Consider the following 57671-nt stretch of genomic DNA (forward strand, 5'->3'; position numbering starts at 1 on the left):
TGCTCAAGCGGCGGGACAAGTTCCCGCTGATCGTGGAGTTGGAGCCGCTGTTCGCCTGCAATCTCAAGTGCGAGGGCTGCGGCAAGATCCAGCATCCGGCGGGGGTGCTCAAGCAGCGCATGCCGGTGGCGCAGGCGGTCGGCGCGGTGCTGGAGTCGGGTGCTCCGATGGTGTCCATCGCGGGCGGTGAGCCGCTGATGCATCCGCAGATCGACGAGATCGTCCGGCAGCTGGTGCAGCGGAGGAAGTACGTCTTCCTGTGCACCAACGCGATGCTGCTGCGGAAGAAGATGGACAACTTCACCCCCTCCCCGTACTTCGCTTTCGCCGTGCACATCGACGGGCTGCGCGAGCGGCATGACGCGTCGGTGGCGAAGGAGGGGGTGTTCGACGAGGCGGTGGAGGCGATCAGGGAGGCAAAGCGGCGTGGCTTCCGGGTCACCACCAATTCCACCTTCTTCAATACCGACACCCCGCAGACCGTCGTCGAGGTGCTCGACTTCCTCAATGACGACCTCAAGGTGGACGAGATGATGATCTCGCCCGCCTACGCCTACGAGAAGGCGCCCGACCAGGAGCACTTCCTGGGGGTGGAGCAGACCCGCGAGCTGTTCCGGAAGGCGTTCGCGGGCGGCAACCGCAGGCGCTGGCGGCTCAACCACAGCCCGCTCTTCCTGGACTTCCTGGAGGGCAGGACCGACTTCCCGTGCACCGCCTGGGGCATCCCCAACTATTCGCTCTTCGGCTGGCAGCGGCCCTGCTACCTGATGAGCGACGGCTACGTCCCCACCTACCGCCAGCTGATCGAGGAGACCGACTGGGACAAGTACGGCCGGGGCAAGGACCCGCGCTGCGACAACTGCATGGCCCACTGCGGCTACGAGCCCACCGCCGTCCTGGCCACCATGGGCTCGCTCAAGGAGTCGCTGCGCGCGGCCCGCGAGAGCGCCGTGGGCTGACACACGAGGAGGGGAACCGAGCATGCCGCTACTGGAGAACATCCGGGGCCCGCACGACCTCAAGGCGCTGACCGGGGAGGAACGTACCGCGCTCGCCCAGGAGATCCGCGAGTTCCTGATCACCGCGGTCGCCAGGACCGGCGGCCATCTGGGCCCCAACCTGGGCGTCGTCGAGCTGTCCATAGCCCTCCACCGCGTCTTCGACTCGCCCGCCGACCGCATCCTGTGGGACACCGGCCACCAGAGTTACGTCCACAAGCTGCTCACCGGCCGCCAGGACTTCTCCAAGCTCCGCGGGAAGGGCGGGCTCTCCGGCTATCCGTCGCGCGCCGAGTCCGAGCACGACGTCATCGAGAACAGCCACGCTTCCACCGTGCTGGGCTGGGCCGACGGCCTCGCCAAGGCCAATGAGATCCGCGGCCGCACCGACCACGTGGTCGCGGTCATCGGCGACGGCGCGCTCACCGGCGGCATGGCCTGGGAGGCGCTCAACAACATCGCCGCCGCCCGCGACCGCCCGCTGATCATCGTCGTCAACGACAACGAACGCTCCTACGCCCCCACCATCGGCGGCCTCGCCGGCCACCTTTCCACCCTCCGCACCACCGACGGCTACGAACGCTTCCTCGCCTGGGGCAAGGACGTCCTCCAGCGCACCCCGGTCGTCGGCCAGCCGCTGTACGGATCGCTGCACGGCGCCAAGAAGGGGTTCAAGGAGACCTTCGCGCCGCAGGGCATGTTCGAGGACCTGGGGCTGAAGTACGTGGGCCCGGTCGACGGGCACGACATGGACGCCGTGGAGGGGGCGCTGCGCCGCGCCAAGCGGTTCCACGGGCCCGTCCTGGTGCACTGCCTCACCGAGAAGGGGCGGGGCTACCGGCCCGCCCTGGAGGACGAGGCCGACCGCTTCCACACCGTCGCCGCGATGGACCCGCTCACCTGCGCGCCCCTCATCCCTTCCGGCGGCCGGTCGTGGACGTCGGTGTTCGGCGAGGAGATGGTGCGGATCGGGGCCGAGCGGCCCGACGTGGTGGCGCTCACCGCCGCGATGCTCGACCCGGTGGGCCTCGCGGGCTTCGCCGAGGCGTACCCGGACCGGGTGTGGGACGTCGGCATCGCCGAGCAGCACGCGGCCGTGTCGGCGGCCGGGCTCGCCACCGGCGGGCTGCACCCGGTCGTCGCCGTCTACGCGACGTTCCTCAACCGCGCCTTCGACCAGCTGCTGATGGACGTCGCCCTGCACCGGTGCGGGGTGACGTTCGTCCTCGACCGGGCCGGGGTGACCGGCACCGACGGGCCCAGCCACAACGGCATGTGGGACATGTCCGTCCTCCAGGTGGTGCCGGGCCTGCGGATCGCCGCCCCGCGCGACGCGGACCAGCTGCGCGCGCAGCTGAGGGAGGCGATCGACGTGGACGACGCGCCGACCGTCGTCCGCTTCCCCAAGGAGTCGGTGGGGCAGCCCATCCCGGCGCTGGAACGGATCGGCGGGATGGACGTGCTGCGCCGCGGCGACGACGTGCTGCTCGTCGTGGCCGGGGTCATGGCGCCGGTGGGCTTGCGCGCCGCCGAGCTGCTGGCCGAGCGCGGCATCGGCTGCACGGTGGTCGACCCGCGCTGGGTCAAGCCCGTCGACCCGGAACTGCCCGCGCTCGCGGCCGGCCACCGCGCGGTGGCCGTCGTCGAGGACAACGTGCGCAGCGCCGGGGTGGGCGCGGCGATCGGCCAGGCGCTGCGGGACGCCGGGGTCGACCTGCCGCTGCGGACCTTCGGCATCCCCGAGGCGTTCCTGCCGCACGCCAAGCGCGGCGAAGTGCTCGCCGACATCGGACTCACCCCCGCCGAGATAGCGGGCCGCATCGGTGCGGCCCTCGCCCGCGCCGATGCGCGCACCGCCACCGGGGAGGCCGCCGCCAAGGAGAGGGACGCATGACAGCAGCCGAGCAGCGCTCGGGTTTCGACCTGGGCAAGCTCCTGGCCGGGCGCGGGTCCGAGCGCTACGACCTGCACACCCGGTACCTCAACCACCAACTGCCGCGGATGCTGCACACCATCGGCTTCGACAAGGTCTACAACCGGGCCGAGGGCGCGTACTTCTGGGACGACGAGGGCCAGGACTACCTGGACATGCTCGCCGGTTTCGGGGTGATGGGCCTGGGCCGCCACCACCCCGTGGTCCGCAAGGCGCTGCACGACGTCCTGGACGCCTCGCTCGCCGATCTGACCCGCTTCGACTGCCAGCCGCTGCCCGGGCTGCTCGCCGAGAAGCTGCTCGGCCACGCCCCGCACCTGGACCGGGTCTTCTTCGGCAACAGCGGTACGGAGGCCGTCGAGACCGCGCTGAAGTTCGCCCGCTACGCGACCCGCAAGCCGCGCGTCCTCTACTGCGAGCACGCCTTCCACGGGCTCACCACCGGCTCGCTGTCGGTCAACGGCGAGGACGGCTTCCGCGACGGCTTCGCCCCGCTGCTGCCCGACACCGCGATCGCGATGGGCGACCTGGGCGCGCTGGAGCGGGAGCTGAAGCGCGGGGACGTCGCCGGGTTCGTCGTCGAACCGATCCAGGGCAAGGGGGTGCACGAGGCGCCGCCGGGCTTCCTGCGCGCCGCGCAGGAGCTGCTGCACCGCCACAAGGCGCTGCTGATCGTCGACGAGGTGCAGACGGGGCTCGGCCGCACCGGGGACTTCTTCGCCTACGCCCACGAGGACGGCGTCGAACCGGACCTGGTGTGCGTGGCCAAGGCGCTCTCCGGTGGTTACGTCCCCGTCGGCGCGACCCTCGGCAAGGACTGGATCTTCAAACGGGTCTACTCCTCCATGGACCGGGTCCTGGTGCACTCCGCCAGCTTCGGGGCCAACGCGCAGGCCATGGCGGCGGGGCTCGCCGTCCTCGCCGTCATGGAGGACGAGCAGATCGTCGCGAACGCCCGCCGCACCGGCGAGCTGCTGCGCGACCGGCTCACCGCGCTCATCGACCGGTACGAGCTGCTGCACGACGTCCGCGGCCGCGGGCTGATGATCGGCATCGAGTTCGGCAAGCCGGACTCGCTCGGGCTGCGCAGCCGCTGGGCGATGCTCCAGGCCGCGCGGAAGGGCCTGTTCGCGCAGATGGTCGTGGCGCCGCTGCTCCAGCGCCATCGCATCCTGACCCAGGTCTCCGGCGACCATCTGGAGGTCATTAAGCTGATTCCGCCGTTGATCATCGGCGAGCGGGAAGTGGACCGCTTCGTCGACGCGTTCACGGCGGTCATGGATGACGCACACGGGGGCGGCGGTCTGATGTGGGAGTTCGGCCGGACCCTCGTCAAACAGGCGGTGGCCAACCGCTGACGAGGAGGGGGGGACCGGCGATGACCGACGCGACCGCCGTGGGGGCCGTCAACGCGCTGACCGGACGGTGGGTGCGGGCCGCCGTGAGCGGCGAGGAGTCCACCGTCCTCACCGGCGCAGGGGCCTGGCCGCTGCTCGCCCTGCTCGCGGGCGCGGCCTGCGGCCCGGCGCGCGACGAGCTGGAGGGAGCGCTCGGCGTCGGTGCGGACGGCGCGACGGCGCTCGGCCGCGAGGTCGTCGGGGCGATGGACGCGATGGACGGCGTGGCGGCGGCCACCGGACTGTGGACCCGTCACGACCTGCCGGTGCGGCCCGAATGGGAGGCGGAGCTTCCGGGGGGCGTGCGCGGCGTGCTGACCGGCGACACCGAGCGCGACGGCAAGGAGCTGGACGCGTGGGCCTCCCGGCACACCGGGGGCGCGATCGCCGAGATGCCGGTGCCGCTGGCGCCCACCACGCAGCTGGTGCTGGCCGGGGCACTGATGGTGAAGACGGCCTGGCAGCAGCGCTTTCAGCCGGGGATGCTGACACCGCAGAGCGGCCCGTGGCAGGGCCGCTCGCTGGCCGGTCTCCGGCGGACGACGCAGGACCTCGACGGGGTGCTGCGCGTGGTCCCCGAGAGCCCGGCCGGTCCGCTCACCCTGTCCGGGGTCGCGGGCGACAACGGGCTCGATGTGCATCTGATCCTCGGCGGCGAGGGCACACCGGGCGGCGAGGTGCTGGAGGCCGGGATCGGCGCGGTGGCCGGGGCGTACCCGGGGTGGGGAGGCTCGGCGCTGCCGTTCGGCGAGGCGGGGCCCGGCGTCACGGTCACGGAGGTCGCGAGCTGGGACGACACCCCGTCGGTCGGCCTCACCACCCCGCAGTTCACCGTGAACGCCCGGCACGACCTGCTGCGGCACGCGGAGCTGTTCGGGCTGCGCAGCGCCCAGGACACCTCCCGCGGCCACTTCCCGGGGATCAGCCCCGCCGCGCTGGCGATCTCCTCCGCGCAGCAGTCCATGACCGCGTCGTTCAGCGCCGAGGGGTTCTGGGCGGCGGCCGTGACCGCGATGGCCGTGGCGCCGGGCGGGGGCCCGCCGCAGCGTACGGCGAAGCGGATCTCGGTGACGTACGACCGCCCGTTCGGCTTCCTGGCCGTGCACCGGGCCAGCGGTCTGGTGCTGACGGCGGGGTGGGTCACCGAGCCCTAGGGGGTGTCCGCACAGTCGCGTCGGGTCAGCCCGCGGCGTCAGGGGGGGGCACCTCCCAGCGGTAGCTGGGGGCGCGTGCGATCGCAAGGCGGAGGGTCGTCCTCATGGGGGCACCTCCCGGACGGAGTCCGGGGGCGGGCCTACTTGGACGGGCCCGACAACGCAGCGAGAGGGGGCACCTCCCAGCGGTAGCTGAGGGAGCGTGCCAGGCGTCGCGGGCCCGGCGGGACTGTGCGGACACCCCCTGGGCCGGGGCCGACCCGTGGGGCTGCCGGGCCGCTGAGCCGGGTGCGTCAGCCGGTGAGCATCCGGTCCCGCAGCCGCTCGCGCTGCGGGGCGGTCAGCCCCAGGCCCTCGGTGAGATAGCGCTCGGTGGTGCCCCAGGTCTCCTCTATCGTCTCGAAGGCCGCCGCCAGATAGGTGGAGCGCGCGTCGAAGAGCGGGCTCAGCAGCGCCAGCACCTCCGGGGACATGGGGTCGGATCCGTCCGCGGGATTGCCCTTGCGCCAGATCTTGTAGCGGCGGTGGGCGGCGGCCGACTCCAGGTAGTCGGCCTCGATGGCCTCCCGGTCGACCCCGAGCGCGAGCAGCGTCACCGCGACCGACAGACCGGCCCGGTCCTTGCCCGCGGAACAGTGCATCAGCACGGGGGAGCTGTCCTCCGCCATGGCGCTGAGCACCCGGCCGTGCTCGACGATGCGGCTGGTGATGATGGCCCGGTACGCGTTGATCATCCGCCGCTCGGCGCGCCCGTCGTCCAGCAGCTCGCGCAGGGTGTTGAGGTCGCCCTCGCGCACCATGGTCCAGAACCCGGCGCCGTCGGCCGGGTCGGACAGCGGGAGGTTCACGTTCCGCACGCCGGTGAGGGAGACGTCCGGGCCCTCCAGCTTGATGTCGGCCGCGTTGCGGAAGTCGAAGACGGTGTGCAGGCCGAGCGAGTCGAGGAAGGCCGCGTCGCTGTCGGTGGCATGGGCGAGGTGGCCGCTGCGGAAGAGCACGCCCGGCCGTACGCGCCGGCCGTCGGCGGTCGGCAGTCCGCCGACGTCGCGGAAGTTCCGTACCCCCACCAGCTCGGGTTCGGCCTGCGGGACCTGCGGCGACGGCTGCGTCACGGGCGCTCCTCACGATCGGCCGCCGCGCCGCTCGTCGACGAGGCGGGCTCTGCTGACCATACGACATTGCGTTCCTGCTGCAATCAGTTCTGCGGATCGTGAGCGGGGGCCATTGCCGTACGGAACACCCTGAACGATGATGTTGGGACCTGTGGGGAATTGGGGACGTGTGATGATTGAAATCGGCGGAAACGGTCGGCTCTGGCTGCTCTCGGGGCGACACAGCAGCTACGCCCTGCACCTCACCGACGAGGACGCCTTGCTCCATCTCCACTGGGGCCCGCGCCTCACGGTTCCGGATGCCGAGGCCCTCGCCGCCGAACCTCTGCCCGCTGAGCGAGGGTTCGAATCACCGCTCGACGGGCGCGAGGAGTACCCGGTGGAGGGCGGCCCGCGTTTCGTGCGCCCCGCGCTGTCCGTCCGCGGGGCGGGCGTACGGGGCACCGAGTGGCGCTTCGAGGGGAGCACCGTCAGCGGCGACGAGCTGCGGCTGCGCTTCCACGACCCGCTCCACCACCTCGACATCACCCTCCACTACCGGATGCGGGACGACGGCGACGTCATCGAGCGCTGGACCACCCTCATGCACACCGGCGACCCGGACGACGCCCCGCTGGAACTGCTGCGCGCCGACTCCGCCGCCTGGTCGCTGCCGGTCGGCGAACGGCGGCGGCTGAGCCATCTGTACGGGCGGTGGGCCGCCGAGAGCCGGCTCGCCCGCACCGACCTCACCCCCGGCGAGAAGGTCATCGGCAGCCGCCGCGGCCACACAAGCCACCAGCATCTGCCCTGGATCGCGATCGACGACGGCACGGCCACCGAGGAGAGCGGCGAGGTGCACAGCTGCGCGCTCGCCTGGTCCGGGTCCTGGCGGATCGCCGTCCAGCGGCTCGCCGACGGCGCCGTGCAGACCGTCGGCGGCGTCGGCCACGACGAGGCGGGGCTGCTGCTCCTCGCGCCCGGCGAGTCCTTCACCACCCCGGTCTTCGCGGGCCTGTGGACTCAACGCGGCTTCGGGGCCGCGAGCCGCGGATGGCACGCCTGGCAGCTCGCCCACGTCGTCCCCGGCGCCGACCGGGAGCGGCCGGTCCTCTACAACTCCTGGGAGGCCACCGAGTTCGAGGTGAGCGAGGAGCAGCAGCGCTCCCTCGCCCGGCTCGCTGCCGGGCTCGGCGTCGAGCTGTTCGTCGTGGACGACGGCTGGTTCGGGTCCCGCACCAGCGACCGGGCCGGGCTCGGCGACTGGACCCCCAACCCCGACCGCTTCCCGCACGGGCTGAAGCCCCTCGCCGACGAGGTGCACGGCTTGGGCATGCGGTTCGGCATCTGGGTCGAACCGGAGATGGTCAACGCCGACAGCGACCTCTACCGCGCCCACCCCGACTGGGTGCAGCACCACCCCGGCCGCACCCGCACCGAGTTCCGCAACCAGCTGGTGCTCAACCTCGCCCGGCCCGACGTCCGCGCGTATCTGTGGGACCGGCTGGACACCCTGCTGAGCAGCGCCCCCATCGACTATGTGAAGTGGGACTTCAACCGCTCCTTCACCGACCCCGGCTGGCCCGGCGACCCGTATCCGCAGCGGCTCGGCATCGAGCACGTCCGCGGGCTGTACGACCTGCTGGGGCGGCTGCGCGCCGCCCACCCCGGTGTCGCCTTCGAGTCCTGCTCGGGCGGCGGCGGCCGGATCGACCTGGGCATCCTCGGCCTCACCGACCAGGTGTGGACCTCGGACAACACCGACCCGCTGGACCGCCTCGCCATCCAGCACGGCTTCAGCCAGCTGCACCCGGCCCGGGTGATGGCCGCCTGGGTCACCGACAGCCCCAACGTGATGGGCAACCATCGCACCAGCGGGCTCGGCTTCCGCTTCATCAGCGCCATGGCCGGGGTGCTGGGCGTCGGCGGCGACCTGACGAAGTGGAGCGAGGCCGAACTCACCGAGGCCCGCGACTGGGTGGCGCTCTACAAGCGGATCCGGCCCGTCGTCCAGCACGGTGAGCAATACCGGCTGCGGCCGCCGGGCGACGGCGGGCTCAGCGCCGTGCAGTACGTACACGGCGAGGAGACGGTGGTGCTGGCGTGGCTGCACGGGCAGAGCTACGGCGAACCCCAGCCCCGGTTGCGGCTGCGCGGCCTGGACCCGGCCGCCGCGTACGAGGACCTGGCCACCGGGACCGTCCACCGGGGCGCGGTGCTCGCCCATCACGGCTTGCGCACCGGGCTGCGCGGTGACCTGGACGCCGCCGTATTCCACCTCCGCCGAACTGACCAGGTGGGATAACTCACCCCTGGTCAAGGGCTGGTTACGGTGGCGTAGGTCACGCGCCGGGGTGAATGATGTCCGGATGTGGCAGACGATTCGCAAAGACTCAAGAGTGATGTGATCGGGTCGTACGCAGCCATCGGGGACAGTTTCACCGAGGGCGTCGGCGATCCGGGCCCGGACGGCGTCTTCATCGGATGGGCCGACCGGCTCGCCGTGCTCCTCTCCGACCGGCGGCCCGAACACGAATTCCGCTACGCCAACCTCGCCGTGCGCGGACGGCTCCTGGACCCGATCGTCGAGGAGCAGGTGCCGCGGGCGATCGACCTCGGCCCCGACCTGGTCACCTTCTGCGCGGGCGGCAACGACATCCTGCGGCCCGGGAGCGACCCCGACGATGTCGCCCGGCGCTACGAGGCCGCCGTCGCCGACCTCACCGCCCGGGTGCCCACCGTGCTGTTGTGCACCGGCTTCGACACCCGCGGGATTCCGGTGCTCCGCCATCTGCGGGGCAAGATCGCCACGTACACGGCGCATGTGCGGGCGATCGCCGACCGCTACGACTGCCCGGTGCTCGACCTGTGGTCGCTGCGCTCGGTGCAGGACCGGCGGGCCTGGGACGACGACCGGCTCCATCTGTCGCCCGACGGGCACACCCGGGTCGCGCTGCGGGCCGGTCAGGTGCTCGGTCTCGAGGTGCCCGCCGACCCCGACCAGCCGTGGCCGGACGAGGGGCAGCGCACCCCCGCCGAGGTGCGCCGGGACAACATCCACTGGGCGCGCGAGTATCTGGTGCCCTGGATCGGACGGCGGCTGCGCGGGGTGTCCTCGGGGGACCATGTGGAGCCCAAGCGCCCGGATCTGCTGCCGCTGCGGCCCTGAGCCCCGGGCCTTCCGGCCGGGTAGGCCCCTTCAGGCCAGGTAGGCCCATACGGCGCGGCCCGCGCCGCCCGTGTGGGGCCGTACGCCCCATGCCTGGGACAGGGCCTCCACGAGCATCAGCCCGCGGCCGCCTTCCTGATCCACGCTCACCGACGACCGCGCCTGCGGCACCGTGCGCGCGCAGCCCTGGTCGGCCACCTCGAGGCGCAGCCGGGTCCCCATCAGCTGCAAGGAGCAGCGCACCTCGTCACTGGAGGTGTGGCGGACCGCGTTGGTGAACAGCTCGGAAACCACCAATTCGGCGCTGTCGCGGGTGTCCTGGTCGACACCCCACGAGCGCAGCCGCAGGACGACATGCCTTCTCGCCTCCGCGACGGACGTGCTCAGCGCCGGGAGACGAAACGCGTCCTGAAGGCACGCAGCGACCGTCGAGCCGCTGTGCCCTAACCGGAGAGCCTCGTAGGAAGGAGCCACGTCCACACTATGCTCTGTCACGATCGCTTGTGACAAGGTTCAGTCTGTAAATTACAGAATCGCAAGGACAGACTGTTCCGAAAGCTGAGCCCGTGCCAGACTGCTGTGCCGTGACAGTAAGTGGAGGGGGACGATAGTGGCGGATGCGCGGTCGGGTGGTGCCCCGACCGTCCTGCGGGTCGTGCTCGGCAAGCGACTCCAGGACCTTCGCGAGAAGTCCGGGCTGTCCTTCGAACAGGCCGGGCGGGCGCTCGACGTCACCCATGCCACGATCCGGCGCATGGAGAAGGCCGAGGTCGGCCTGAAGCTCCCGTACGTCGAGAAGCTGCTGCGCACGTACGGCGTCACCGACCCCGAAGAGGTCGAGGCCTTCCTCTCCCTTGCCAGGGAGGCCAACAAGAACGGCTGGTGGCACCGGTTCCGGGACGTCCTGCCCGACTGGTTCAACACGTTCGTGAGCCTCGAGGTGGAAGCCAACCTCATCCGCGCCTACGAGCCGCACTACATCCCCGGCCTGCTCCAGACCGAGGACTACGCCCGCGCGGTGCTCCGCGCGGGCATGCCGCACGCCCCCGAGACCGAGATCGAGCGCAACGTCGCGCTGCGGATGGAGCGGCAGGCGCTGTTGCGCCGCCCCGATCCGCCGATGCTGTGGGTGGTGATGGACGAGACGGTGCTGCGCCGTCCCATCGGCGGGCCCGAGACCATGCGGGCCCAGATCGGCCGCCTGATCGAGGTCGCGGACTCACCCCAGATCAGACTGCAGGTCATGCCGTTCGACGCCGGCCCGCACCCGGCGATGTACGGCCCCTTCCATATCTTCCGGTTCCCGATCCCGGAGCTGCCCGACATCGCGTATACGGAGACGCTCGTGAGCGGCTCCTACTTCGACCAGCGCGATGACGTCTCGGCGTTCCTGGAGGCCCTGGACCGGATGTGCGCGCAGGCCGCGCCTGCACAGACCACTCAGGCCATTCTGAGTGGCATTCGCAAGGAGATCTGAACGATGGATCGCATAGGCGGGAGCCGCGTCTACAGCGGCATGCCGGCCAGGGACCTCGGTTCCGAGGGCTGGCACAAGCCGTGGAGCGGTGGCAATGGGGGAAGCTGCGTCGAGGCGATGAGGTTGAAGGACGGTCGGGTGGCGCTGCGCCAGTCGACCGACCCGGACGGACCGGCCCTGATCTACACCCACCTGGAGATGAAGCGCTTCATCCAGGGGGCGAAGGCGGGCGAGGCCGACTTCCTGCTCCTGTGACGCCCGCGCGACCGAGGGGGAACGAGGGGGACAGACAAGGGGACATGGTGTGACCGACCGACGATTACCCGGACAGCGATTACCCGGCCGGCGATTATCCGCGTCGCGGATCTCCGGATCGCTCGTGCCCGGCCAGGACATCGACACCAGCAGACCGCATCCGGCCCGGATGTACGACTACTACCTGGGGGGAAAGGACAACTACGAGATCGACCGGGAGGCCGCCGAGCGCATCATCGAGCAGTCCCCGGACATCCTCGACAGTGCTCGCGCCAACCGCCGGTTCCTGCTGCGCGCCGTCCGTACGGTGGTGGCGAGCGGCGTACGGCAGATCATCGACATCGGGACGGGCATACCGACCTCGCCCAACACCCATGAAGTGGCCCGGGAGATCGCCCCGGACACCCGGGTCGTGTACATCGACAACGATCCGATCGTCGCCGCGCACGCGGACGCCAAACTGACCAACACCCCCGGGACGCACTTCGCGTCGGCCGACGCGCGCAGACCCGCCGACATCCTGGCGCATCCGGCGGTGCGCGACGGCATCGACTTCTCCGAACCCGTGGCGCTGCTGCTGGTCGCCGTCCTCCACTTCGTCTCGGACGCGGAGGACCCGGCGGGCATCATCGCCACCCTGACCGAGCCGATGGTCCCCGGAAGCCATCTGGTGATCAGCCACGGCACCGCGGACTTCCACGGCCCCGACCGGGTGGCCGACGAGGTGTACCGGAAGTCCACCGCCCGGCTGAGCCTGCGTGGCCACGCCGAGATCGTCCCGTTCTTCGACGGGTTCACGATGCTCGACCCGGGGCTGGTGCGGGCGCCGCTGTGGCGCCCGGACGGACCGCCGCCGGACGCCGGGGCGCTCGCGTCCGTCGGGGTCTACGGCGGGGTGGGCCGCAAGGACCGATGAGTGAGCGTGGCGGGGATCCGCTCCAGGACCCCGCCCGCGAACACGTCGTACAGCGGCAGCGACTCCAGGTGGACGTAGCCGATGTGGCAGTCGCACACGGCGAGCGGACAGGCCCGGGGCCGCAGCGCCGCGCGGTACGAACCGTCGTACAGATTGCCCAGTTCCGTGCGGACGAAGTGGCAGCGGCGCACCGTGCCGTCACCGTCCACCGAGATCACCGAGGCGCCGGTCCGGCACGGCAGACCGGCGCTCCGGTGCGGATGGCGGCTGTAGCCGAAGAGCGGGTCGAGCGCCGTCCAGTCGGCGGCCTCGGCGTCCGTGTAGCTGTGGCCCTCCGCCGCGTTCACCCACAGATAGACCTGCTCGGGCAGCTCGGCGCGCAGCCTGCGGGCCTGGTCCAGATGGCCGGGGAGGCCGACGATGCCCACGCTGTGGCGCACCCCGCGCGCGGCCAGTTCCCGGCACTTGGCCAGGAACCGGTCGTACGGCGTCTGGCCCGGGTGGTACGTGCACCACAGCGCGAGCGTGTCGCGGTCGGCCTCGGCCGTCCAGTCGGTGCGGCAGCTCAGATTGGTCTGGATCGCCACCCGCTCGATGTGCGGAAGACGGCTCAGCTCGGTGAGCGCACGGCGGTACCAGGAACGCGTCAGCCCCTCGCCCCACGGCGTGAACAGCACCGACAGCCGGTCGCCCGACTGCTCCCTGGCCCATGCGGTGAAGCGCTCCAGCGCGGCCCGGTCGGCGCGCAGCGCCTCCCGGCTGTCGCGCCGCTTGGCGAACGGGCAGTACGGACAGTCGTAGTCGCAGGAGGCCAGCGGGCCCCGGTACAGGATCGTCAGGTCCACGGCGTCCGTCCGCTCGATCACTTCGCCTCGTACGCGGCCATCGCGGCGCGCACGGCGGGGGAGAACAGCTCGGGGCCGAGCGCGTCGGAGTGCGCCAGGCCCTCCGCCGACAGCCTCAGCCGGCCGGGCTCCGCGGCCGGATCCAGCCAGCCGCGCGCGGCGAACCGGGCCAGCTCCTCGGGGAAGTCGTCGGCCGGGTCGGCGGCGAACCGCGCCCGGTACGCGGCCACGTCCAGGCCCTCGGCCTGGAGGACGGACTGGAGCAGATGGCGGCGGCGGGCCTCCTCGCCGGTGATCGCCCGGCCGTGCTCGGCGTGCCCGAAGTCGGCCGCGGGCCGGGAGACGTAGTCGTCGATGATGCCGCGTATCTCCCGCATGTCGACCGCGTAGTCGAAGGAGTAGTGCAGCCCGGAGGTGTACGAGCGGGCGCCGCAGCCCAGGCCGATCATGCCGTCCGTCTGGCAGGCGTGGTCCTCGCTGCCGGACGCGGTCGAGGGCGCGTCCGCGCGGCGGAACATGCGCATCGAGACCTGCTCATAGCCGCGTCCGAGCAGATGGTCCCGGCCCAGCCGGTACAGCCGCAGCCGCCGCTCGTCCCACTCGTGGTCGCTCTCGGCGGCCTCCTTGCGGCCGAGGCCGGTCAGCGGGCGGACGTAGAGGGGATAGAGATACAGCTCCTCGGGGCGCCAGGCGAGGGCCGCGTCCAGGGAACGCAGCCAACTGTGCTCGCCCTGACCGTCGATGCCGTAGATCAGGTCGATGTTGAGGACGGGGATGCCCGCCTCGCGGATCCGGGCCAGCGCCGCCTCGACGTCGGCCCGGCGCTGCGGCCGGACCGCCGATCGCGCCTCCGCGTCCACGAAGCTCTGCACGCCCAGGCTCAGCCGCGTCGTACCGCGGGCGGCGAGCACGGCGAGCCGGTCGGCGGTGGCGGTGGCCGGGGACGCCTCGACGGAGAGCGGCACGGCGGCCAGGTCCGCGCCCATCCGCTTCTCGGCGATGTCGCACAGCCGCTCCAGCTCGGCCGCCTCCAGGAACGTCGGGGTGCCGCCGCCGAAGGCCGTGGCGGCGAACCGGGCGCCCTCGCCCAGCGCCTCGGACACCGCGTCCGCCTGGCGCTCCAGCGCGTCCAGATAGGCCGTGGTCAGGCCCTCCGGGGCGCCGATCCGGGTGAAGAGATTGCAGAAGCCGCAGCGCACCTCGCAGAACGGGATGTGCAGATACAGCGACAGCGCGTCCTTCGGCTCGTCCGCCCACAGCGCGCGCAGCGCGGGCCGGTCCGGCAGCGCCTGGTACGCGGTCTTGTGCGGATAGGCGTAGACGTAACTCTGGTACGGGCGGACGGTGGTGGTGATGGTCATGGGGTCCCAAGGAAGAAGTGGGTGTACGGCACGGTCCAGACGGCCTCGTGGCCGAGCCGGTGGCCCGTGTAGCCGTCGTCGCCGTACGCCGTGCCGTGGTCGGAGCAGACGATCGCGAAGCCGGGACCGCGGCCGCTCATCGCGGTGAAGAGACGGCCGATGTGGCGGTCGACGTACTCCAGCGCGGCGGCGTGGGAGGCACGCGAGTCACCGCTGTCGCGGGTGGCGCCCGGCAGATGGAACCAGTTGGGCTGGTGCAGCGCGGACACGTTCACGAACAGGAACAGCCGCCGGTCCGGGGCGAGGTCCCCGATCACCTGCTCGGCGCACGCGATCTGCGCCTCGAAGGAGGTGGGGGAGGGCACGCCGAACTCCGGCTCCCAGTGGCTCTCCTGGAAGTAGCCGGGCAGCACCGAGCCCATCGGGCCCCGCTTGGTGAAGAACCCGACGCCGCCGATGCACACCGTGCGGTACCCGGCCGCCGCGAGCCCGGTCACCAGGTCCGGGGTGTCGTAGACGTACGTGCCCTGGGCCGTGGTCTCGCTGCCCGCGAAGCGCGCCGCGAACAGCCGCGGGTGCGGGCCCGGCCGGGCCGGGGTGGGCAGGAAACCGGCGAACATGGCCTGGTGGGAGGCGTAGGTGAAGCTGCCGGGCGCATGCCGCTCCTCCCAGGCCCCGCCCGGCATCCGGGCGGTCAGGTTCGGGATCCGGCCGTCGGCCGCGAGTTCGGCGGCGACGTCGTAGCGCAGGGTGTCGAGGGTGACGAGCAGCAGATCGTGGCTGCCCACGACCGCGTTCATGTCGGGTTCGGAGAGCGTGGGGTCAGACGGCATCGTGGTGGCCCTCCCCGAACGTGCGCACCACGGCGGCGATCTGCGCCGCGTACGTGTCACGGCCCTCGGCGCCGCTGCCGGGCAGCCCGGTCAGCCGCGGCAGCAGATCGCCGAACGCGTTGACCTCGCCGACCGCGAACTGCCGCCATCCGGTGCCGGGCAGCAGATCCACCCCGACGCACAGGGTGTCCGGGAAGCAGGCCGCCGCCCGCTCCGCCGTGCCCAGCACCGTGCTCCACGCCACCCCGGCCGCCTCCGCAGTCGCGCGGGCTGCGGCCAGGTCGCCGCGCACGCCCCCGAGATGGAGGTTGGTCATGGGGGAGCGGCTGGTCCGCACGACGGCGTGGGTCGCCCGGCCGTCGATCACCACCACCCGCAGATCGGCGGCGCGCTTGTCCTGGGACGCCTTGGGCAGCCAGCGCTCGATGTGCAGCCCGTCCGGGGCGAGGGCGTCCAGGATCGCGGCGACGTCCCGCTCCGTGTCGTACCGCCGGACCCGCAGCGAGTTGAAGAGGGAGCCGTCCTCCGCGCGCTCCACCGAGGTGGTGGCGCGGATGCGGCCGGGCCCCGCGTACTCGACCGCGAGCACCCCGGAGGCGGACGAGCCGTGCGCGAGCTTGACGAACGCACGGTGCATGCCGCCCGCGCCGAGCGCCGCCCGCACGTCGTCCCAGCCGCGCACCGGCGGCGCCTGCGGACCGGAGGTCGGCGAATACGGTACGGGCACGCCCGCCGCGTCCAGCACCCCGTGGGACAGCCTCTTGTCGAACAGCACGGCCAGCTCGCCGGGGTCGTCCAGCAGGGGCGCGCCCGTCGTGTGCGCGGCCTTCGCGACGGCCCGTGCGGCGTCGGTGAACCGGGCGTACCAGCGGGCGGTGCCCTCGACCCGGGTCGGGTCCCCGGCACCCCGCAGCAGCTCGTCCACCTCGTGGTCCTCGCCGGGCGACTCGATCCGCACGATCTCGCCCGGCTCGAATTCCGCACCGCCGCACAGCACATCACGCCAGGCCAGCACCCGCGGCGCGGCCAGCCCGGCGGCCAGGGCGGCGTCGGTGAACATCTCCACCCGGCGGTGGCCGGGATTGCCGACGACCGCGAGCCGCGGGCTATTCGGAGACGGCGACAAAGCGGAACTCCTCCTCACCGTCACCGAGGTCGTCCCAGACCTCGGTCTCTTCCTGCTCCGACACGTTCACCTCGACCCCGGACGGCTCCAGCGCGTCGCACACCCGGCGCATCATCGCGTCGGACAGATAGTGGTGGTGCAGGTCGAGCCGCTCGAGGTGGGTCAGCGGCTGGCCGCTGAGCAGGGCCTCGGCGCCCTCGTCGCCGAGCGTGCCCATGGACAGGTCGAGGGAGGCGAGCTGGGCCACGACCGGCGCGGCGGCGACGGCGGCGGCGATCTCGTCCTGGATCTCGCTGTCCTGGATCCCGAGATGGGTCATGGCGGGGAGGCGGGCACCGGAGAGGACCGGCGCGAGATCGGCGACCGTGGCATCGCCGCCGTACTGCTCCACCCCCAGCCACAGCGCCAGGTGCTCCAGCCGGGGCAGCTCGCTCGCGCCCACCGCGCGGACGACCTCGCCCGGCAGCCCGCCGGACTCGAACCGCAGCGACCGCAGCCGCTCGTGGCGCAGCGGCCGGAAGCCGAGGCCTCCCATGCCGCAGCCGCGCACCGTGAACTCCTCCAGCCGCGGATACGCCTCCAATACGGGAGTGACGTCGTCCAGATCGAGCCAGGACAGCTCGCACTGCTCGGACATCACGTCGGCGAGGAACAGCCCGCGCAGCGCGGGCAGCCGGTCCGCGGACGCGATCAGGGCGTCGAGCACCGGACGCACACTGGTGTAGCCATCGTTGCCCCACCAGGCGCCGATGATCACCGCGCGGACGCGGTCGGCGGCCACGGTGTCCAGGAAGTCCGCCCACAGCTCGGTGAACGGGCGGTCGCCGTCCCAGCCGGTGGCGATCCGCCAGGCGACGGCATCGGCGGACGGCAGATCGGCGGCGTCGACTCCGGTGTCTCCGCAGGAGTAGTCGGCGACGGGCAGACCGGCGAAGGATTCCTGACAGTGGCCGATCATGGCCGGGCGCTCCTCGTGTAGGTGATGTCTGTCATCGGGGGGCGCGGCGGTCATCACTCGGCGACGGCCGTGTAGCGGTGTACCTCGCCGTCCCACTCGTCCTCGTCGCCCTTCTCGGACATCGCGACCTCGACTCCGGACGGCTCCAGGGCGTCGCGCAGCCGCTGCTCCATCGACGCCGAAAAGTAGTTGTGGTCCAGGTCGAGCCGCTTGAGGTGGGTGAGCGGCTGGCCGTCGAGCAGCGCGGCCGCGCCCGCGTCGCCGAGCGTGCCCAGGGACAGGGCGAGGGAATCGAGCTGGGCGACGACCGGTGCGGAGGCGACGGCGGTGGCGATCTCGTCCTGGATCTCGCTGTTCATCAGGCCGAGGTGGCGCAGCGCGGGGAAGCGGCCACCGGACAGCAGCGGGGCGAGGTCGCCGACGGTGGCAGTGCCTCCGTACTGCTCTACGCCGAACCACATCTCCAGGTGTTCGAGGGCGGGCAGCTCGCTTTCGGCGACACCGCGCACCACGTGGCCGGGCAGCCCGCCGGTCTCGAAGCGGAGCCTGCGCAGGTTCTGGTGCTCGGTGGCGGGGAACCGCAGCCCGGCGTTGCCGCGGGCGCTCAGCTCCCGCAGCCCGGGATAGGCGTCCAGAACCGGGGTCAGATCGGCCTGCTCGATCCAGGAGATCTCGGCCTCCTCCGCCTCCAGATCGCCGATGAAGACCGCTTCGAGGGAGGGCAGCCGGTCCTTGGCGGACACCAGCAGCTCGACGATCACCCCGGCGTCCTTGTCGTACGCCTCACCCCACTGACCGATGATCAGCGCCCGCACCCGGGAGGCGTCGACCGTGGTGAGGAACCGCTCGAAGCGGCCCTCGAAGATTTCGCCCGACTCCTCGGTGTAGGGGTCGTAGGAGATGCGCCACGCCACCTCGTGCGCCTCGGGCAGCTGCGGGTCCTCGTCGTCGGGCAGCGGGAAGGCGCGGACCGGAAGCCCGTGCAGTTCCGTCAGGTGTTCGGCGTAGCTCATGGCGCGGGTTCCCCCAGTTGGTTCGAGCGGACGTGCCTGATTCCGAATGGCGTGCGAAGAGTTGTACCAAGCGCCACCGACAGCGGCCCCGGCGGGAGTTGCCGGACGGCCGTTGTCGGACCCCCTGCGTACCGTCAGGACCATCGACCGGCCGCCATACGGCCGACCGGTGGACCGATGACGGCTGCGGTCGCGAGAAAGGCCGCGGGGGAAGGGGAGGACATGTACCGACAGGGAGACGTCCTGATCGTGCCGGTGGCGCGGGAGTCGCTGCCGCCGGGCACCGAGGCGCTGCCGCAGCAGCCCCGGGACGGGCGGGGGCGGCTGGTGCTGGCGCTCGGCGAGGTGACCGGGCACGCGCACGCGGTGGTCGGACCGGGCACGCTGGTGCGCGAGTCGGGGCCGTTCGGCGCCTCGTGCCTCCATCTCCCCGACGGCGGACGGGTGGTGCACGAGGAGCACGCGGCGATACCGCTCCCCAAGGGGTGGTACCGGGTGGTGCGCCAGCGGGAGTACGTGCCGGGCGCCGTGCGCGTCGTGGCGGACTGAGAGCGGGGGACGAGGACGCATGACGACGACACCGATGACGACACCGACGACACGGGTGGCGACGATGCCGATGGCGACGGCGGTGGACTGGCGGGCGGTGGCCGCGGCGACCGGCCCCGCGGACCGCGAGGCGGCCGAGGCGGGCATCCGGCTGGCGTACGAACAGGCCGGGCTGGCGCCGCCGGAGCGGATCGTGTGGACCGGCTCCCCGCTGGCGGGCACGGCGGCCGCGCTGCTGCTCACCGGGCAGGGGGAGGGGCTGCCGGGCGAGGCCGCCGAGCGGGCCGCGGACACGCTGGCGGCCGCCGGGATCGAGCCGGTGGCGGGCGCCGCGGGCGCCTCGGTGCGGGACGCGGTGCGCACTCGTCCCTGGGCGCGCGCCCGGCAGCGGGCGCACACCGCCCTGGGCCCGTCCGGGTGGGCCGAGCGCTGGGCACTGACGGGGGCGCCGCTGTGGGACGTCACCCGGGCGCTCACCGAGCGCATCCGCACGGGCGTCATCGAATCCCTCGCGGAGGGGACGGGCACGGAGCGGGCGGATCGGGAGACGGCCGTCCGGCTCGCCCTGCTGGACGCGGTACTGGGGCAGCATGACGCGCCCTGGCTGGCCTCCGTCGCCGACGGCTCGGAGGACGGGCTCGCCGGGCCGTCCGCGGTCGCCCGCGCCGCGGGCTGGTGGTGGCCGTACGAGAAGGCCGTGGTGATCGCGGAGCGCCCGGTCGGGCTGCACCGCGACGAAGCGGGCCGCCTCGACCGCGGTGACGGCCCCGCGCTGGCCTTCCCCGACGGCTTCGCGCTGTACGCCTGGCGCGGCATGCCGGTGCCCGCGGAATTCCTCGGCCGGCTGGGCGAGTTGACCCCGGACCGGATCCGCGCGGAGGGGAACGCGGAGCTGCGCCGGGTGATGCTGGAGCACTACGGCTACGACCGCTATCTCGACGAGACCGGCGCGCAGCCCGTGCACCGGGACGAGACGGGTGTGCTGTGGCGCATCGACCTGGTCGACGACGAGCCGGTGGTGATGGTCGAGGTGGTCAACTCCACACCGGAGCCGGACGGTACGCACCGCACGTACTGGCTGCGCGTACCGCCCCGCACCCGGACCGCCCGCGAGGGCGTGGCCTGGACCTTCGGCCTGGACGCCGAGACCTACGTACCGGAGCGCGAGACATGATCCGATGGGCCGCCGGGCGTCAGAAGCCCGCGTCGTCCCACTGGTCCAGCAGGTCCTCGCCCGTGGCCGCGCCGGGTTCGGCGGCGCCGGGGTGCAGGGACTGTTCGGTCCAGATGACCTTGCCGCGGGCGGTGTACCGGGTGCCCCAGCGCTGGGCGTACTGGGCGACGAGGAACAGCCCTCGGCCGCCCTCGTCGGTGGCGGTCGCGCGCCGCAGGTGCGGGGAGGTGCTGCTGCTGTCGGAGACCTCGCAGATCAGGCTGTTGGGTTCGTGCAGGAGACGGAGCCGGATGGGGGCGGTGCCGTAGCGGAGGGCGTTGGTGACCAGTTCGCTGACGATCAGCTCGGTGGTGAAGGCGAGGTGGTCCAGGCCCCAGCTCTCCATCCGGCGGGCGCAGGCGGCGCGGGTGGGGGCGACCGCGGTGGGGTCGTCCGCCACGTCCCACTCGGCGACCTGGCCGGGGTCCAGCCTCCGGGCGCGGGCCACCAGCAGAGCGATGTCGTCGCTGGGGCGGGCGGGCAGCATGGCCTCGATCACCGCCTGACACGTCTGCTCCGGCGTCCGGCCGGGATGGGCCAGGGCCCGGCGCAGAAGATCCAGTCCGGTGTCGAGGTCCCGGTCGCGGCTCTCGATGAGTCCGTCGGTGTAGAGGGCCAGCCGGGCATCTGCGGGCAGATGCAGTTCGGCGGTCTCCACCGGCAGGCCGGCGCCGAGGCCGAGCGGCGGGGCGACGGGGATCTCGGGGAAGGTGACGGAGCCGTCGGGGTCGATGAGGGCGGGGCCGAGGTGACCGGCCCGGGCCATGGTGGCCTGCCCCGAGGTCGGATCGTAGATCGCGTACAGACAGGTGGCTCCGGTGAGGGGCGTGTCGTCACCCTCGGCGGCGTGTTCCTGGTCGATGCGGGTGACGAGTTCGTCGAGGTGGCCGAGGAGTTCGTCGGGGGAGAGGTCGAGGGTGGAGAAGTTGTGCACGGCGGTGCGCAGGCGGCCCATGGTGGCGGCGGCATGCAGGCCGTGGCCCACCACGTCTCCCACCACCAGGGCCACCCGGGCGCCGGGCAGCGGGATGACGTCGAACCAGTCCCCGCCCACCCCGGCCTGGGCGGGCAGATAGCGGAACGCCGCTTCGACGGCGGACTGCTCGGGCAGCTCGCTGGGCAGCAGGCTGCGCTGAAGGGTGACCGCCGTCGTGTGCTCGCGGGTGAAACGCCGCGCGTTGTCGATGCACACCGCCGCCCGGGCGGCCAGCTCCTCGGCGAAGGACAGGTGTTCCTCCTCGAAGGGCCCGTTCTCCGAGCGCCAGAAGTTGGCCATCCCGAGCACGACGCCCCGCGCCTGGAGCGGCACCGAGATCAGGGAATGGATGCCGTAGTCCAGGACGCTCCGGGCACGTTCCGGATTCTGCCTCTGCCAGCCGTCGGAAGCGGCCAGGTCGGGTTCGAGTACCGCGCGGCCGGTGGTCACACCGGTGGCCACGGGACTGGTGGGGACGAAACGGATCAGCTGGCCCACCGGGAAGAGGGGCTGGTCGTCGCGGATGCCGCGGAGGGCGGTGCGGCGCATCTCGGTGCCCGCGCCGTGCGGTTCCTCGCCGCGCAGGACCGGGTCCAGCAGCTCGACGGTGACGAAGTCGGCGAACCGGGGCACCGCGACCTCCGCCAGCTCCTCGGCGGTGCGCACCACGTCCAGTGTGGAGCCGATCCGCACTCCGGCGTCGTACAGCAGCCGCAGGCGCTCCCGCGCCTCGTGGGCCCGGCCCGCCAGATCACGCAGTTCGGTGGTGTCACGCAGCGTGGCCACGCTGCCCGCCGTGCCCCCGCTCTCGACGGACCGCAGGTTGACCGCCAGCAGCCGTGTCCCCGCCGGGTGCACCTCGTCGGTGACCGTCCGGCCGGAGGACAGCAGCTCGGCGGTGGCGTCCGGCAGGCCGAGGTCCGTGACCCGGCGCTGCTCCGCGTCCGCGGGCAGGTCCAGCAGCCGCCGCGCCTCGTCGTTGGCCAGCAGCAGCCGCCCGTCACTCCCGACGATCAGCACCCCCTCCCGCACCGCGTGGAGCACCGCGTCATGGTGCTCGTACATCCGTGTCATCTCGATCGGGCCGAGGCCACGGGTCTGGCGCCGCAGTCGCCCGCTCACCAGCGCCGACCCGCCCGCGGCCAGGACGAGCGCGCCACCGGCGGCACCGAAGAGCACCGGCAGCTGCCGCTCCGCCTCCTGGTTCACGTTCTCGACCGTGATCTCGGGGCTCACGATGCCGGCGACCGAGCCATCGGGCCGGAACACGGGCACCGCCGCGTACACGGACAGCCCCAGGGGGTCCGTGACGATGTGCGTGAAGGCCTTGCCGTGCACCGCCTTCTTGTACGGGCCGACGTAGTGCTTCCCGATCAGGTCCGGGTTGCGGTGGGTGTACCGGATCCCGTTCGTCGTCGCCACCACGATGTTGTCGAGGCCGGACTGCTTACGGGCCGCCTCGGTGCGCGGCTGGAGTGCCGCGGTCGGGTCGGGGCCGTCCAGCGCCTTCGCGACCCCCGGGGAGTTCGCGAACACCTCGCCGGCGACCAGCACCTCGTTACGGGCCGCCTGCGTCCCCTGGCGCCGGGCCTGGAGCGCCAGGGCCGCCACCGTCGCGGCGACGAGGACGATGACGATCACGAGCTGGAGGATGAACACCTGGCCGGCGACGCTCCGCACGCTCAGCAGGGAGCGCAGGCGCCGCTCCCGCGGGCCCGCACGCCGATTCTGGGAACGCCATGTCCGAAAACAATTTCGTACGTGCATGTTCTCAGTATTCTCTCCGCCCGCGAGGACGTGGCCTGGGTGAGCGCGAGACCTGAACCGGACGCCCGCACCCCATATCGGCTTGGTCTGGACCTTGACTGGTATAGACCAAGCCGATTGAGTGTCCTCCGACAACACGAGGATTGGGGTGGTCCCATGTGGAGACGACGCGCCATGGCATGGTTCGCCGCACTGGCGGCGGCGTGCGCCTTACTGTTTGGCATGCCCATGGCCTCCGCGTCGGCGGACCCGGCGGGCGCGGCGGACACGGCCCCGCGCGCGGCCTGTAGCTACCCGGACTGGGTCGCGGGCACGTGGTACGCGACCGGTGACATCGTCCGGTACACCGACGGCAGGTACTACCGGGCCGAGCACGACAACCCGGGCTACGACCCGGTGATCAGCACCTGGTACTGGGAGCCGTACGACTGCGGCGGGGGCGGGACCTCCGGCTTCGTCGTGAGCGAGGCGCAGTTCAACCAGATGTTCCCGAACCGGAACGGCTTCTACAGCTACCGGGGCCTGACCGCCGCCCTCGGCGCCTACCCCGGCTTCGCGAACACCGGCAGCGACACCGTGAAGAAGCAGGAGGCCGCCGCCTTCCTCGCCAACGTCAGCCATGAGACCGGCGGTCTCGTCCACATCGTCGAGCAGAACCAGGCGAACTACCCGCACTACTGCGACGGGAACCGGCCCTACGGCTGCCCCGCGGGCCAGGCGGCGTACTACGGCCGCGGACCGATCCAGCTCAGCTGGAACTTCAACTACAAGGCCGCGGGCGACGCCCTGGGCATCGATCTGCTGAACAACCCCTGGCTGGTGCAGAACGACTCCGCGGTGTCCTGGAAGACCGCCCTCTGGTACTGGAACACCCAGACCGGCCCGGGCACCATGACCCCGCACAACGCCATGGTCAACCAGCGCGGCTTCGGCGAGACCATCCGCAGCATCAACGGCAGCCTGGAGTGCAACGGCGCCAACCCGGGCCAGGTGCAGAGCCGCATCAACGCGTACCAGAGGTTCGTCCGGATACTCGGCACCACCCCCGGCTCGAACCTGAGCTGCTGAGCCGCTCGGAGCCAGCCGCTCGGGGCCAGCCGCTCGGGGATAAATGAGATGCGCCGGGCGGGGCGCCCGCGCCAGCCTGGACGGCATGGCGTGGACGACGACCGACGACCTCGATGAGTTCCGGGCCGCCGCGGGCGCGTTCCTGCGCGCCCGCCCGGTCCGGCACACCGTTCTCCTCACCGTCGTCTCCTCGCTGGAGGCGGCGGGCAGCGGCCGCTACGGCGACCGGCCGCCGGTCTACGGCTGGTGGCGGGCGCCCTCGGGCGCCGTCGACGGTGGTTTCGTCCGCACCCCGCCCCATCCGCCGCTGCTCTCCGCCATGCCCGCGGAGGCGGCGGACGCGCTGGCCCGCACCCTCGCCGGGGCGGACCGGCCGCGGATCACCGGGGTGACCGGCGCCCGCCCGGAGGCCGAGGCCTTCGCGGACGCCTGGGAGCGGCACACCGGGGAGGCCCGCCGGGCCGACCACGTGCAGCGGCTGTACCGGCTGCACACCCTGACCCCGTCCGGGCCCGTACGGGGGCGGGCCCGGACGGCCACCACCGCCGACCGCGACCTGCTGCTGAGCTGGTACGAGGCGTTCGGCCGCGACACCGGGGCGCTGCCCGGGAACGAGGTGGCGCGCGCGGTGGACGACCGGCTCGGCCACCACGGCGCCCTGCTGTGGGAGGTGGACGGCGAGCCGGTGGCCACCGCCGCGGTGAGCCGCACGATCGCGGACACCGTCCGGGTCTCGCTCGTCTACACCCCGCCCGAGCTGCGGGGACGCGGGTACGCGGGCGCGGTCACCGCCGCCGTGAGCCGGGCGGCGCGTACCGCGGGAGCCGAGCGCGTACTGCTCTTCGCCGACCTCGCCAACCCCACCAGCAACGCCCTCTACCAGCGGATCGGCTACCGCCCGGTCGAGGATCACGTGCGCCTGACGTTCACACCCTGAGAGCGACCTGAGCGGATCCGGAGCCCTCTTCCGGAACAAGGTCACCGGTCGCGAGAGTTGTGACAGTGCAGCAGCACAACAGCACAGGCCATGGGGCGCCCCGTCGCTCCCCTTCACCCAGGAGGTGCCGTGACCGGCCCCAGCCCTCAGCGTGCCCGGCTCACCACAGCCCTGCGCCCCGCCGCCTTCGGTGCGGACCCGGCCGGGGAGCGGATGGAGCGCATCCGGCGGTCCCCGAACTTCGCGAACGGTGTCTTCACCAATCCCGGCGGTGGCCGCACCGCCCCCTCCGGCTCGATGCTGAAGTTCCTCCCCACGTACTTCCGCAAGGAGCACCGGGTGCGCCGGGCCCCGGCCGGGACCGTGCCGCTCCACCCCACCACCCTCGCCGACCTGGCCACACCGCCCACCTCCGGGCTGCGGCTGACCTGGATGGGCCACTCCAGCGTGCTCGCCGAGATCGACGGGCGGCGGGTGCTGTTCGACCCGGTGTGGGGCTCGCGCTGTTCGCCCTTCGCGGCCGTCGGGCCCAAGCGGCTGCACCCCGTCCCGGTGCCGCTGCGGGAGCTGGGGCCGGTGGACGCGGTGGTCATCTCCCATGACCACTACGACCACCTGGACATGCCCACGATCCGCGCGCTGGTGCGCACGGGGACGACGTTCGTCGTACCGCTCGGCGTCGGCGCGCACCTGGAGCACTGGGGCGTACCGGCGGACCGGATGACGGAGCTGGACTGGCACGAGTCCACCGATGTGGCCGGACTGCTGCTCACCGCCACCCCGGCCCGCCACTTCTGCGGCCGCGCGCTGCGCAACACCCAGCACACCCTGTGGGCCTCCTGGGTGGTGGCCGGGCCCGAGCACCGGATATTCCACAGCGGGGACACCGGATACTTCCCCGGGTTCACGGAGATCGGGACGTCGTACGGGCCGTTCGACGCGACCATGATCCAGATCGGGGCGTACAGCGAGTTCTGGCCCGACATCCACATGACCCCCGAGGAGGGCATGCGCGCCCACCTCGACCTCCAGGGCGGCGACCCCGGCCGGGGGATCATGCTGCCGATCCACTGGGGCACCTTCAACCTGGCCCCGCACCCGTGGGAGGAGCCCGCCGAGGGCACCGTCGCCGCGGCCCGCACCGCGGGCGCGCGCGTGGCCGTGCCGCGCCCGGGCCAGCCCTTCGAGCCGGAGCGCGGGCTGCCGCTGGAGACGTGGTGGCGGGCGGTGGCGGCCCCGGGCGCGACGGCCTACCCGGATGTCACCGAGGAGGCCGCCGAGGACGTGCACCCGCCGGTGGGCCCGGTCGCTACGACGGGTGGCGACACCGACCCGGCGGTGCCCATTCCGCAGCCGTAGGAGGCGAGTTGAGCCGAAAGCCTTGTGGGTGGTGTGGCGTGCTCGCTTCAATGGTTAGGAAACATTCCTAACGGACGGCTCAAGCGAACGGAGTCCCCCATGTCCAGAAGGATCGGCCTGACGGCGGCGGCCGTGGCGTTACCCGCCGCGCTCGTGTTCACCGGCATCGGCGTCGGAGTGGGCCAGGCCGCCACCCCCGTACACTCCTCGGCTCAGGAGACGGGCGTGGCGGCCAACCTGGATGATCCGGCCAAGAAGGAGATCGCCATGAAGCTGGTCTCCAGCGCCGAGAACTCCTCCCTGGACTGGCGCGCCCAGTTCAAGTACATCGAGGACATCGGCGACGGCCGCGGCTACACCGCCGGGATCATCGGCTTCTGCTCCGGCACCGGCGACATGCTGGAACTCGTCGAGTACTACACCCAGCAGAAGCCGGGCAACGTCCTCGCCAAGTACCTCCCCGCCCTGCGCAAGGTCAACGGCAGCGACTCCCACAGTGGCCTCGACCCCAACTTCACCAAGGACTGGAAGACGGCCGCCGCCGACAAGGTGTTCCAGGACGCCCAGGAGCACGAGCGCGACCGCGTCTACTTCAACCCGTCCGTCAAGCAGGGCAAGGACGACGGCCTGGGCACCCTCGGCCAGTTCATCTACTACGACGCGATCGTCATGCACGGCCCCGGCAGCAGCAAGTACAGCTTCGGCGGCATACGCAAGACGGCCATGTCCAACGCCAAGACCCCGGCGCAGGGCGGCAACCAGACCACGTACCTGGGCGCCTTCCTCGACGCCCGCAAGAAGGCCATGCAGAGCGAGGAGGCGCACAGCGACACCAGCCGGGTCGACACCGCGCAGCGTGTGTTCCTCAACGCCAAGAACTTCGACCTGAACCCGCCGCTGAAGTGGAAGATGTACGGCGAGTCCTTCGAGATCAAGTCCTGACCGCCGCTGTCGGTGGCCCCTTGTAAAGTCTGACGGCGGGAGACAACGAGGGGGACGCACATGGTGGAACTGTCCGAGATGATCCGCGAGTTGCGCGCGCAGCTGACGGCCGCGGCGGCGGAGGGCGCGGGGGAGTCGCTGGGGTTCGACGTCGGCCCGATCGAGATCGAGGCCACGGTCGCGATCACCAAGGAGGCGGGCGGCAGCGGGAAGGTCCGCTTCTGGGTCGTCGAGGCCGGTGGTGACGGGAAGTACACCTCGTCCGAGACCCAGCGCATCACCCTCACCCTCCACCCCACCGCCCCGGGCCCCGACGGCACCCGTACGACGGCCAGGATCTCCGGGGCCGAGGTGACCGGGGAGCGCTGACCGATCAGTGAGGGGCCTGGAGGTCGAGCGGGTCGCCGAGATCCTCGTCGAGACCGCTGCGGATGACCGCCGCCGCGGCTCGGGTTATCTCGTCGCGCCCGGCAGGGTGCTGACGGCGGCCCATGTGGTGGCGTCGGCGGTGTCCGTACGGGTGCGGTTCGAGGCGGACCGGCCGGGCGAGCGGGTGCTCGAAGCGGAGGTGCGCTTCGAGCACCCGCCCACCGATGTCGCTGTCCTGGCCGTCCCGCTGGATGAGGTCCCGGTCGCCCGCTTCGGCCGGGTCGGTGAACGGGACGCGGTGCTGCGGTGCAGTGCGATGGGCTTCCCGGCCTTCAAGATGCGTCGCGGTGACGACGGGCGGCCGTACCGCGACGCGGAGCATGTGCACGGCACGTGCGCGGTCCTGTCCAACCGCCGCGAGGGCACCCTCGACCTGAGCGTGCCCCCGCCGGACGGCAGTTGGGACGGAATGTCGGGCGCGGCGGTCTTCAGCGGCGGCCGGATCGTGGGGGTGGTGGCCGCGCATCACCTGGCCGACGGTGCGGGACGGCTGGCGGTGAGCCGGGCGGACCGCTGGGCGGAGCGGCTGCCGGGTGACGAACTGTCCGCTCTCGAAAAGGAGTTGAGCGCCGTCCTGGCCCACCTCCCGGACGTCCTCCCGCCGTCGCGGCTCGGCCAGATCGAGGCGGGCTACCAGGCCCTGTTGCGAGACATCGCCCCGCCCGAGCTGATGGGACGGGCCGAGGAGCTGCGCGAGCTGGTCGACTTCTGCGCGGGCCCCGAGACGTACCGCTGGATCCAGGGTCGCCCCTGGACGGGCAAGACGGCGCTGGTGTCGTGGTTCGCCCTGCATCCGCCGCGCGGGGTGGTCCCGGTGTCGTTCTTCATCACCTCCCGGCTGGCGGGCCAGGCGGACAGCACCGCCTACACCGAGGCCGTGGTCCACCAACTGGCCGCGATCGTCGGCCGTGAGCCGTCCCCGCACGCCTCACCTGGTGTCGGCGAAGCCGAACGCAGACAACTGCTGGCGGAAGCCGCCGAGCGGGTCGCCGAGGACGGCGGCACGCTGCTGCTGGTCGTGGACGGCCTGGACGAGGACCAGTCCGCGCGCGACGGCGCCACCGGCCCCAGCATCGCCTCCCTCCTCCCCGAACGTCCGCCGCCGGGCGTCCGCGTCCTGGCCACCAGCCGCCCCAACCCCGGCCTCCCGCTGGACGTCAAGGCGCGTCATCCGCTGCGGGCTGATGTCGTACGGCAGTTGGGCGCCACCGATTACGCCACGGACCTGGAGCACGACGCGCGGTTCGAGCTGTCGCGGTCGCTGGCCGGGGGCGATTTGGAGAAGGAGCTTGTCGGACTGCTCACGGCGGCGCGGGGCGCTCTGCGCCCTGAAGACCTGCGCGAGCTGACGGGACGGGAGCTGTACGCGTTGCGGCACCGGGTGGACGGGGTGTTCGGGCGAATTTTGCGGTTGCGGGGTGAGTCGGCAGGGGTGCCAGACGAACGGGGGTATCTGTTCGCGCACGAAACGCTGTTCGTGGCAGCGGCGGAGATGCTGGGCCCGGATGTCGGACCGTACTTGGAGCGCATCCACGACTGGGCGGATGACTACCGGCGTGGTGGTTGGCCGGAGGGAACCCCGCCGTATCTGCTCCAGCAGTACGGACGCATGGTAACCGACCTCGGCGACATCGCGCGGGCCGTCGGCCTCGCGGTCGATCCCCGGCGGCAGGACCGCATGCGCGCGGTGACCGGCAGCGATGCGGCGGCTCTTGCCGAGATCGACGCTGTGCGGTCTGCCGCCATGCGTGACAGGTTCGACGACCTCGGCCGGTTGGCTGCGTTAGTGGCGGGTGAGGAACTACTGGCGCGCCGCAATCGGCATCTCCCACTCACTTTGCCTGCCGTGCTGGCCAGGTTCGGGAAGGCGAAGCGCGCCGAGGGGCTGGCCCGGAGCGTCGTCGCGCCACTGGATCGTGCGCGTGCGTTAGTCGCTGTGGCGCGGGTGTTGGCGGAGGACAGAGATCCGCATGCCGCCGATCTGGCCGAGGAGGCTCAGCGGCTTGCTCCAGAATGCTCCGCGGGCTTCTTGGAAGGCTGGGAAGGGCGGGACGCGTTTCATGAGGTCGCGGGGAGCGCGGCTGTCGTCATGGCGAGATTGGGGCGGACCGCACCTGCGCTCGGCATCGCGGAGCGCCACGAGCACGAGGCACGCGATGCCGCACACATAGAGCTCCCTGACGGGGAGGTGGCTGATACGCCCGTCAGCCCGCGAGCGATGGAGGTGCTGATCGCCGTTTCCCGCGCTCTGAGACACCATGACGCGGAACGCGCGGATGAGGCCCTGGCCAGGGCGCTCAGGGGCATTGAAGCGATGGAGGAACGGGGTGTTCCCGTAGCTTGGTTCGGGTCGTTCGTCCCCTTGCTTGGAGCGGTTGCCGATGCCTACGCCGCCTTTGACCCGGTCCGGGCTGCGGAAGTGTACGACCGTATCGAGGCGTTGAGCTTGTGGTGCAGGACGGACACCGTGTCTGACCGCATCAATGTCTACGAGGAGGCGGCGTTGATGCTGAGCGAAGCACGGCCGAAGACGGCTGCCCGGCTGGCATCGAGGGCGGCTGCCTGGTGCATGGGGGAACTCGCCCGCGGAGAAGGAGGGACGCTGTCCTTCGAGGTTCCCCGCGTGATCAAAGCTTTGGTACGCACGGGGCTGGTTTTTCGAGCACAGAAGTTGGCCGACGCCTACCATTACGCCAGTTACTTCGGTTCCGACGAGATCTCAGGCTGGTTGCGAACGGAGCCGACGTATCCGAACGGATCGCCATGGGCTGGTGGGAGTGTCAGTCAAACCGGGAAGCTGTCTCCGGCAGCCGTGGCCGCCCTCGCATGTGTCCTGGCCTCCAAAGGCGCTATGGAGCGGGCGGAACGTCATGCCGCGAAGGTTGAAACGGCCGAGTCGGCAGCGGAGACCTTCGGGTTCCTCGCCGAGCAGGCCTTGCGGCACGATCCCGTACGTGTCCCGCGTCTGGTGGAGGCCGCACTGCGTGCGTCGAGGTGTGATGTCACTGGGGACCTCTGGGCTGACCATCGTCTGGTGGCGCTCTCCGCGGCGCTCGCGGCGATCGGCGAGTGCGGCCAGGCCGAACAGCTGGGCTGGATGATCAGTGACAACGCGAGCCGCGTGATGGCTCTGGCAACCACCGCCACGCATCTGCAGCCGTTCGACCCTCGGGGCGCTCGTCGCATGGCGGCCGCGGCCAACGAACAAGCGAAGCGTCTGGAATCCGCTTGGGGATTGGAGCCCGCACACTACGCTTGCCTTGTGGCGGAAGAGGCGGGAGTACGTACGCGCCTGTACGAGCCGCGAGAGGTCATCCGGCGTCATGGGGTCTCCCTCAAGGAGGCGGACGCGTCGTCGGTGTTCCTGGTAGCCGCGTTGTGGGAACACAGCCCGGAAGAGACGGGTGATCTGATCGACAAACTGGAACGGGAGGCGCGCGCGTATGGCAATCCCGATCAGCGCGTCCTGCTCCACGCCACACTCATCAGTGCCTTCGGCCCCACTCATCCAGACCGTCTGCGGCGCCTCATGGAATCGATGTGGCACGAGAGCTTCTGGGCCGATTGGTCGTTCTCGCCGGAGGCCGCGGTGGCCGCCGCTCTGCTCACGGTGACGACTGATCCCGAGCGGACCCGGCAGCTCATCGCCCACGCCGACTCCCGGTACGCAGCCGAGGTCAACGAATGGTCCTTCCGCCCGGAGGAGTATGGAGCATGTGTGCTGGCCCATGCGGCGCTGGGTGAATACGAGGAAGCGGAAGCGCTTCTCGCCGCTGTCGAAGAAGCTCCGTCGGTCGACAAGGGCCTGCGTCCGAGGGCTTCGTCCCGGCTCCGCACCGCCATGGCCGCGACGATCGCGGGAGTGCCGTGGATGCCGGAGCGCGAGCACGACCTCGGCCATCGGTTCCTTGAGGCCGAGCAGGAGCACCGGCTGCACCTCATCCACCGTTTCATCGATATCGTCATGCCACGGCCCTCCGCCGACGCCGAACGGCTGGCGCTGGCCCGAGACCAGCTCCGGCGGGTCTTGAGGACCGATGACTGGTACCTGGCCCTCCCCGTCCTCGCACACCTCGACCCGGACGCGGTGCGGTGCGTCCGGGACGTGGTGTTCGCGCACCTCGGGTTGGAGGTCAGCGACGCGCCGCCGCCACCAGCGCCCGCATGACGCGCAGGTCGTCGCCCGCCTCCGGGTGCCACTGGACGCCCAGGACGAAACCCTCCGCGTCGGGCAGCTCCACCGCCTCCACCGTGCCGTCGTCCGACGCGTACGCGCTCGCGATCAGGCCCTCGCCGAGGCGGTCCACCGACTGGTGGTGGAAGGTCGGCACGGAGAGGGGCTCCGGGAGGGCCTTGGCCAGCAGCGTGCCGGGGACCGGCTTCACCTCGTGCTGGTCGAAGACGCCCGGCGGGCCCGCGTGGGCGTCCAGGTGCTGGTGGAGGGTGCCGCCCAACGCGACGTTCAACAGCTGCATGCCGCGGCAGATGCCCAGCAGGGGGACACCTGAGGACAGCGCCGCCTCGATCAGGGCCAGTTCCCAGGCGTCGCGTTCCCGGGCGGGCGGGCCCGTACGGGGGTCGACATCGGCCCCGTACCGTACGGGCTCCACATCCGGGCCGCCGGAGATCACGACGGCGTCGAGGCGGGACACCACGGCAGCCGCCGAGCCCCTGGCGGGGTCCGGGGGCAGCATCGCGGCCAACCCCCCGGCGCGCTGGACGAGTTGGTGGTACCCGGCGGGGAGCAGGGCGGCGGGGAGGTTCCAGACGCCCCAGTGCGCCGAGGCTTCGAGGTAGGTGCTGATACCGATCAGAGGGGGCAACGGTCCGTCCGTTCTTTCAGTCGCGGGACAGTTCGGCCTCGGCCTCCGCCAGCGCCGCGAACTCCTCCTCCGGCGCCGACGCGACCAGACGGTGGCGGCTGTAGAAGGCGAAGTAGGCGAGCGCCACGGCGTAGACGCCGAGGGCGATGAACGCCGCGTCCTTGTCCACCAGGAAGGTGGCCACCAGCGCCGAGCAGGCCAGGAGGAAGGCGATGGACGAGGTCACGACGCCGCCGGGGGTGCGGTACGGGCGGTCGAGCCCCGGTTCGCGGCGGCGGAGGACGATGTGGGAGAGCGACATCAGGGCGTACGAGATGGTGGCGCCGAAGACCGCGACGTTCAGCATCCGGGCGCCGTCGCCCGACCAGGCGGCGAGGCCGAAGCCGATGGCGCCGGGGACGAGCAGGCCCAGGTAGGGGGCCTTGCGGCGGCTGGTCAGGGAGAGGAAGCGGGGGAGGTATCCGGCCCGGGAGAGGGCGAACAGCTGCCGCGAACCGGCGAAGATCAGGGAGAAGAAGGAGGCGACCAGACCGGCGAGCCCCGCGTAGTTGACGACGCGGGACAGCGTGGTGGGCTCACCGTCCGGCTGGAGCGCCTCGACCAGCGGGTTGCCCGCGCCCTGTACGGCGTCCGCGCCGCGCGCGCCGGTGGCGGCGAGGAAGGTGAGCAGGGCGAGGGCCAGCAGGATGCCCATCGACGAGGCCATGGCCTTGGGCAGGGTGCGCGCGGGCTCGCGGGTCTCCTCGGCCGCGAGCGGGACGCCCTCCACGCCCAGGAAGAACCACATGCCGAAGGGGAACGCCGCCCAGATGCCGAGCAGGCCGAACGGCAGCCAGGAGTTGGAGCCGAAGGCCGAGTGGTCGACCGCGATGTCGTTCAGCGAGCCCGAGTCGAAGTCGGTGAAGGCGGCGACCGCGAAGATCAGCAGCGCGGTGACGGCGATGGCGGTCACGATGAGGCTGAACCGCAGGGCCTCGCCCACGCCCCACAGATGGATCCCGATGAAGATCACGAAGCAGGCGAGATAGACCGGCCAGCCGGATTCCAGGCCGAAGAGGCCGAGCGATTCGACGTAGTCGCCGATGAAGATGGAGATGGCGGCGGGCGCGAGGACGTATTCGATGAGGATCGCCGTGCCGGTGAGGAACCCGCCCCAGGGGCCGAGGGCGCGCCGCGCGAAGCCGTAGCCGCCGCCCGCGGTGGGGAGGATCGCGGCGAGTTCGGCGAGGGCGAAGACCATGCAGGTGTACATCAGGCCCATGAGCACGGCGGCGATGGCCAGCCCGCCGAAGCCGCCCTCGGCGAGGCCGAAGTTCCAGCCGGAGAAGTCGCCGGAGACCACATAGGCGACGCCGAGGCCGGTCAGCAGCAGCGGACCCGCGCTGCCGCGGCGCAGGGTGCGCCGCTCCAGGTACCCGTCGTCGCCGGGTTGGCCGGGGTCGGGGGAGGTGCGGGTGGTCTCGGTTCCTTCGGCCATGTCAGCCATGGGCACTCCTGGCTTCGCACGAGGGGAGGGGCACGGGGTGGGGACGGGGGTGTGGGGATTGGTGTGGGGGCATACCTTTGCCGCACGGGGAGGGTCCGCGCAAGACCTCTGCGTAAAACCGGGGTTACGGCAGGAACCCGCGCAGCAGCGCCGCCGTGCCCTCGCAGTGCTCCCGCATCACCTCGCGCGCCCCGTCCGCGTCCCCGTCCAGCACCGCCTCGACCAGCGCAGCGTGCTGGGCCTGGGAGTGCTCCAGGTTCCGTACCAGCAGCGGGATGCAGTCCAGCAGGTCGTTGACGGTGGCGCGGACGGCCGCGTACTGGGCGGCCAGCGACGGTGAGCCCGCCAGCTCGGCCAGCGTCAGGTGCAGCATCGTGTCCAGGCGCCGGTAGTCGGCCAGCGGGGCGTCGCGCGTCGCGTCGAGGGCGGCGCGCAGCCGCGCGACCTGGGGTTCGGCCAGGCCGTGCGCGGCGCACAGCCCGGCCGCGCCGACCTCCAGGACCTCACGGAAGCGCAGCGTGTCCTCCACGTCCACCGCCTCGACCCGCCGCCGCAGCTCGTCCTCGCCGCCCGCGGCGGGCTCGGGCCGGGCCCGTACGAAGGTGCCGCCGTACCGGCCGCGGCGGCTCTCCACGATCCCCTGGTCCTGGAGGACCTTCAGCACCTCGCGCAGGGTCACCCGGCTGATCCGCAGCCGCTCCGCCAGCTCGCGCTCGGCCGGGAGGCGGCCGCCGTCGGGGACCAGCCCCAGCCGTACGACCTGGAGTATCTGCTCCAGCGCCTCCTCGAAGCCGTTTCCGGCGCGCACCGGGCGCAGCACCGGCGCCAGCCGGTCGCCGCCCGCGCCCCTGCTCTCACTCCCGCTCATGAACCGTCCGCACCTCCTTCCCAATCAATGGTCTGCGGTATTACCTTAAGGCCACTCCGCGCCCCCCACACCGTCCGAAGCCAGGAGGCACCACCGTGGCAGACCGCACGCCCCCGCTCTCGGTCGACGAGCTGACCAGGCTCGTCGACGCCGGGGAGATCGACACCGTCGTCCTGGCCTTCACCGACATGCAGGGCAGACTCGCGGGCAAGCGGTTCGCCGCCCGCTTCTTCCTGGACGACGCCCTGGAGCACGGCACCGAGGGCTGCAACTACCTGCTCGCCGTCGACGCCGACATGAACACCGTCGGCGGCTACGCCATGTCCTCCTGGGAGCGCGGCTACGGCGACTTCGCCCTCCACGGCGACACCGCCACCCTGCGCCGCACCCCCTGGAACCCCGGCACCGCGATGCTCACCGCGGACCTCTCGTGGCACGACGGCTCGCCCGTGGTCGCGTCCCCGCGGCAGATCCTGCGCCGCCAGCTGGACCGGCTCGCGGAGCGCGGCTGGACGGCGTACGCCGGGACCGAGCTGGAGTTCATGGTCTTCCGGAACACCTACGAGCAGGCGTGGGACAGCGGCTACCGCGGGCTCACCCCCGCCAACCAGTACAACGTCGACTACTCCATCCTCGGCACCGGCCGCGTCGAGCCCCTGCTGCGCCGCATCCGCAACGAGATGGGCGCCGCCGGGATGACCGTGGAGTCGGCCAAGGGCGAGTGCAACCTCGGCCAGCACGAGATCGCCTTCCGCTACGACGACGCGCTGACCACCTGCGACCAGCACGTCATCTACAAGACCGGTGCCAAGGAGATCGCCGCCCAGGAGGACATGGCGCTCACCTTCATGGCCAAGTACGACGAGCGCGAGGGCAACTCCTGCCACATCCACCTCTCGCTGCGCGACGAGGCCGGGCAGCCCGTGCTCGCGGACGACGACGGCCCGTACGGCATGTCGAAGACCATGCGCCACTTCCTGGCCGGGCAGATCGCCGCGATGCGCGACTTCACCCTGCTCTACGCCCCCAACATCAACTCCTACAAGCGCTTCCGGCCCGGTTCCTTCGCGCCCACCGCCGTCGCCTGGGGCCCGGACAACCGCACCTGTGCGCTGCGCGTCATCGGCCACGGCCAGGCGCACCGGCTGGAGAACCGGCTCCCCGGCGGCGACGTCAACCCGTATCTCGCCGTCGCCGGAATGGTGGCCGCCGGGCTGTACGGGATCGAGCAGGAGCTGGAGCTGCCCGAGGTCTGCACCGGCAACGCGTACACCGGCGACGCGGCCCACGTGCCGACCTCGCTGCGCGACGCCGCCGAGCTGTGGCAGGCCAGCCCCATAGCGCGGGCCGCGTTCGGCGACGAGGTGGTCGAGCACTACCTCAACATGGCCCGCGTCGAGCAGGAGGCGTACGACACCGCCGTCACCGACTGGGAACGCTTCCGGTCCTTCGAGCGCATGTGATGAGGAACGCAAACATGTCCCACCCCCACGAGCACCACATCCTCAACCCGGCGACCGAGGAGGTCATCGCCACCGTCCCGGCCGCCACGCCCGCCGACGTGGACGCCGCCGTCGCCCGCGCCGCCACCGCCCAGCGCGGCTGGTCCGCCCTCGCCCCCGCCGACCGGGCCCGGCTGCTGCGCCGCTTCGCCGCCACCGTGGACGACCACATCGAGGAACTGGCCGCGCTGGAGGTCCGCGAGGCGGGCCACCCCATCGGCAACGCCCGCTGGGAGGCGGGCAACGTCCGCGATCTGCTGGAGTACGCGGCCGGGGGAGTGGAGCGGCTGAGCGGCGCCCAGATCCCGGTCGCGGGCGGCCTGAACGTCACCTTCCACGAACCGCTCGGCGTGGTCGCCGTCATCGCGCCGTGGAACTTCCCGATGCCGATCGCCGGCTGGGGCACCGCGCCCGCCCTCGCCGCGGGCAACGCCGTCCTCCTCAAGCCCGCCGAGACCACCCCGCTGACTGCGCTCCGGCTCGCCGAACTCGCCCTCACGGCCGGGCTGCCCGAGGGCCTGTTCCAGGTGCTGCCCGGCGCCGGGCCGGTGGCCGGGACCGCGCTGGTGGAGCACCCGGGCGTGGCCAAGGTCGTGTTCACCGGGTCGACGGCCGTCGGCAAGGAGATCATGGCGAAGTGCGCGGCGGGCGTGAAGCGCGTGACGCTCGAACTCGGCGGCAAGAGCCCCAACATCGTCTTCGCCGACGCCGACATCGAGGCGGCGGCGAGCGCCGCCCCCGGCTCGTTCCTCGACAACACCGGCCAGGACTGCTGCGCCCGCAGCCGGATCCTGGTGCAGCGCGGCGTCTACGACCGGTTCATGGAGCTGCTGGAGCCCGCCGTACGGTCCTTCGCGGTCGGCGACCCGGCCGACCCCGCCACCGCCATGGGCCCGCTGATCTCCGCCGCGCAGCGGGAGCGCGTACGGTCCTACGTCCCCGAGGACGCGCCCGCCGCCATCCGCGGCGAGGCCCCCGGCGGCAAGGGCTTCTGGTACCCGGCGACCGTGCTGGAGGGCACCGGGCCCGGCGACCGCACCGCCGTGGAGGAGGTCTTCGGACCGGTGGCCGTCGTCCTCCCCTTCGAGGACGAGGACGACGCCGTGACGCTGGCCAACGCGACCGACTACGGCCTCTCCGGCTCGATCTGGACCCGCGACGTGGGCCGCGCGGTGCGCGTCTCGCGCGCCGTCGCCGCCGGGAACCTGTCGGTCAACTCGCACAGCAGCGTGCGCTACGCGACCCCCTTCGGCGGCTACAAGCAGTCCGGTCTCGGCCGTGAGCTGGGCCCCGACGCCCTGACCGCCTTCACCGAGACCAAGAACGTGTTCATCAGCACCGAGGAGCAGTGACATGAGCGAGACCGAGACCCCCGTGTGCCGCCGCCTGGTGGGCCGTACCGCGGTCATCACCGGAGCGGGCAGCGGCATCGGCCTGGCCACCGCGCGCCGCTTCGCCTCCGAGGGCGCGCGCGTCGTGTGCGCCGACATCGACGCGTCCGCGGGCAAGGCCGCGGCCGACGAGGTCGGCGGGCTCTACGTCCAGGTGGACGTCACCGACCAGGAGCAGGTGGAGGCGCTGTTCAAGACCGCGTACGACACCTACGGCTCGGTCGATGTGGCGTTCAACAACGCGGGCATCTCGCCGCCCGACGACGACTCGATCCTCACCACCGGCCTCGACGCCTGGAAGCGCGTCCAGGAGGTCAACCTCACCTCCGTCTATCTGTGCTGCAAGGCCGCGCTGCCCTATATGCAGCGGCAGGGCAGGGGGTCCATCATCAACACGGCGTCCTTCGTGGCCGTCATGGGCGCCGCGACCTCGCAGATCAGCTACACCGCCTCCAAGGGCGGCGTGCTGGCGATGTCGCGCGAGCTGGGCGTGCAGTTCGCGCGCGAGGGCATCCGCGTCAACGCGCTGTGCCCGGGGCCGGTCAACACCCCGCTGCTGAAGGAGCTGTTCGCCAAGGACCCGGAGCGGGCGGCGCGGCGGCTGGTGCACGTACCGGTGGGACGGTTCGCCGAGCCGGAGGAGATCGCGTCCGCGGTCGCCTTCCTGGCCAGCGACGACTCCTCGTTCATCAACGCGGCCGAGTTCCTGGTGGACGGCGGCATCGCCGGGGCGTACGTCACGCCGCTGTAGAGCGCCTTGTGGGCCGGGCGCGCAGTCCGCGCAACCCCGGTGTACGGAGCCGACCCGTGGCCATAAGGTGACGGCGTGAGCATGAACACGCCCCCGGGCTGGTACCCCGATCCCGGTTACACAGGCCACGGCCCCGCTCTGCACCGGTGGTGGGACGGGGCCACCTGGACCGAGTACACGCGCGACACCACCGCCCCGGCGGACTCGCCCTTCAGCCCGCCGCCCGCGTCCGGCTACGGGCCCGGTTACGCGCCCGGCCAGGACGGCGGGCGGGGGAACGGCCGCGGCCCCCGGGTCGCGGTGCTCGCGCTGTCCGTGGGGGCCGTGGTCGCCGCGATCATCGGTGGGATCGTGCTGCTGGGCGACAGCGGGGACGGGGGTGACGGCGACCGGGCGAACCCGCTGCCGACCGCCCCCGCCCCGCCCGGGGACGGCGGCGACGCCCCCTCGGACGCCCCGTCCGACCTGCCCACCGACGGCCCCAGCGCGGCGCCCACCGACGACCCGAGCATCGCCCCGGACGCTGCCAGCGGCATCAGCCTGCCCGTGCTGTCGGGCTGGCAGGCGGGCCGCAGCAGCGCCGGCGGCGCGGGCGTGACCACCTCGCGCTACCCGTGCCCGGGCGACCCCTCCACCGAGTGCGTCCGCGGCGGCGCCTTCTCCCGGACCGCCAGCGGCTTCAAGGCGGACACCGCCAAGGGCATCGCCGAGGAGGACATAGCCCAGAACGCCGAGGAGTCCTACGGCACGGACGAGGACACCGAGCGCAAGGCGTACGGCGGGATCTCCTCGCACAAGCGGCTCAAGGAGGAAGAGGTCGACGTCGCGGGGGAGGAGGGCTATCTGGTGCGCTGGAAGGTCACCACGAAGAAGGGCGACGACGGATACGTCCAGTCCCTCGCCTTCCCGTCGCCCACCGTCCCCGACACCATGGTCCTGGTGCGCTTCGGCTTCGACGTGAGCGACAAGGCGCCGCCGCTCGGCGACATGGACAAGATCGTCGAGGGCATCGAGGCGCTGGCGGGCGACGGCCGGTCCATATAAGCCGCTTCGTGGCGGGTGGGGCGGGGCCGGACTACAGGAAGGTGCGGCCCTCGCCCCGGTACGTCGGTACGGAGTCCACCACCCGGTCGTCCTCGACCAGGTGCAGCGTCGCGAACCGCTCGCACAGCTCACCGGCCTTGGCGTGCCGGAACCACACCCTGTCGCCGATCAGCAGATCGTCGGCGGGCGTGCCCAGCAGCGGGGTCTGCACCTCGCCCGGGCCCTCCTGCGGGTCGTAGCGCAGCCCCTCCGGCAGGTACGGCACCGGCAGCCGGTCCGGGCCCGCCGCCCCGGACGCCGGATATCCGCCGCCCAGAACGGTCACCACGCCCACGCCCGGGCGGCGCACCACCGGCTGGGCGAAGAGGGCGGCCGGGCGGCCCCGGAAGGACGTGTAGTTGTCGAACAGCCGCGGCTGGTAGAGCCCGGACCCGGCGGCGATCTCCGTCACGGCGTCCTCGGCGGCGGTGTGCTGCACGCTGCCCGTGCCGCCGCCGTTGACGAATTCCAGGTCCGCCACCGCCCGTACGGCCCGCACCACCGCCGCCCGGCGGTCCGCCAGCTCCCGCCGCGCGGTGCGCTGCATCAGCCGGATCGCGCGGGAGCGGAGCGGACGGCCGGTCACCGCGTCGCCCACCCCCGCCACATGGCCCTCGTAGCCCATCAGCCCGACCACCCGGAAGCCGGGGCGGCGCTCGATCTCCCGCGCCAGCGCGGCCAGCTGTTCGGGGGTGCGCAGCGGTGAGCGCAGGGCGCCGACGCGGATCCGGCCGCCCAGCATCCGCAGCGAGGTGTCCAACTCCAGGCAGACCCGGACCTCTTCGGTCCCGGCGCGCACACTCTCGATCAGGTCGAGCTGGCCGATGTCGTCCACCATCACGGTCACGGCGGCGGCGAGCTTGGGGTCGCTGGTCAGGGTGGCGTAGCCGTCCCGGTCGGTGGACGGATAGGCGAGCAGGACGTCGTCGAAGCCCTCGCGGGCCAGCCACAGGGACTCCGCGAGCGTGAAGCTCATCAGCCCTGCGAACCCGTCCCGCGCCAGGACCCGTTCCAGCAGCGCCCGGCACCGCACCGACTTGCTGGCCACCCGGATCGGCTTGCCTCCCGCCCGGCGTACCAGGTCGCGTGCGTTGTCGTCGAAGGCCCTCAGGTCGACAATCGCCACGGGTGCTTCGAGATGGGCGGTGGCCCGGTCGTAACGGGCCCGGTCAGCGGCGGAAGAGGACATGTCGTGAAGCTTGCCAGACCGCGATTACCGCTGGGTAGAGGGCAGCCGGTGCGGAGGGTGCCCGGTGCCCCGTAGAGTGTCGCGCACGCCACGACCGGCAGGTCAGCGGCGTGATGTCCGTATTCGGGCCTGCCTGCCCGAAAGGCGGTGGGGCGGCGCGGCGAACCGGACGGAGCGACGTGGGCCAGGTTTCGAGGGGCGCGAGGGGGTGCCGGTGAGCGCGGACGCGGAACAGGCGCACTCTTCTCGTCGTACGCCCCCACCTCGCCCTGTGCACCCCCCGCGCACCGCGCCCACGCCCCGGTCCGCGCCCCCGCCGCGCAACGCCACCCCGCCGAGCGCCCCGTCCGGCGCCCCGCCAGGTTTCGGCCCGCCGGTCTTCGGGCCCCCCGGCTTCGTCCCGGACCCGGACACCCCCATCCTCGGCGTCCCCGCGAAGGTCCCCTCCCCGCGGGGCGCCACGCGCGGCGGACGGAACTCCGGCCGCACCGGCGGCCCGAGCGGCCCCGCCGCCGACAGGCCGCACGTACCACCACGCCCCACCACCACGCCGCGTCCCGCCGCCCCGCCGAGCGCCGGAACCGGCCGGTACCGCCCGCGCAGCCGCAAGGCGGCCGCCGCCGTCTCCCTCGTCCTCGGCCTCGGGCTGCTCGTCGGCGCGGCGGCCGGCAGCTGGCTGGGCGACAGCCCCGACGCGACGCCCTCGGCCGCCGACACCTACGCGAAGGCGCGCGCCGCCTGGCACAGCGTCCCCGTGGACGACCTCTTCCCTCGCACCCTGCGCGGCAAGGGCGAAGGACCCGGCGGCGCCGACCGCCTCTGGACCCGGGTCGCGGTCGCCCCCGACAGCAGCTGCGGCGGCGGTTTCGACCCGCTGCTCACCAAGGCGCTCTCCCCGGTGGGCTGCGAACGCCTGCTGCGCGCCACCTACACCGACTCCACCAGCACCAGCGTGACCACCGTCGGCGTGCTGATCACCGCGGCCGACACCGCCGGGATGAAGGCCCTGCGGCAGCGCTTCGCCGACGACAAGCTGGACGAACGCGCCGATCTGATGCCCCGTCCGTACGCCGCGAAGGGCACCGCCGCGGCCCGCTTCGGCGACGACCAGCGCGCGAGCTGGCGGATCCGGATCCTGACCGACGCACCCGCCGTCCTCTACGCCGTCTCCGGCTTCGCCGACGGACGCGAGGTCACCGACCCCCAGCCGGCGTACGAGGCCACCCGGCGCGGTGCGACCTCCGCACCCGCACAGTCCGGCCTCGGCAACGACGCCCGCGGCCTCACCGACGCGACCGAGGACGCCTTCCGCCACGCCCTGTCCCAGGCCCCGGAGGCACCGACCCCGTCGAAAACAGCGGAAGGCGGCTCATGAGGACCGCGCGGCGCATCGCCGTCAGCCTCGCCGCCGCCGGGCTGGCCCTGGTGCCCGTCGCCCCCGCCCGGGCCGACGGCATCCAGGCCCAGGAATGGGCGCTCGACGCCCTTCACACCCGCCAGGCGTGGCAGACCACCAAGGGCGCGGACACGACCGTCGCCGTCCTGGACACCGGCGTCGACGACCGGCACCCCGACCTCAAGGGGCAGGTGCTGCCCGGCAAGGACCTCATCGGCTTCGGCGCCGAGCGCGGCGACCGCCCCTGGGCGCGGCACGGCACCGCGATGGCGGGCATCATCGCGGGCAGCGGACACGGCGCGGGGGACAGCGAAGGCGTCATGGGCGTCGCGCCCAAGACCAAGATCCTGCCGGTACGGGTGATCCTGGAGGACGGCGACCCGCAGCGCGCCAAGGCCCGCAGCTCCCGGGGCGGCGCGCTCGCGAAGGGCATCCGCTGGGCCGCCGACCACGGCGCCGACGTGATCAACCTGTCCCTGGGCGACGACAGTGCGTCGGCCCACCCCGAACCCGCCGAGGACGCCGCCGTGCAGTACGCGCTGCGCAAGGGCTCCGTCGTGGTCGCCTCCGCGGGCAACGGCGGCGACAAGGGCGACCGCGTCTCCTACCCGGCCGCCTACCCCGGCGTGATCGCGGTGACCGCCGTCGACCGCTACGGCAACCGCGCCGCCTTCTCCACCCGCCGCTGGTACGCCACCGTCGCCGCGCCCGGCGTCGACGTGGTCATAGCCGACCCCGACAAGCGCTACTACGAGGGCTGGGGGACCAGCGCGGCCGCCGCCTTCGTCTCCGGCGCCGCCGCCCTCGTCCGTTCCGCCCACCCCGACCTGAGCCCGCGTCAGGTACGGCAGGTGCTGGAACAGACCGCCCGCAGCCGCCCGTCCGGCGGCCACAGCGACGAGCTGGGCGCGGGCGTGGTGGACGCCGCGGCGGCCCTCAAGGCGGCGGCGAAGACGAAACCCGAGCCCCAGCAGCCCGCCGCCGCGGCGTCGTCACGGCGCTTCTTCGGCTCCGGCCCCAGCCGGACCGGCGCCTCCGGCGACGAGGGCGGGGTCAACGAGACGGCGGTGTTCGCGGCCGTCGCCGGGGCGGGCCTGGTGGGCGCCGCGATCGTCCTGTGGCGCGGCTCGGGCCCACTGCGCGTCCCGCGCGCCCTGCGGCGCCTGTCCCGTACGCGCTGAGCACGCCGTACGCGCCGCCGTACGGGGCTGTCATGCCCGGAGCGTCGCGGCCGCCCCCACGGCGGCCCGTGCGGCCTGCTCGACCAGCGCCACTCCGGTGTTCATGTTCTTGCTGCCGTCGGAGAGCACCGCCACCAGGTACGTCCGCCCGCTCGCGGTGACCTGGCCGATGCTGTTGACGTCCCACAGCCCGGTGGTGCTGCGCGGCAGCCAGCCGTTCTTCAGCCGGGTGCCCGCTCCCGCGTCGGCGGCGGCCGAGACACCCCAGTCCTGGCCGGTGGTGATCCGGCCCATCAGCGTCCGGATGTACGCCTGGGAGTTCGCGTTCAGCGCCGAGCTGTCCCCGAACACCGCGCGCAGCAGCCTCAGCTGGTCGGTGGCGGTGGTCCGGGTCAGCCCCCACAGCCCCGCCCGGCCGCCGCGGGTGTGGGTCAGCCCCAGCCGGTGCTGCGCCGCGTCGAGCCCGTCGGCGCCGCCGATCACCTTCCACAGCGCGGTCGCCGCGCCGTTGTCGCTGTGCTCGATCATCACGGTGGCGGCGTCGCGCTCCTTCGCGGTCAGCCCGCGCCGCTCGTCCTGCGCCTTGAGCAGCAGCGCCGCGAGGATGCCGACCTTGACGATGCTCGCCGTGTCGTACGCGCGGTTGCCGTACGCCGCGCTCGCCCCCGACCGGGTGTCCAGCAGGGCCACCGCGAACTCCCCGTCGCAGTCGCGGGCCACCGGGGCCAGCGCGTGGCCGAGCGCCTGGCGCAGCGTACGGGGCGATGCGGCGGGCGCCGCCGGCGATGCCGTCGAGGGCGCCCCGACCCCGGTCATCCGCTCCACGTCGCCTCCCTGGATGTCGCCCGCCGCACACCGCGGCCCGGCGCTCGGCCGCAGCTGGGTCCTTGTCGGTGACGTCGGTGAACTGGTGCCCACCCCGCACCCCAGCAGGGTCATCGCGAGTGCCGCCACGACCGCGATCACGGCCGGGCGGCGCGCTCTTCGGCCGGGGCCGCGGCCCCGGTCCAGCCCCCCTGACGTGTCGGTCTCCATGGAGGGCGAGGCTAGACGGCCCCGCCGCGCGACGGGGGACAAGGTGATGAACAACCCATGAGAAAGACCTCACGGCGGCCCCGATACCCTCATGGAGTGGCGCTCAAGAACATTCCCGACCCCGGCTTCTCCGGCGACGACGGCTCCGCCGACGCCCGCCTGACCGCGGCGCTCGCCGCCTGGGCCGACGACCGCACCGCCGAGCCCGAGGTGCTGGCCGCGCTCACCGAGGCGCGGCTGCTCGTCCCGGTGGTCGCCCTCCTCGGTGAAGCAGAAGAAGGGCCGCCCGAGGGGCAGCGCGAAGCGTCCGCTGAGGGTGGTGGTGGGCGACGGGCGGGCGGACTGCGCCGCGAGAAGACGAGCGACATGGCCGTGCCCACCCTGGAGGCCCCCGGCGGCCGCCGCGCCCTGCCCGCCTTCACCTCCCTGGAGACCCTGGCCCGCTGGCGCCCGGACGCCCGGCCCGTCGCCGTACCGCTGCGGCAGGCGCTGGAGGCAGCCGCGCACGAGAAGGCGGACACCCTGGTGCTGGACCTCGCCGGACCGGTGCCGTACCAGGTCACCGGGCCCGCCCTGCTCGCCCTCGCCGAGGGCCGGACCAGCACCGATCCGCTCGCCGACCCCGCGGTCGCCGAGGCGGTGCGTACCGTACTGGCGGCCGAACCCGAGGTGGTGCGCGCCCATCTGGCCCCGGCCGCGGACGCCGACGGCCTGCTGGCGCTCGCCCTGGCCCCGCACGCCCCGGCGCGCGAGACGGCGCAGCGGGTGGCGGGTGCGCTGGCGGCCGACGAGACGCTACGGGCCAGGCTGGTGCGCGGGCTGAACCTGGCGCTGCTGCCGCCGGACGCGACGGTGCCCGGGGAACCCCTCTTCAGCCGCTGACACCGGCCCCGGCAAACCCCCGCTGACCTGCGACGGAACGGTCACCGGCAGGCGAAAACTCCCGATACGCCCCACAATGCATAGGGCAACTGGCGGTCCGAGCGATGCGAGGAGAACGCCATGGAGACGAGAACGGTCGTATCGGAGTTCACCGGAACCGCGCTACTGGTCCTCTTCGGGGTCGGTTCCCTGGTTCTGGCGGGCGACTACATCAACGCCGTCGGCATCTCGCTCGCCTTCGGCTTCATCCTCATCGCGCTCGCCTACGCGTTCGGCCGCATCTCGGGCTGCCACATCAACCCGGCGGTCACCCTGGGGATGCTGCTGGCCGGGCGGATCGACATCCGCAGGGCCGCCGAGTACTGGGTCGCGCAGCTGGTCGGCGGGATCGTCGGCGCCGCCGTGCTGTTCCTGCTCGCCAAGCAGGTGCCGCGGCTGCGTACGGACGACGCGTTCGGCAGCAACGGCTACGGCGGCCGGTCCCCGGTGGGCCTCGGCGCGGGCGGGGCGTTCCTGGCCGAGGTGCTGCTCACGTTCCTGCTGGTCTTCGTCTTCCTCATGGTGACCGAGAGGGTGACGCTGGCCGGGATCGAGCCGGTGCCGGTGGGGCTCGCGCTCGCCGCCGTCAACCTGGTCGGCATCCCGCTGACCTGGACCTCCGTCAACCCGGCGCGCAGCCTCGGCCCGGCGCTGTTCGCGGGCGGCGGGGCGCTGTCGCAGCTGTGGGTGTTCCTGATCGCGCCGCTGGTCGGCGGGGTGCTCGCGGCCGTCGTCCACCGGTTCACGCGTCTGCACCCGGCGGGCCAGGCCGAGGAGGAGCAGGTCACGGAGCCGCGGCCCGGCCCGTGGGGGCGGATGCGCGGCGGGCGCCGCCCCGAGGCGGGCCGTCCTGAGACCAAGGGACCGGAGGCGGCATGAGACCGGGGGCGATCCCGGTGGCCATCCCGGGGGCGTCGCCCGCCCCGGCCCGCCACCGGGCGGGCCGGGCCCGCGCCCCGCCGCGCGCCGGAAGCATCAGAAACGTCAGAAGACCGGGCCGGTGAACTTCTCACCGGGCCCCTGGCCCGGCTCGTCCGGGACGGCCGATGCCTCACGGAAGGCGAGCTGGAGCGACTTGAGGCCGTCCCGCAGCGGGGCCGCGTGGAAGGAGCTGATCTCGGTGGCGCTCGCCGTGATCAGACCCGCGAGCGCGTTGATCAGCTTGCGCGCCTCGTCCAGGTCCTTGTGCTGCGGGCCCTCCTCGGCCAGCCCCAGGTTCACCGCCGCGGCGCTCATCAGGTGCACCGCGACCGTCGTGATCACCTCGACCGCGGGTACGTCCGCGATGTCCCGGGTCATACGGTCGAAGTCGGGGGTCGGCTGCCCGCTGTTGGCGTCGCTCATGGTGGTCGAAGGCTCGCTTCCTGGTGGATGATGGGCTCCACCCTAGGACGCCGCCCGTCGGCCGCTCGTACCGGTCGGGGGAACCCGGGGTGTGACATGGGTGACGGGCTTCGTCGCCGTCCCTCCGGCCGCCCGGTGAGCATTCCGCGCGGGTCCTGGTATCGTAGGTAAACGACCGGCCGGTCACTCGCGTGTCCGGCCCACAAGTGGAGGCTCCGAACTCCCACCTCCCGACCATTTTGGGTCGGCAGGTCAACGGTCAGGCTGCGCCCCGCGGTGACATCGCGGCGGTGCTCCCGGTCAGTGAGGAGCCCCGCCTGTGTACCGTCCGGGGCGTTTTGTGCTTCTCGGCTCGGTGGTCTCTATACAGACGTAACGCGGCAGTCCGCCAGGCGGTCGCGTGGTGCAACCGAGGAGGATCCATCAGCGCCGAGCCCCGCATCAACGACCGGATTCGCGTCCCCGAGGTGCGACTCGTCGGTCCCAGTGGCGAGCAGGTCGGCATCGTGCCGCTTGCCAAGGCCCTGGAGCTTGCGCAGGAGTACGACCTCGACCTCGTCGAGGTGGCGGCGAACGCTCGCCCGCCGGTCTGCAAGCTCATGGACTACGGAAAGTTCAAGTACGAGTCGGCCATGAAGGCCCGTGAGGCGCGCAAGAACCAGGCGCACACGGTCATCAAGGAGATGAAGCTCCGGCCGAAGATCGACCCGCACGACTATGACACCAAGAAGGGTCACGTCGTCCGGTTCCTCAAGCAGGGCGACAAGGTCAAGATCACGATCATGTTCCGTGGCCGTGAGCAGTCCCGGCCCGAGCTCGGCTACCGGCTGTTGCAGCGGCTCGCTGAGGACGTCCAGGAGCTGGGCTTCGTGGAGTCCAACCCCAAGCAGGACGGCCGAAACATGATCATGGTTCTCGGTCCGCACAAGAAGAAGACCGAGGCGATGGCCGAAGCCCGCGAGGCGCAGGCCGCCCGCAAGGCCGAGCGCCAGGGCGCCGGCCACGCGGAGGAGACCGCCGAGGAGCCCGCCGAGGCGTGACCGCGAGGCGCGAGCCTCGACCGCCCAGCCCGCCCGGGGCCCCGGTCCCGGACACCAACCGAAACACATGACGCTTCCGTACGCCGGATCGCGGTACCCGCCGTGCCTCGGCCGCCCGGACAGCGCCCCCGACGAGGAGTGAACGGCGACATGCCGAAGAACAAGACGCACAGCGGTGCCCGCAAGCGATTCAAGGTCACCGGCTCCGGCAAGGTCATGCGCCAGCGCGCCGGTCGCCGCCACCTTCTCGAGCACAAGCCGTCGACGCTGACGCGCCGCCTGGACGGCAAGGTCGAGATGGCCCCGGCCGACGCCAAGAAGATCAAGAAGCTTCTCGGCAAGTGACGCACCCGCCCCGCCGAACGGCGGGGCGTGCGCCAGGCCGATCGCGACCTATTCGTTTCCGGGCCGTGTGAGTCACCCGCGGCCCCGTACAAGGAGTTAACAAGTGGCACGCGTCAAGCGGGCAGTCAACGCCCACAAGAAGCGCCGGGCGATCCTCGAGCAGGCCAGCGGCTACCGGGGCCAGCGCTCCCGCCTGTACCGCAAGGCCAAGGAGCAGGTCACCCACTCCCTGGTCTACAACTACAACGACCGCAAGAAGCGCAAGGGCGACTTCCGGCAGCTGTGGATCCAGCGCATCAACGCCGCTGCCCGCGCCAACGGCATGACGTACAACCGCTTCATCCAGGGTCTGAAGGCCGCCAACATCGAGGTGGACCGCAAGATCCTCGCCGACCTCGCGGTCAACGACGCCAACGCGTTCGCCGCGCTGGTCGAGGCGGCGCAGAAGGCGCTGCCGAGTGACGTCAACGCCCCGAAGGCGGCCTGACCTCACGCCGACGGACCCGCAGGTGCCCCTGGGCACCTGCGGGTCCGCGCGTGTAGGCGCCCCTGCCACCGCCTTGCGGGCGTCATCGCCGGGCGCGGCGCCCGCCGGTGCCCCCTGGGGTTTCGTCGCCGGGCACGCCCCGGCGGCCGGTTACCGGCTTCCGCCGGTGCCCCCTGGGGCGTCGTTTCCGGGTGCGGCCCGGTGGTCGCGTTGTGCCCACCCGTCCCTCCCCCAGCTACCGCTGGGAGGTGCCCCCTCCGCGGGACGATTGCCCACAACAGGGGGCGACCGGCCCGTCCGCGGCGCTTGTGCCTGCCTGGCAACCCGGCGCCAGCGGCGTAGCCGCGACGCGCCTTGCTCAACCGGGGCGGCTGCCCGCGCTGTGGGGCGCCGCAGTCGGCGACGAGCCACCGAGGCGCACCGGTCCCCGGGGGTCCGGGGGCTTGTCCCCGGTTTCGGGGAGGGGCGGGGTGGGGGAAAGCCGGGCCGCACCCAACCACCACACCGCACGACACAGAAGGCGCAACCCCATGGCGACCCCCGAGCTGACGTCCCTGCGATCGCCGCGCGTCACCGCAGCCAGACGGCTCGCCAAGCGCAGCTTCCGCGGCAAGGAGCGCCGGTTCCTCGTGGAGGGCCCGCAGGCCGTCCGCGAGGCGATCGCGCACCTGGTCGAGGTGTACGCGACACCCGAGGCCGCCGCCCGGCACACCGGCATCGTCGAGGCCGCCCGCGCCGCCCGCATCCCGGTCCTCACCGCGTCCGACGACGTGATGGCGGAGATGTCCGACACGGTCACTCCCCAGGGCATCGTGGGCCTGTGCCGCTTCCTGGACTCGCCGTTCGAGGAGATCCTGCGGGCCCGCCCCCGGCTGGTCGCCGTGCTCGCAAACGTCCGCGACCCGGGCAACGCCGGGACCGTGCTGCGGTGCGCGGACGCCGCCGGGGCGGACGCGGTGGTGTTCACGGACGCCTCCGTGGACCCGTACAACCCCAAGGCGGTGCGGGCCTCCGTGGGCTCGCTCTTCCACCTCCCGGTGGCCACCGGCGTACCCGTCGCGGAGGCCGTCGACGGCCTCCGCGAGGCCGGGGCGCGGGTGCTGGCCGCGGACGGGGCGGGGGAGCGCGACCTGGACGCGGAGCTGGACGACGGGGTGCTCGGCGCGCCCACCGCCTGGATCTTCGGCAACGAGGCGTGGGGGCTGCCGGAGGCTACCCGCGCACTCGCGGACGAGGTGGTGCGCGTTCCGATCCACGGCAGAGCCGAGAGCCTCAACCTCGCGACGGCCGCCGCCGTGTGCCTCTACGCCTCCGCTCGTGCGCAGCGCGCTCCCACAGGGTGCCGTTCCGTGACCGGGACCTAGTAGGGTTTGCCCCCACACGAGGCCCAGGAGGGGGTGTGGGGATGGACGTCAGGACCTCCGGCGCCGGGGCGGCTGCGGCCGATGCCCACGCGCCCGGACGTGCGCTGCCCGGCCCCGGCGGACACGACCGCCGGGACCCCGGCGCGGAGCGCGAGCGCGGCGCGCACGACCCGTACGAGGCGCTGGCCGCGCTCGGCCTGCACCCGGACGATCTGCCCGACGGCCTGGTGGTGGCCGACGAGACGGGCCGGGTCACCTGCTTCAACGCGGCGGCGGGCCGCATCACCGCCATCCGCCCCGCGGACGCCATCGGCCAGCGGCTGGAGCGCGCGCTCCCGTTAGAGGACCTGGACGGCCGGCGCTGGTGGGCGCTGACCGATCCGTACGGAGGGCTGGCCACCCGCGTCGGCCAGCCCGAGCGCAATCTGCTGTTGCCCGGCGGCCACGAGGTCCTGGTCTCGGCCCGTTACGTACGCGAGCGGCCGACCGGACCCGTGCGCCGCCTCGTCGTTTCGCTGCGCGGTACCGAGGCCCGGCGGCGCACCGAGCGCAGCCATGCCGAGCTGATCGCGACCGTGGCGCACGAGCTGCGGTCCCCGCTGACCTCCGTGAAAGGTTTCACGGCCACCCTGCTGGCGAAGTGGGAGCGGTTCACCGACGACCAGAAGCGGCTGATGCTGGAGACCGTCGACTCCGACGCCAACCGCGTCACCCGCCTGATCGCCGAGCTGCTGGACATCTCCCGGATCGACTCCGGCCGGCTGGAGGTGCGCCGCCAGCCGGTGGACGTCGCGGCCGCCGTGCGCCGCCATGTGCAGGCGCTCACCTCGGCCGGGCAGACCGCCGAACGGTTCCTGATCAGGGTGCGGGGCCCGCTGCCGGGTCTGTGGGCCGATCCGGACAAGATCGACCAGGTGCTGGGCAACCTGCTGGAAAATGCGGTGCGGCACGGCGAGGGAACCGTCACCATCGAGGTGGCCCCCGCACCGCACCGGCCCGCGGCGGGCGGCCCCGTCGTCGAAAGGACCGCCATCACCGTGAGCGACGAAGGCGCCGGTATCCCGGAGGAGTCGATGAGCCGCGTGTTCACCCGCTTCTGGCGGGGCAGCAAGCGCGGCGGCACCGGCCTCGGGCTCTACATCGTCAAGGGCATCGTCGAGGCGCACGGCGGGACGATCACCGTCGGACGGGCCGCCGGGGGCGGCGCCGAGTTCCGATTTACGCTGCCCGTGGGCACCCCGGCCTATCTGGCCTGAGCGTCCCCACGGGCTTCCCGCGGAACAGCAGACCCCCCGCGCCCCTTAGACTCGGGCTTTGGCACCTTCGGCGTCCCCTTCGTGGTCGCTTCGTGGACGCGAGCGTCGCAGCCATGTCGAGCGGGGTCGCGCAGCCAGCGAACGGAAACACGGGAAGAGATGTCGGCACCCAATAAGTCGTACGACCCTGTCGAGGTCGAGGCACTGAAACCGGAAGAGATCGCCCGGATGCGGGACGAGGCGCTGGACGCCATCGCCGCCGCGGGGGACCTCGAAGCGCTGCGCGAGGTGAAGGTCGCCCACACCGGCGACCGCTCGCCGCTCGCCCTCGCCAACCGCGAGATCGGCGCCCTGCCGCCGCACGCCAAGGCGGACGCGGGCAAGCGCGTCGGCCAGGCCCGCGGCCAGGTCACCCAGGCCCTCAAGGCCCGGCAGGCGGAGCTGGAGGCGGAGCGCGACGCCCGGGTGCTGGTCGAGGAGGCGGTGGACGTCACGCTGCCGTACGACCGCACCCCGGCCGGTGCCCGCCACCCGATCACCACGCTCTCCGAGCGCATCGAGGACGTCTTCGTGGCCATGGGCTACGAGGTGGCCGAGGGCCCGGAGGTCGAGGCCGAGTGGTTCAACTTCGACGCGCTCAACTTTCCGCCGGACCACCCCGCCCGGGAGATGCAGGACACGTTCTTCGTCCAGGGCGCGAAGGGTGGCAAGGAGGCCGAGCCGTCCGGGGTGGTGCTGCGGACCCACACCTCACCGGTGCAGATCCGGTCGATGATCGAGCGGAAGCCGCCGATCTATGTGATCTGCCCGGGCCGCACCTTCCGCACCGACGAGCTGGACGCCACCCACACCCCCGTCTTCAGCCAGGTCGAGCTGCTGGCCATCGACGAGGGCCTGACCATGGCCGACCTCAAGGGCACGCTCGACCACATGGTGCGGGCGCTGTTCGGCGAGGGCATGACCACGCGGCTGCGGCCGAACTTCTTCCCGTTCACCGAGCCGTCCGCCGAGATGGACATGCGGTGCTACGTGTGCCGCGGCGAGTCCGTCGGCAACCCGGACCGCCCGTGCCGCACCTGCTCCAGCGAGGGCTGGATCGAGCTGGGCGGCTGCGGCATGGTCAACCCGCGGGTGCTCATCGCCTGCGGCGTCGACCCGGAGAAGTACAGCGGGTTCGCCTTCGGCTTCGGCATCGAGCGGATGCTGATGTTCCGGCACAACGTGGAAGACATGCGAGACATGGTCGAGGGTGACGTGCGCTTCACCCGGCCCTTCGGGATGGAGATCTGATGCGGGTCCCGCTTTCGTGGCTGCGGGAATACGTCGACCTGCCGGCCGGTGAGACCGGCCGCGACGTCCAGGCCAAACTCGTCGCCGCCGGCCTGGAGGTCGAGACGGTCGAGCAGCTCGGCGCCGGGCTCAAGGGCCCCTTGGTCGTCGGGCAGGTGCTGACCATCGAGGAGCTGGAGGGCTTCAAGAAGCCGATCCGCTTCTGCACGGTGGACGTCGGCCGGGCCAACGACACCGGTGAGCCGCAGGAGATCGTCTGTGGCGCCCGGAACTTCGCGGTCGGCGACAAGGTCGTGGTCGTGCTGCCCGGCGCCGAGCTGCCCGGCGGCTTCGCGATCTCCGCGCGCAAGACCTACGGCAAGGTCTCGCACGGCATGATCTGCTCCGGTGACGAGCTGGGCATGGGCGACGACGGTAGCGGCGGCATCATCGTGCTGCCGCCGGAGTACGAGGTCGGCACCGACGCGATCGAGCTGCTCCAGCTCGTCGACGAGGTCCTCGACATCGCGGTCACCCCCGACCGCAGCTACTGCCTGTCGATGCGCGGCATCGCCCGCGAGGTCGGCACCGCCTACGGGCTGCCGCTGCGCGACCCGGCCCTGCTGGACGTGCCCGCGCCCAACAGCCACGGCTACCCGGTCAAGGTCGCCGACCCGGTCGGCTGCGACCGCTTCACCGCCCGCACGGTCACCGGGCTCGACCCCGAGGCGCGCTCGCCGATCTGGCTCCGGCGGCGGCTCCAGAAGGCGGGCGTGCGGCCCGTCTCGCTGACCGTCGACATCACCAACTACGTGATGCTGGAGATCGGCCAGCCGCTGCACGCCTACGACCGCTCCCGGGTGACCGGCGCGATCGGCGTACGCCGCGCCGAGCCGGGCGAGAAGCTCACCACCCTCGACGGCACCCAGCGCGTCCTGGACGCCGAGGACCTGCTCATCACCGACGACAGCGGGCCGATCGGCCTCGCCGGAGTCATGGGCGGCGCCAGCACCGAGATCGCCGACGTCAACGAGACGGCGGGCACCACCGAGGTCGTCATCGAGGCCGCGCACTTCGCCCCGGTCTCGATCGCCCGCACCGCCCGCCGCCACAAGCTGTCCTCCGAGGCGTCCAAGCGGTTCGAGCGCGGTGTCGACCCGGAGGCCACCTCCGCGGCCGCGCAGCGCACCGTCGACCTGCTGGTGCTGCTCGCGGGCGGCACCGCCGAGGCGGGCGTCACCGAGATCCTCTCGCCCAGTGCCCCGCACACCATCACGCTGCGTGCCGACCACCCCGACAAGGTCGCGGGCGTCGCATACGGCCGCGAGACCGTGGTGCGGCGCCTCCAGCAGATCGGCTGCGACGTCTACGGCGCGGACGACCTCACCGTCACCGTGCCCAGCTGGCGGCCCGACCTGCGCGACCCGAACGACCTCGCCGAGGAGGTCATCCGGCTGGAGGGCTACGAGAACCTGCCCTCCACCCTGCCGCAGCCGCCCTCCGGCCGCGGGCTGACCGAGCGCCAGCGGCTGCACCGCCGGGTCGGCCGGGCGCTGGCCGGGGCCGGTTACGTCGAGGCGCTGAACTACCCGTTCATCGGCGAGGAGGTGCTGAACCAGCTCGGCCTCGCCGCCGACGACCCGCGGCGCGACCTGGTCCGTCTGGTCAACCCGCTCTCCGACGCCGAGCCCGCGCTGCGCACCACCCTGCTGCCCGGGCTGCTCGCCGCGCTGCGGCGCAACGCCGGGCGCGGCGAGCACGACCTCGCGCTCTTCGAAACCGGGCTGGTCTTCCGCGCCACCGGCGACGAGCCCCCGGCCGTCCGCCTCCCCGTCGACCACCGGCCGTCGGACGAGGAGATCGCCCAGCTCGACGCCGCCCTGCCCAGCCAGCCGCGCCGCGCCGCCGCCGTCCTCGCGGGCGACCGGCAGCAGGCCGGATGGTGGGGCAAGGGCACCCCGGTCAGCTGGGCCGACGCCGTCGAGGCGGGCCGTACCGTGGCGCGCGAGGCGGGCGTCGAGCTGATCGTCCGCCAGGACCAGCAGGACCCCTGGCACCCGGGCCGCTGTGCCGCGCTGCTCGCCGTCGTCGACGGCGAGGAGATCCTCGTCGGCAACGCGGGCGAGCTGCACCCGCGCGTCACCAAGGCGCTCGGCCTCCCGGAGCGCACCTGCGCGATGGAGATCGAGCTGGATCGCCTGGAGCAGGCGGGCGGCGGCGCGGTGACGTCCCCGCACGTGTCCACCTTCCCGGTGGCCACGCAGGACGTCGCCCTCGTGGTGGACGACTCCACCGCCGCGGCCGACGTGGAGAAGGCGCTGCGGGAGGGCGCGGGCGAACTGCTCGAATCGCTCCGCCTGTTCGACGTCTTCGCCGGCGAGCAGATCGGCGAGGGCAAGAAGTCCCTGGCGTACGCGCTGCGCTTCCGTGCGCCGGATCGGACGCTGACCGCCGAGGAGGTCGCGGTGGCCCGCGATGCCGCCGTGGCTGTGGCCGCGGAGCGTACGGGCGCGACTCTGCGCGGCGCCTGACGTTGACGTACCCCCAAGGGGCGCATCCTGGATTCCGGGGTGCGCCCCTTGGCGTTTCGTTGCCGGGTGCGGGCCGGTGGGTGGGTTGTGCCCACCCGTTCCGCCCCGCGGAACGATTGCCCACAACTTCACTTGATCGGGTGAGAATCGGAAGGTTCCTTCCCTTTTTGGCAGTCGCTGTCGCGAGAATCGTTGCGGTTGGCTGCGAGTGGGGGCTGCGCATGATCGGGATCAGGGCGGTGTGCGGGCGGAGGCTGGGCCTCGCGCTTTCGGGTCTGTGGCTGCTGTGCGCCGTCGGCTGGCAGCGGTACTGCCCCCACCATCCACTGCTGGTCCCGCTGCTGGCCGCCCCCGTCCCCGTCCTCGCGTACGCGTATCGAGGCCGCCGCTCCCGGCTGGTCCGCGAGCTGGAGCGGGCCCGCGAAGTGGCCGCCGCCGCACAGGAGGTGGTGCTGCGGCCGCTGCCGTCCCGGCTGGACGGGATCGAGATGGCGGGCGGCGCGCTGTCGGCCAGCCACGGCGCCGCGCTCGGCGGCGATCTGTACGAGGTGCTGGCCACCGCGCACGGCGTCCGCGCCGTCATCGGGGACGTACGCGGCCACGGCCTCGCCGCCCTCGGCACCGTCGCCGCCGTGCTCGGCAGCTTCCGCGAGGCGGCGCACGAGGAGGCCGAACTCGCCGGTGTCCTCAGGCGGCTGGACCGCGCGCTGCGGCGCCACCTCGGCGACGACCACGGCGAGGAGTTCGTGACCGTCCTGCTGCTGGAGATCGGCCCCGGCGGCGAGCTGACCGCGCTCAACTGCGGCCATCCCTGGCCGTACCGGCTCCACGAGCAGCCCGTGGGCCCGGCGATGGCCCGGCAGATCGCCCCCGGTGACGTCCTGCCCCCGCTCGGCCTGTTCCCGCTCCCCGCCGAACTGCCCCTGGTGCACTGCACCGCGCTGTGCCCGGGGGACGCGCTCGTCCTGTACACCGACGGCGCCGAGGACGCGCGCGACGCCCACGGCACGTTCTTCCCGCTGCGCCACGCCCTCGGCGAGGCCGCGGGCAGCGGCCCCATCATCCCCGCGGCGGTCGTGGCGGCGGTGCGGGCGGCTCTGCTGCGCCACACCGGCGGACGGCTCGCCGACGACATCGCCCTGGTGGCGCTCCGCAACGACCGCTGTCCGCTGCCCGCGGGCTTCACACCCCGTGTGAAACGGACTTCACTACGCTGATACGCGCAGAGTCCACCGGGAGGGCGACATGGAGCCCAACACACTGCTCGACTCCGTACTCGACGAGGCCGGAGTCTCCCACGCCGGACTGGCCGCGCACATCAACGAGGCGGGCCGGGCCCGGGGCATGAAGCTGCGGTACGAACACACCGCGGTGGCCCGCTGGCTGAAGGGGCAGCGGCCGCGCGGCCAAGTGCCGGACCTCATCTGCGAGGTGCTCGGCGAGCGGCTGCACCGCGCCCTCACCCTCGACGACATCGGCCTCGGCACCCCCGGCACCCCGCGCGCCCCCGCCACCCCGCTCTCCGGTTTCGTCGAGCGCGCCACCGCGCTGTGGCGCTCCGACGAACAGCAGCGCCCGCACGTCATAGGAGCCCCCGCGGTCACCGGCACGCCCGCCGTGATCCCGGTGTGGGAGTGGGAGAACCCGCCCGAGGACTCGGACGTCTCCCGCCACGGCCTCACGCGCGTCTCCATGACCGACCTCGACATGCTGCGCGCCGCCCGCGCCCACTACGAGCAGATGTACCGCAAGGCGGGCGGCATCGCGACCAGAGCCCGGGTCGTCGGCTTCCTCAACTCCGAGACCGCGCCCCTGCTGCGCGGCGCCTACGGCGACGACATGGGCCGCCAGCTGCACCGGGCGACCGGCGGCCTGGTCGCCATCGCCGGGATCTGCGCGTACGACTCCAACGCCCACGGCCTGGCCCAGCGCTACTTCCACCAGGCGCTGCGGCTCGCCAAGGCCAGCGGGGACCGGGGCCTGGGCGCGTATGTGATAGCGCTGCTCGTCACCCAGTCGCTGTTCATGAAGGAGTACCGGCAGGCCGTCGCGTTCGCCGAATCGGCGCTGCGCGCCGCGGGGTCCCAGATCACCCCGGCGCTCGCCGCCGACCTGTACGCGATGCAGGCCAAGTCGTACGCGAAACTCGGCGACGGCCACAGCGCGCTGGCCTGCATCCGGCGTGCCGAGACCGCCGCCGAGCGGATCCGGCCGGGACAGGAGCCCGACGAGACCGGCTATGTGCAGCCGGGCCTGGTCAACATCCAGGTCGCGGAGGCGCTGTTGAGCCTCGGCGACCTCGGCGCCGCCCGGGAGCACGCCACCGCCGCGGTCGGCACGCCCGCCCACGACCGGGGCCGGGTGCACCGGCTCGCCATGCTCACCCACATCGAACTGCGGCAGGGAGACGCGGACCGGGCGGGTGCCACGGCGGTCGAAATGACCGAACGGGCCCGGGGCATGGAATCCCAGCGGTTACGCGACCGCCTCCGCGCGGTACGCGAACACCTGGCCGCCAGCGAGTGCGCGGCGACGTCCGAGGCCGCCGAACTCATCGACGGGGCCCTGCGCGTGCCGCTCTGAGCGTGGCCGCCCGCGCGGTCCCCACCGTGGCCGCGCCCTCGTCAGCGGTTGGCCGCGAGG

General features: G+C 72.6%; 49 protein-coding genes (1 of these 49 only partly in view). 34 read left to right on the forward strand and 15 right to left on the reverse strand.

From position 1 onward, the window contains the following. The 4 genes in view from hpnH to LCH29_RS08775 are tightly spaced (at most 22 nt apart) and all read left to right on the forward strand, a layout consistent with a single transcriptional unit that may run on beyond the window. Window positions 1-959 carry the 3' portion of an adenosyl-hopene transferase HpnH gene (gene hpnH, locus LCH29_RS08760; protein WP_446461126.1) on the forward strand. Its footprint begins 58 nt before the window's first position, so 959 of the gene's 1017 nt are visible here — the last part of the coding sequence; its start codon lies beyond the left edge, outside the window; its stop codon occupies window positions 957-959. Between the two features lie 22 nt (window positions 960-981). Further along, the gene (dxs, locus tag LCH29_RS08765; RefSeq protein WP_446461127.1) at window positions 982-2892 is read left to right on the forward strand and encodes a 1-deoxy-D-xylulose-5-phosphate synthase; all 1911 of its coding nucleotides are present in this window, start codon (window positions 982-984) and stop codon (window positions 2890-2892) included. Then, window positions 2889-4289: an aspartate aminotransferase family protein gene (locus tag LCH29_RS08770; protein ID WP_446461128.1), complete on the forward strand. Its 1401-nt coding sequence runs from the start codon at window positions 2889-2891 to the stop codon at window positions 4287-4289. Before dxs ends, LCH29_RS08770 begins: the two co-directional genes overlap by 4 nt. A gap of 20 nt (window positions 4290-4309) precedes the next feature. Further along, window positions 4310-5482 (forward strand): serpin family protein, encoded by a 1173-nt coding sequence (locus LCH29_RS08775; RefSeq protein WP_446461129.1) that lies wholly within the window; start codon window positions 4310-4312, stop codon window positions 5480-5482. 293 nt (window positions 5483-5775) lie between these two features. On the opposite strand, the gene LCH29_RS08780 is transcribed toward LCH29_RS08775, so the two are convergent. Further along, entirely contained in the window at window positions 5776-6594 is an 819-nt protein-coding gene (locus LCH29_RS08780) for a tyrosine-protein phosphatase (RefSeq protein WP_123108055.1), read from the reverse strand. 172 nt (window positions 6595-6766) lie between these two features. Here LCH29_RS08780 and LCH29_RS08785 point away from each other — a divergent pair, with 172 nt between their 5' ends. Both LCH29_RS08785 and LCH29_RS08790 read left to right on the forward strand, forming a co-directional pair. Beyond that, a complete protein-coding gene (locus LCH29_RS08785) occupies window positions 6767-8878 on the forward strand; it encodes an alpha-galactosidase (RefSeq protein ID WP_446461130.1) in 2112 nt (703 codons plus the stop codon). A 66-nt stretch (window positions 8879-8944) separates the two neighbouring features. Continuing rightward, on the forward strand, window positions 8945-9742 hold the full coding sequence (locus LCH29_RS08790; protein ID WP_446461131.1) for an SGNH/GDSL hydrolase family protein: 798 nt from the start codon (window positions 8945-8947) through the stop codon (window positions 9740-9742). Window positions 9743-9772: 30 nt separating this feature from the next. Here the strand turns inward: LCH29_RS08790 and LCH29_RS08795 are convergent, their stop codons facing one another. Further along, window positions 9773-10216 (reverse strand): ATP-binding protein, encoded by a 444-nt coding sequence (locus tag LCH29_RS08795; RefSeq protein WP_234364982.1) that lies wholly within the window; start codon window positions 10214-10216, stop codon window positions 9773-9775. A 136-nt stretch (window positions 10217-10352) separates the two neighbouring features. Between LCH29_RS08795 and LCH29_RS08800 the strand changes: the two genes are divergently transcribed. From LCH29_RS08800 to LCH29_RS08810, 3 genes are all read left to right on the forward strand, one after another. Beyond that, window positions 10353-11219, forward strand: coding sequence for a helix-turn-helix domain-containing protein (locus tag LCH29_RS08800; RefSeq protein ID WP_446461132.1), 867 nt, complete (start codon window positions 10353-10355; stop codon window positions 11217-11219). A gap of 3 nt (window positions 11220-11222) precedes the next feature. Next, entirely contained in the window at window positions 11223-11474 is a 252-nt protein-coding gene (locus LCH29_RS08805) for a DUF397 domain-containing protein (protein ID WP_446461133.1), read from the forward strand. Window positions 11475-11643: 169 nt separating this feature from the next. Then, entirely contained in the window at window positions 11644-12390 is a 747-nt protein-coding gene (locus LCH29_RS08810; RefSeq protein WP_446461291.1) for an SAM-dependent methyltransferase, read from the forward strand. Here the strand turns inward: LCH29_RS08810 and LCH29_RS08815 are convergent. The 6 genes from LCH29_RS08815 to LCH29_RS08840 are packed head-to-tail and all read right to left on the reverse strand — an operon-like array spanning window position 12360 to window position 18526. Then, window positions 12360-13235: an STM4011 family radical SAM protein gene (locus LCH29_RS08815; RefSeq protein WP_446461292.1), complete on the reverse strand. Its 876-nt coding sequence runs from the start codon at window positions 13233-13235 to the stop codon at window positions 12360-12362. The genes LCH29_RS08810 and LCH29_RS08815 overlap by 31 nt on opposite strands. Window positions 13236-13252: 17 nt before the next feature. Further along, complete coding sequence (locus LCH29_RS08820; RefSeq protein WP_446461134.1) at window positions 13253-14596, reverse strand: STM4012 family radical SAM protein; 1344 nt, start codon at window positions 14594-14596, stop codon at window positions 13253-13255. Next, window positions 14593-15396, reverse strand: coding sequence for an STM4013/SEN3800 family hydrolase (locus LCH29_RS08825; protein ID WP_446461293.1), 804 nt, complete (start codon window positions 15394-15396; stop codon window positions 14593-14595). The genes LCH29_RS08820 and LCH29_RS08825 overlap by 4 nt, the downstream gene beginning before the upstream one ends. 22 nt (window positions 15397-15418) lie before the next feature. After that, window positions 15419-16555, reverse strand: a complete 1137-nt coding sequence (locus LCH29_RS08830; protein WP_446461135.1) for an STM4014 family protein — start codon at window positions 16553-16555, stop codon at window positions 15419-15421. Continuing rightward, window positions 16536-17513, reverse strand: coding sequence for an STM4015 family protein (locus tag LCH29_RS08835; RefSeq protein WP_446461136.1), 978 nt, complete (start codon window positions 17511-17513; stop codon window positions 16536-16538). The genes LCH29_RS08830 and LCH29_RS08835 overlap by 20 nt, the downstream gene beginning before the upstream one ends. Window positions 17514-17566: 53 nt before the next feature. Further along, window positions 17567-18526: an STM4015 family protein gene (locus tag LCH29_RS08840; RefSeq protein WP_446461137.1), complete on the reverse strand. Its 960-nt coding sequence runs from the start codon at window positions 18524-18526 to the stop codon at window positions 17567-17569. A gap of 222 nt (window positions 18527-18748) precedes the next feature. Here LCH29_RS08840 and LCH29_RS08845 point away from each other — a divergent pair, with 222 nt between their 5' ends. Then, window positions 18749-19075 (forward strand): hypothetical protein, encoded by a 327-nt coding sequence (locus LCH29_RS08845; protein ID WP_446461138.1) that lies wholly within the window; start codon window positions 18749-18751, stop codon window positions 19073-19075. 70 nt (window positions 19076-19145) lie between these two features. Beyond that, complete coding sequence (locus LCH29_RS08850) at window positions 19146-20249, forward strand: DUF6745 domain-containing protein (protein WP_446461294.1); 1104 nt, start codon at window positions 19146-19148, stop codon at window positions 20247-20249. Between the two features lie 19 nt (window positions 20250-20268). On the opposite strand, the gene LCH29_RS08855 is transcribed toward LCH29_RS08850, so the two are convergent. Next, window positions 20269-22944, reverse strand: coding sequence for a SpoIIE family protein phosphatase (locus LCH29_RS08855; protein ID WP_446461139.1), 2676 nt, complete (start codon window positions 22942-22944; stop codon window positions 20269-20271). Between the two features lie 243 nt (window positions 22945-23187). Between LCH29_RS08855 and LCH29_RS08860 the strand changes: the two genes are divergently transcribed. The 6 genes from LCH29_RS08860 to LCH29_RS08885 all read left to right on the forward strand — a co-directional run bounded on the left by LCH29_RS08860 (window position 23188) and on the right by LCH29_RS08885 (window position 31934). Further along, a complete protein-coding gene (locus LCH29_RS08860; protein ID WP_446461140.1) occupies window positions 23188-24099 on the forward strand; it encodes a glycoside hydrolase family 19 protein in 912 nt (303 codons plus the stop codon). A gap of 85 nt (window positions 24100-24184) precedes the next feature. Then, entirely contained in the window at window positions 24185-25036 is an 852-nt protein-coding gene (locus LCH29_RS08865) for a GNAT family N-acetyltransferase (protein ID WP_446461141.1), read from the forward strand. A 129-nt stretch (window positions 25037-25165) separates the two neighbouring features. Continuing rightward, window positions 25166-26395 (forward strand): MBL fold metallo-hydrolase, encoded by a 1230-nt coding sequence (locus LCH29_RS08870; RefSeq protein ID WP_446461142.1) that lies wholly within the window; start codon window positions 25166-25168, stop codon window positions 26393-26395. A 99-nt stretch (window positions 26396-26494) separates the two neighbouring features. Then, complete coding sequence (locus LCH29_RS08875) at window positions 26495-27337, forward strand: chitosanase (RefSeq protein WP_446461143.1); 843 nt, start codon at window positions 26495-26497, stop codon at window positions 27335-27337. Window positions 27338-27397: 60 nt separating this feature from the next. Then, window positions 27398-27706: a trypco2 family protein gene (locus LCH29_RS08880; RefSeq protein WP_446461144.1), complete on the forward strand. Its 309-nt coding sequence runs from the start codon at window positions 27398-27400 to the stop codon at window positions 27704-27706. A 7-nt stretch (window positions 27707-27713) separates the two neighbouring features. Beyond that, window positions 27714-31934 (forward strand): trypsin-like peptidase domain-containing protein, encoded by a 4221-nt coding sequence (locus tag LCH29_RS08885; protein WP_446461145.1) that lies wholly within the window; start codon window positions 27714-27716, stop codon window positions 31932-31934. On the opposite strand, the gene LCH29_RS08890 is transcribed toward LCH29_RS08885, so the two are convergent. The 3 genes from LCH29_RS08890 to LCH29_RS08900 form a co-directional block, all read right to left on the reverse strand. After that, window positions 31900-32589 (reverse strand): gamma-glutamyl-gamma-aminobutyrate hydrolase family protein, encoded by a 690-nt coding sequence (locus LCH29_RS08890; protein WP_446461146.1) that lies wholly within the window; start codon window positions 32587-32589, stop codon window positions 31900-31902. The two genes, LCH29_RS08885 and LCH29_RS08890, sit on opposite strands and share 35 nt — an antisense overlap. A 16-nt stretch (window positions 32590-32605) precedes the next feature. Next, on the reverse strand, window positions 32606-34066 hold the full coding sequence (gene eat, locus LCH29_RS08895) for an ethanolamine permease (protein WP_446461295.1): 1461 nt from the start codon (window positions 34064-34066) through the stop codon (window positions 32606-32608). Between the two features lie 133 nt (window positions 34067-34199). Beyond that, window positions 34200-34943, reverse strand: a complete 744-nt coding sequence (locus LCH29_RS08900; RefSeq protein ID WP_446461147.1) for a FadR/GntR family transcriptional regulator — start codon at window positions 34941-34943, stop codon at window positions 34200-34202. A 95-nt stretch (window positions 34944-35038) separates the two neighbouring features. On the opposite strand from LCH29_RS08900, the gene LCH29_RS08905 reads away from it, so the two are divergent. The 4 genes from LCH29_RS08905 (at window position 35039) to LCH29_RS08920 (ending at window position 39631) form a co-directional block, all read left to right on the forward strand. Further along, window positions 35039-36406, forward strand: a complete 1368-nt coding sequence (locus LCH29_RS08905; protein ID WP_446461148.1) for a glutamine synthetase family protein — start codon at window positions 35039-35041, stop codon at window positions 36404-36406. A 14-nt stretch (window positions 36407-36420) separates the two neighbouring features. Next, entirely contained in the window at window positions 36421-37797 is a 1377-nt protein-coding gene (locus LCH29_RS08910; RefSeq protein ID WP_446461149.1) for an aldehyde dehydrogenase family protein, read from the forward strand. Between the two features lies 1 nt (window position 37798). Beyond that, window positions 37799-38587, forward strand: coding sequence for a 3-oxoacyl-ACP reductase (locus tag LCH29_RS08915; protein WP_446461150.1), 789 nt, complete (start codon window positions 37799-37801; stop codon window positions 38585-38587). Between the two features lie 81 nt (window positions 38588-38668). Further along, a complete protein-coding gene (locus LCH29_RS08920) occupies window positions 38669-39631 on the forward strand; it encodes a DUF2510 domain-containing protein (protein WP_446461151.1) in 963 nt (320 codons plus the stop codon). Window positions 39632-39662: 31 nt separating this feature from the next. Here the strand turns inward: LCH29_RS08920 and LCH29_RS08925 are convergent, their stop codons facing one another. Then, window positions 39663-40859: an amino acid deaminase/aldolase gene (locus tag LCH29_RS08925; protein WP_446461152.1), complete on the reverse strand. Its 1197-nt coding sequence runs from the start codon at window positions 40857-40859 to the stop codon at window positions 39663-39665. Between the two features lie 271 nt (window positions 40860-41130). Here LCH29_RS08925 and LCH29_RS08930 point away from each other — a divergent pair, with 271 nt between their 5' ends. Then, a complete protein-coding gene (locus LCH29_RS08930; RefSeq protein WP_446461153.1) occupies window positions 41131-42234 on the forward strand; it encodes a hypothetical protein in 1104 nt (367 codons plus the stop codon). Beyond that, window positions 42231-43436, forward strand: a complete 1206-nt coding sequence (gene mycP / locus LCH29_RS08935; RefSeq protein WP_446461154.1) for a type VII secretion-associated serine protease mycosin — start codon at window positions 42231-42233, stop codon at window positions 43434-43436. The genes LCH29_RS08930 and mycP overlap by 4 nt, the downstream gene beginning before the upstream one ends. 30 nt (window positions 43437-43466) lie before the next feature. On the opposite strand, the gene LCH29_RS08940 is transcribed toward mycP, so the two are convergent. Beyond that, window positions 43467-44471, reverse strand: a complete 1005-nt coding sequence (locus LCH29_RS08940; protein ID WP_446461155.1) for a serine hydrolase — start codon at window positions 44469-44471, stop codon at window positions 43467-43469. A 96-nt stretch (window positions 44472-44567) separates the two neighbouring features. On the opposite strand from LCH29_RS08940, the gene LCH29_RS08945 reads away from it, so the two are divergent. Further along, window positions 44568-45353 carry an SseB family protein gene (locus LCH29_RS08945; RefSeq protein ID WP_446461156.1) on the forward strand — a complete coding sequence of 262 codons (786 nt, stop codon included), beginning with the start codon at window positions 44568-44570 and terminating at the stop codon, window positions 45351-45353. A gap of 120 nt (window positions 45354-45473) precedes the next feature. Next, window positions 45474-46271 (forward strand): MIP/aquaporin family protein, encoded by a 798-nt coding sequence (locus tag LCH29_RS08950; RefSeq protein ID WP_446461157.1) that lies wholly within the window; start codon window positions 45474-45476, stop codon window positions 46269-46271. 105 nt (window positions 46272-46376) lie between these two features. On the opposite strand, the gene LCH29_RS08955 is transcribed toward LCH29_RS08950, so the two are convergent. Then, a complete protein-coding gene (locus LCH29_RS08955; RefSeq protein WP_123105515.1) occupies window positions 46377-46736 on the reverse strand; it encodes a DUF1844 domain-containing protein in 360 nt (119 codons plus the stop codon). A 422-nt stretch (window positions 46737-47158) separates the two neighbouring features. Between LCH29_RS08955 and infC the strand changes: the two genes are divergently transcribed. The 9 genes from infC (at window position 47159) to LCH29_RS09000 (ending at window position 57611) form a co-directional block, all read left to right on the forward strand. Continuing rightward, window positions 47159-47776: a translation initiation factor IF-3 gene (gene infC, locus LCH29_RS08960; RefSeq protein WP_123105519.1), complete on the forward strand. Its 618-nt coding sequence runs from the start codon at window positions 47159-47161 to the stop codon at window positions 47774-47776. A gap of 150 nt (window positions 47777-47926) precedes the next feature. Then, a complete protein-coding gene (gene rpmI, locus LCH29_RS08965) occupies window positions 47927-48121 on the forward strand; it encodes a 50S ribosomal protein L35 (RefSeq protein WP_123105517.1) in 195 nt (64 codons plus the stop codon). A 103-nt stretch (window positions 48122-48224) separates the two neighbouring features. Then, entirely contained in the window at window positions 48225-48608 is a 384-nt protein-coding gene (gene rplT / locus LCH29_RS08970; RefSeq protein ID WP_009713826.1) for a 50S ribosomal protein L20, read from the forward strand. Between the two features lie 530 nt (window positions 48609-49138). Beyond that, window positions 49139-49972 carry a TrmH family RNA methyltransferase gene (locus LCH29_RS08975; RefSeq protein ID WP_446461158.1) on the forward strand — a complete coding sequence of 278 codons (834 nt, stop codon included), beginning with the start codon at window positions 49139-49141 and terminating at the stop codon, window positions 49970-49972. A gap of 41 nt (window positions 49973-50013) precedes the next feature. Next, window positions 50014-51228 (forward strand): ATP-binding protein, encoded by a 1215-nt coding sequence (locus LCH29_RS08980; RefSeq protein ID WP_446461159.1) that lies wholly within the window; start codon window positions 50014-50016, stop codon window positions 51226-51228. A gap of 159 nt (window positions 51229-51387) precedes the next feature. Next, complete coding sequence (pheS, locus tag LCH29_RS08985; RefSeq protein WP_446461160.1) at window positions 51388-52518, forward strand: phenylalanine--tRNA ligase subunit alpha; 1131 nt, start codon at window positions 51388-51390, stop codon at window positions 52516-52518. Next, the gene (pheT, locus tag LCH29_RS08990) at window positions 52518-55028 is read left to right on the forward strand and encodes a phenylalanine--tRNA ligase subunit beta (RefSeq protein WP_446461161.1); all 2511 of its coding nucleotides are present in this window, start codon (window positions 52518-52520) and stop codon (window positions 55026-55028) included. The genes pheS and pheT overlap by 1 nt, the downstream gene beginning before the upstream one ends. A 221-nt stretch (window positions 55029-55249) precedes the next feature. Continuing rightward, window positions 55250-56245 (forward strand): PP2C family protein-serine/threonine phosphatase, encoded by a 996-nt coding sequence (locus tag LCH29_RS08995; RefSeq protein ID WP_446461162.1) that lies wholly within the window; start codon window positions 55250-55252, stop codon window positions 56243-56245. Window positions 56246-56273: 28 nt separating this feature from the next. Beyond that, the gene (locus LCH29_RS09000; RefSeq protein ID WP_446461163.1) at window positions 56274-57611 is read left to right on the forward strand and encodes a transcriptional regulator; all 1338 of its coding nucleotides are present in this window, start codon (window positions 56274-56276) and stop codon (window positions 57609-57611) included. The last annotated feature ends 60 nt before the right edge of the window (window positions 57612-57671 follow it).

The organism is Streptomyces sp. BRA346 (assembly GCF_052851135.1).

Excerpts from the sequence above, each read along its gene's own strand:
- dxs (WP_446461127.1), top strand. The coding sequence starts at position 982 with ATGCCGCTACTGGAGAACATCCGGGGCCCGCACGACCTCAAGGCGCTG.
- LCH29_RS08770 (WP_446461128.1), top strand. The coding sequence starts at position 2,889 with ATGACAGCAGCCGAGCAGCGCTCGGGTTTCGACCTGGGCAAGCTCCTG.
- LCH29_RS08775 (WP_446461129.1), top strand. The coding sequence starts at position 4,310 with ATGACCGACGCGACCGCCGTGGGGGCCGTCAACGCGCTGACCGGACGG.
- LCH29_RS08785 (WP_446461130.1), top strand. The coding sequence starts at position 6,767 with ATGATTGAAATCGGCGGAAACGGTCGGCTCTGGCTGCTCTCGGGGCGA.
- LCH29_RS08805 (WP_446461133.1), top strand. The coding sequence starts at position 11,223 with ATGGATCGCATAGGCGGGAGCCGCGTCTACAGCGGCATGCCGGCCAGG.
- LCH29_RS08810 (WP_446461291.1), top strand. The coding sequence starts at position 11,644 with ATGTACGACTACTACCTGGGGGGAAAGGACAACTACGAGATCGACCGG.
- LCH29_RS08820 (WP_446461134.1), bottom strand. The coding sequence starts at position 14,596 with ATGACCATCACCACCACCGTCCGCCCGTACCAGAGTTACGTCTACGCC.
- LCH29_RS08825 (WP_446461293.1), bottom strand. The coding sequence starts at position 15,396 with ATGAACGCGGTCGTGGGCAGCCACGATCTGCTGCTCGTCACCCTCGAC.
- LCH29_RS08835 (WP_446461136.1), bottom strand. The coding sequence starts at position 17,513 with ATGATCGGCCACTGTCAGGAATCCTTCGCCGGTCTGCCCGTCGCCGAC.
- LCH29_RS08840 (WP_446461137.1), bottom strand. The coding sequence starts at position 18,526 with ATGAGCTACGCCGAACACCTGACGGAACTGCACGGGCTTCCGGTCCGC.
- LCH29_RS08845 (WP_446461138.1), top strand. The coding sequence starts at position 18,749 with ATGTACCGACAGGGAGACGTCCTGATCGTGCCGGTGGCGCGGGAGTCG.
- LCH29_RS08850 (WP_446461294.1), top strand. The coding sequence starts at position 19,146 with ATGGCGACGGCGGTGGACTGGCGGGCGGTGGCCGCGGCGACCGGCCCC.
- LCH29_RS08860 (WP_446461140.1), top strand. The coding sequence starts at position 23,188 with ATGTGGAGACGACGCGCCATGGCATGGTTCGCCGCACTGGCGGCGGCG.
- LCH29_RS08865 (WP_446461141.1), top strand. The coding sequence starts at position 24,185 with ATGGCGTGGACGACGACCGACGACCTCGATGAGTTCCGGGCCGCCGCG.
- LCH29_RS08875 (WP_446461143.1), top strand. The coding sequence starts at position 26,495 with ATGTCCAGAAGGATCGGCCTGACGGCGGCGGCCGTGGCGTTACCCGCC.
- LCH29_RS08880 (WP_446461144.1), top strand. The coding sequence starts at position 27,398 with ATGGTGGAACTGTCCGAGATGATCCGCGAGTTGCGCGCGCAGCTGACG.
- eat (WP_446461295.1), bottom strand. The coding sequence starts at position 34,066 with ATGGCCGAAGGAACCGAGACCACCCGCACCTCCCCCGACCCCGGCCAA.
- LCH29_RS08900 (WP_446461147.1), bottom strand. The coding sequence starts at position 34,943 with ATGAGCGGGAGTGAGAGCAGGGGCGCGGGCGGCGACCGGCTGGCGCCG.
- LCH29_RS08910 (WP_446461149.1), top strand. The coding sequence starts at position 36,421 with ATGTCCCACCCCCACGAGCACCACATCCTCAACCCGGCGACCGAGGAG.
- LCH29_RS08915 (WP_446461150.1), top strand. The coding sequence starts at position 37,799 with ATGAGCGAGACCGAGACCCCCGTGTGCCGCCGCCTGGTGGGCCGTACC.
- LCH29_RS08920 (WP_446461151.1), top strand. The coding sequence starts at position 38,669 with ATGAACACGCCCCCGGGCTGGTACCCCGATCCCGGTTACACAGGCCAC.
- LCH29_RS08925 (WP_446461152.1), bottom strand. The coding sequence starts at position 40,859 with ATGTCCTCTTCCGCCGCTGACCGGGCCCGTTACGACCGGGCCACCGCC.
- mycP (WP_446461154.1), top strand. The coding sequence starts at position 42,231 with ATGAGGACCGCGCGGCGCATCGCCGTCAGCCTCGCCGCCGCCGGGCTG.
- LCH29_RS08940 (WP_446461155.1), bottom strand. The coding sequence starts at position 44,471 with ATGGAGACCGACACGTCAGGGGGGCTGGACCGGGGCCGCGGCCCCGGC.
- LCH29_RS08950 (WP_446461157.1), top strand. The coding sequence starts at position 45,474 with ATGGAGACGAGAACGGTCGTATCGGAGTTCACCGGAACCGCGCTACTG.
- LCH29_RS08955 (WP_123105515.1), bottom strand. The coding sequence starts at position 46,736 with ATGAGCGACGCCAACAGCGGGCAGCCGACCCCCGACTTCGACCGTATG.
- rpmI (WP_123105517.1), top strand. The coding sequence starts at position 47,927 with ATGCCGAAGAACAAGACGCACAGCGGTGCCCGCAAGCGATTCAAGGTC.
- LCH29_RS08975 (WP_446461158.1), top strand. The coding sequence starts at position 49,139 with ATGGCGACCCCCGAGCTGACGTCCCTGCGATCGCCGCGCGTCACCGCA.
- LCH29_RS08980 (WP_446461159.1), top strand. The coding sequence starts at position 50,014 with ATGGACGTCAGGACCTCCGGCGCCGGGGCGGCTGCGGCCGATGCCCAC.
- pheS (WP_446461160.1), top strand. The coding sequence starts at position 51,388 with ATGTCGGCACCCAATAAGTCGTACGACCCTGTCGAGGTCGAGGCACTG.
- pheT (WP_446461161.1), top strand. The coding sequence starts at position 52,518 with ATGCGGGTCCCGCTTTCGTGGCTGCGGGAATACGTCGACCTGCCGGCC.
- LCH29_RS08995 (WP_446461162.1), top strand. The coding sequence starts at position 55,250 with ATGATCGGGATCAGGGCGGTGTGCGGGCGGAGGCTGGGCCTCGCGCTT.
- LCH29_RS09000 (WP_446461163.1), top strand. The coding sequence starts at position 56,274 with ATGGAGCCCAACACACTGCTCGACTCCGTACTCGACGAGGCCGGAGTC.